Source organism: Nocardioides xinjiangensis, from assembly GCF_017916385.1.
Lineage (GTDB): Bacteria > Actinomycetota > Actinomycetes > Propionibacteriales > Nocardioidaceae > Nocardioides > Nocardioides xinjiangensis.
On sequence record NZ_JAFMSW010000001.1, the window covers coordinates 790,862 to 846,790 of the forward strand.

A 55,929-nucleotide genomic window follows, 5' to 3' on the forward strand; every position below is an offset into this window, starting at 1 on the left:
TCGCCGCCGAGGAGGTGATCGTCGCCCTGACCGCCGTCGATGGAGTCGTCGCCGTCCCCGCCGGAGCCCGCGTCGTTCCCGCGCTGCAGGGTGATCCAGTCGTCGCCGGCGTCCCCGGCGACGACGTCGTGGCCGTTGCCCGCCCACACCTTGTCGTCACCGCCCCGGGCGGCGACGCGGTCCTGCCCGCCGATCGACATGATGCGGTCGGGGCGGTTCTTGCCGTTGATGACGTCGTCACCGGTGGTGCCGGTGCGGAGCTTGGCCGACCAGGCAGGGGCGGCGGCCAGGACGACGACGAGGCTCGAGACGGTGGCGATGCGAAGGTGGCGTGACATCAAGATCTCCTCACGATTGCCACCCAATCTACGTCAAATCTTGACGCTTTCTAGAATCTCGTTCGACCGACTCCTCACGACGGGCCGCCACGGCGCCGCGGTCGGGCGCGGGTGCCGCCGCGCAGCGGGAGCAGCCGGGGGCGGCGGGGGCGTCCGTCGTCGGCCCCGGCCAGGGCCGGGAACACGGCGTCGGCGAGGGCCGACAGGCCCTGGGTCAGCGCGGAGTCACCCAGGTCGGCCACCGGCCGGCCCGACACCGCGGCGCGGTCCAGCAGGGCCCGGTCCTCGGGCAGGAAGTGCAGGCCCGCGACGCGGCTGAACCCCTCGACCATCCCGGCGATCTCCTTCTCCGACCAGCCGATCGTCGCCCGCATGCGGTTGACCACCACCCGCACGGGCACGCCGGGCGTGCGCTCCCGCAGGTCGACGAGGCCGCGGGCGAGGCGCGTCAGGCCCACCGGATCGGCCGACCCGACGGCCGCGACCTCGTCGGCCTGCTCGAGGGCCGCGAGGGTGAGCGCGTTGCGCGCCGGCCGGGCGAAGTCCGAGCTCGCCTCGTCCTCGAGGGCGAAGCCCGTGTCCACGACCACGTGGCCCTGGCCGCGGGCGCTTTGCAGCAGCTGGTCCACCTGCGCGGGACGCACCTCGCGCCACCGGTCGGCGCGCGGGAGGCCGGTCACCACCGCGAGGTGCGGGCCGACGCCGCGGCACACGGACGCGAACCTCTCGTCGAGCTGGCCGGCCGCTGCCAGCCGCGACGCCGAGAGCAGTCCGGACACCTCGTCGAGGATGCCGAGGTGCTGGGCGACAGTGCCGCCGTAGGGGTCGAGGTCGGCCAGGACGACGGCGGCCTCGCGGCGCGCGACCTCCCAGGCCAGGTTGGTGGCCACGGTCGTCCGGCCGGGCGCGCCCGCCGGGCCCCAGACCACGACGACCCGGCCCCGGTCGCGCTCGCCGGCCGCGACGTCCGCCAGGGGGACGTCGACGGACGGCCGGTGGTCGCCGTCCCGGGTGTCGGCGACGTCGTCGACGGTGGTGACCACGCCCGGCAGGGACGCCAGCTCGCCGGACCCGACCACCGCGGAGATGCCGAGGCGCTGGGCGTGCTCGCGCACGTCGAGGTCGTCCGACCGCGCCGACGTCACGGCGACGGGGCGCACGGCGTGGCGGCGCAGGAGGGCCACGCTCGCCGGGTCGAGCCCCGGCGCGTCGAGCGACACGACGGCCACGTCGGACTGCCCGGTGGCGACCGCGGCCAGCAGGTCGTCGACGTCGACGCACCGCTTCAGCACCACGACCCCCGGGTGGGCCTCGAGGTCGGCCATCGCCGGCGACTCCCACGGCTCCCCCGCCGCCAGCAGCAGCACGGAGATCACGGCTCAGCCCCGCCCGACGACGCGGACCCGGTCCTCGCCGCTGGCCGCCAGGACCAGGCCGAGCGACTCCTCGTCGGTCTCCGGCACGGCGATCACGAGCTGGCGCCTGGTCGCCGCGGCGAACGCGTCGGACACGACGGGCGCGTCGAGGACGACCACGTCGCCGAGCACCCGCTCGGCGGCACTCCGAGAGCCCCTGCTCCCCAGCGCACGGTCGGCCACGACCCACACGTCGACCAGCGAGCCCCGCCCCAGGTCGGTGGGCACGTGCTCGGCGGCGACGGCGATGGAGACCGCGACCGTGTCGTCGGCGGCGTCCTCCCCGAGCGCCGCCTCCGGCACCAGCTCCCCCGCCGACACCGGCCGGGTGAGGGTCGCCGCGGCCGGCAGCTCATCCTCGACGCCGAGGTAGCGGTCGCGGTCGGCCGGGTCGTCGAAGCGCAGGCGCGTGGGGCGCAGGTCGTCGGCCGTGAGCGGCTGCCCCGCGACCAGGTCGGAGGACGCCGACCAGACCGTCGTCATGTCGTCGGCGCCCGCCATGATCCGGGCGCCGGCGACCACGGAGCCGGTGACGAGCACGACGCCGACCCACAGCCGGGGGTCGCGCCACCCCGGCGCGCTCGCCCGGGTCGCCGGGGGGACGTCGGTCGCCCGCGCCCCGGGCCCGGTCGGAGCCCGCGCAGCGTCTGCGGCAGCGCCGTGGGACAGGATGCGAGGAGGACGGTTCCGAGAGCTCCGAGACACCCGGCCATCATCGCCGCACCGGCCGGTCTTCACACCTGCCGCTCCACAGGTCCCGGCCGGGCGACGGTCGGAGCCGACCGGCCGGTGGCACGATGGGGCCATGGCCGACGACACCCGCTTCCTGACGCTCGCCGACGTGGCCGAGGTGCTCAACACCTCCAGCGCGCAGGTCTACGCGCTGGTGCGTCGCGGGGAGCTGCCGGCCATCAAGATCGGCGGTCGCGGCCAGTGGCGCGTCGAGAGGGTGCAGCTCGAGGAGTTCATCCAGCGGATGTACGCCGAGACCCGCGAGTTCGTCGACCGGCACCCGTTCGTCGAGGCCGACGCGGGCCCCGACTGAGGCGCGCGGGGCCGTGCTGCGTCACCCCACCTTGCCGTCGAGCTCGATCTCGACGACGCGCTCCTCGCCGCCGCGGATCACCGACATCTCGACGGTCTCCCCGGGCAGGTGGGTGCGGATGGCCACGATGAGCGCGATCCCGTCGTTGACCGGCTGGTCGTCGACGGCGACGATCACGTCGTCCTTCTCGAGCCCGGCCCGCTCGGCGGGGGTGTCGGGCAGGACCTCGGTGATGGTCGCGCCCTCCGCGTCGGGCTCCCCGCCGGTGCGCACCTGGGCGCCGATCACCGGGTACTCCGCGCGGCCGGTCCGCAGGATCTGGTCGACGGTCGTGCGGACCTGCTCGATGGGGATCGCGAAGCCGACGCCGATGTTGCCCGACTCCGCGGACGCGCCGCCGGTGGTGGCGATGGCGGAGTTCACGCCGACGACCTCGCCCGCGAGGTTGACCAGCGGGCCACCGGAGTTGCCCGGGTTGATGGCCGCGTCGGTCTGGACGGCGTTGATGTAGGACGAGTCGTCGTCGGACTCACCCGACGTGGTCACCGGACGGTCGAGCGCGCTGACGATGCCCGCGGTCACCGTCTGGCTCAGCCCGAGCGGCGCGCCGAACGCGACCACCGGGTCACCGACGTGCAGCACCTGCGACGCCCCCAGCGCCGCGGGCTCGAGGCCTTGGGCGCCGTCCACCGCCAGCACCGCGAGGTCGTACACCGGGCTGCGGCCGACGACCGTGGCGTCGTGGCGGTCGCCGGAATGGTCGATGACGACGATCGGGCCGTCCTCCTCGGCCGCCGAGGCGACGACGTGGTTGTTGGTGACGACGTGGCCCTGCCGGTCGAGCACGAAGCCCGACCCGGTGGCGCCGGCTGACTGGCCGTCGAACTCGGCGAGGATCTGGACCGTGCTGGGCAGGAGCGCCTGGGCGACGGCCGGGACGGATCCGTTGTCCGCCTGGAGCGGCGCGGCGGTGCGCGTGCTCACCCCGCTGAGGCCGTTGTCGTTGGTGCCGCGCGGAGAGGAGAGCTCGTCCTGCAGCGCGCCACCGGCGAGGCCGCCGAGGACGCCCACCACGAGCGCCAGGCACGCGACCGCCGGCCACACCCAGAGCGGCAGCCTCCGGGGGCGAGCCGGTCCGGGCGCGTACGGCGGGCGGGGTCCGGGGCCGAACCAGCCGGGCGGCTGCTGCTGCGGACCGGGGTCCGGGCGCTGCGCGAGACCGTGCTGGGGCGCGCCCGCGGCGGCTGGGTACGCGACCGTCGCGGGCGGCGGCTCGCCGTAGCTGCCGCGGTGGAGCGGCGGGCCCGGCTCGCCGGCCGGGCCCGCAGGCGGGATGGCAGCCGGCGGCGCGACCGAGGGTCCGGCAGCCGGTCCGGGCGGCGGTCCGGCGAGCATCCCGTCGTGCCCGGGCTGCGCATCGGTCTGCGCATCGGTCTGCGCACCGGCGCCCGCGTCGGTCCCGGACGCCGACTCGGAGGTGGGGCCGCGCCAGCCGGCGAGCGGCTGCGTCGGCTCGTCGGACCCCGTCGGGTCGGCTGCCGGCCGGCCGTGGGGCTGCTCGTCGGGCCGCTGGTCGTCGCTCACGGGGCAATCTTCTCCCGGATCGCCACGAGCCGGTCGGCCAGGGGCGTCCGGGAGGGTGGGACCGGCCCGCGGGCGGAGCGGTCGTCGACCGTGACCACCGGGGCCACGGGGCCCGTCGGGCGGCTCAGGTCGGTGACGGGCGGCCGGGGGTCGATCCGCGGGGTGTTGGCCACGCCGAGGGCCAGCACGCCGACGACGCAGGCGCTCGCGGCACCACCACCGATGGCGACGAGGCCTCGCCGGGACCGGTGGGCCGCCCCGGTCGCCGCGACGCCGGGGCCGGAGGCGGGCTGCAGCGACGAGCACCGTCCCATGAGCGAGGACTTGAAGTCGTGCGACGGCGAGCACGACCCCGAGGGACCAAGGGACAGCTGGGCGAGCCGGGTCTTCACCCAGCCCTCCTGCTCGACGAGGTCACGGCAGGCGTGGCAGGCGTGGACGTGGGCCCAGCACCGCTCCTCCTCGTCGGGGGCGAGCCGGCCGTCGAGCAGGGCGCTGACGCGCGATCCGAGGTGCGTCATCTCAGGACACCTCGCCCCGCGGGTGCCTGGCGACCGGTCCCGAGTAGCGCGAGCGCCCGGCGGCCGGCTCCCGGTGGGCGAGTGCCTTGCGGAGCATGGTCCGGCCGCGGTGGATCCGGGAGCGCACGGTGCCGAGCTTGGCGTCCAGGATCTCGGCGATCTCCTCGTAGCTGAGGCCCTCGACGTCGCACAGCACGACGGCGGCGCGGAAGTCCGGGGGCAGCGTGGCGAGCGCGGTCTCGATGTCGTCGTCGAAGGTCCGCTCCGCCACCGCGAGCTCGGGGGCCGGAGCCGGGCTGGTGAGCCGCGCGGCGCGCTCGTCGGAGAGCGCGTCGAAGCGGATCCGCTGCTTGCGGCGGGCCCCGTCGAGGAACAGGTTGGTGGTGATGCGGTGCAACCAGCCCTCGAAGGTGCCGGGGGTGTAGGAGTCGAGCGAGCGGAAGACCCGGACGAAGACCTCCTGGGTGAGGTCCTCGGCGTCGGGCCGGTTGCCGGTCAGCCGGTAGGCGAGGCGGAAGACGCGGTCGGAGTGCTGCTCGACCACCTCGTCCCACGTCGGTACCGCGGCTCCGGCCGGCCCGGCCGGGGTGGTGTCGAGCTGGTCACCCACGGGTGCCCCCTCATTCGTCTTCCTCGACCGCAGCTGCAACGGTTCACTGTCCTTCCTGACGCTAGGAGGGCCGCCTGAGAGTTGCCTGTGAGCCCCATGCGCTCCGACCAAGAACTGCCGGACCGGGTCCCGGGCACCCGGTGGCCGACGAGGACTCCAACGAGCGGGGAGCGGCGTGTGTTCCCGGCCACGTCGGGAGGTCGCCGCGCGATAGAGTCGCCGGGTGCCGAACAACACCGCGCCGATCACGCCCGCGAGCTGGTCCTACGCCGAGTCGTTCGTGGCCGAGGACGAGGTCCTCGCCGCGGCGCGCAGCCGGGCCGAGGAGGTCGGCGTCGCCCCGGTCGGCTCGGGGGTGGGTGCGGCGCTGCGCTTCCTCGCCTCGGTCCTCGACGCCCGCGCGGTCGTCGAGATCGGCACCGGCACCGGCGTCTCGGGGCTCTGGCTGCTGCGCGGCATGCGCTCCGACGGCGTGCTGACGACGGTCGACATCGAGGCCGAGCACCAGCGCCTGGCGAAGGAGACGTTCACCGAGGCCGGCATCCCCGGCAACCGGGCCCGCACGATCGCCGGCGCAGGGCTCGACGTCCTCCCCCGGCTCACCGACGGCCACTACGACCTGGTGTTCTGCGACGGCGACAAGCGCGAGTACGCCGCCTACCTCGCGGAGGCGGTGCGCCTGCTGCGACCGGGCGGCGTGGTGGCGTTCGACAACGCGCTCTGGCACGACCGGGTGGCCGACCCGGCCCAGCGCGACGAGGAGACCGTCGCGATCCGCGAGCTCGGCCGAGCGGTCCTCGACCACGAGGCGCTCGTGCCGGTGCTGCTGCCGGTCGGCGACGGCCTGCTGGCCGCCAAGAAGGAGTGGGCGCCCGAGGCCTAGGCCGGCGGCGCGGCCACGAAGCCCGCCCCGCCCTCGGCGACGGCGACGACGTCGCACGCCTCGATGAGGACCGGGGACGTGCCGATGATCTGCGAGCCCGGCGACTCGTCTGCCCCCTCGGTGAACGTGCGCTGGAACTCCTCGCGCTCCCGGCTGCTCGCGAACACGTAGCAGCCCTCGAACCACTGGCCGGGGACCTGGCGCCAGGTCTTGGAGCGCAGCCCGGGCATGTCGGTGAAGCGCGCGTGCGAGGTCTCGGCGACGTAGGACGCGAGCCGGTCCTCCGTGCCCTCGGGCGCATCGACGAGCGACCAGCGGACCGTGAGGCCGAGCATTAGGAGACCCCGGCGAGCGGGTCGTCGGAGCCCAGCCACGACAGCAGCAGGCGCGGGCCCCAGCCGCTGGGGCCGGCGGTCCACTCGTAGCGCTCGGCCGGCGACTCCGCGGCGGAGGCGAAGTCGAGGTGCGCCCACGGCACGTCGCCGGCGAAGTGCTGGAGGAACAGGGCGGCGGTGATGGCCCCCGCCCCGCCGGCGGCGTTGTCGCCGTCGGCGATCCGCGAGGCGACCTTCTCCTCGTAGTCGGCGACGAGCGGCATCCGCCACGCGTTCTCGCCGGAGGCCGCCGCCGCGGCCTCCACGTGCCCGGCGAGCGCCTCGTCGTTGGCGAAGTAGCCGCCGGTCCACTGGCCCAGCGAGACCTTCATCGCGCCGGTGAGGGTGGCGATGTCCACCAGCGCGGCCGGCGCGAGCTCGCGGACGGCGTACGCCATCGCGTCGGCGAGGACGAGACGGCCCTCGGCGTCGGTGTTGTTGACCTCCGAGGTGCGTCCGCCGAAGTGCGTGATGACGTCGCCGGGGCGCATCGCGGACCCGCTGACGGCGTTCTCCGCGGCGGGGACGAGGCCGACGACGCGGACCGGGCAGTCGACGTCACGGAGCGCGCCCATGGTCGCGATGACCGCCCCGCCGCCGCTCATGTCGCGCTTCATCGTCAGCATGCCCTCGCTGGGCTTGATGTCGAGGCCGCCGCTGTCGAAGGTGATGCCCTTGCCGACGAGGACGACCGTGGGCGTCCTCCTCGAGGCGCCGCGCGGGGTGTAGTCCATGCGGATGAGGCGGGGCTCGTGGGCCGAGCCGCCGCCGACGGCGAGGATGCCGCCGAAGCCCTCGGCCTCCAGCCGCGCGGTGTCCCAGACCGTGACGTCGAGTCCGGACGCCTCGCCGACCTCGACGGCCTGCTCGGCGAGCCAGGCCGGCGTCTTGAGGTTGGCCGGGACGGTGGCGAGCACGCGCGAGCGCCACCCGGCGCCGCCCAGCGCCAGCGCCCGGGCCAGCTCGTCGTCGGCGCCGTCGTCGCTGACGCCGGCCAGCACGATCCGGGCGACGGGTCGCTCCTTCGGGCCGGCCGAGCGCCAGTGGAAGGAGAACGAGCCGAGCATGGCGCCCACCACGAACGCGGCGAGCCCCTCGTCGGGGGCGATGGCGGCGACCGACGAGACCACGCTGGCGCGGTCCTTCGTCGCCCGGGCGAGCGTCGCTCCCGCCCGGCGGAAGTCCGTCACGGTGGCGTCGCCGACGCCGACCAGCAGCACGAGGCCGACGTCGTCGCCCGCGGGGACGGTCGTCACCTCGCCGGTGCGGCCGGTGGCACGCGCGGCCTCGAGCGCCCCGAGAAGGTCGATCCCGAGGGCCTCGGCGGCCTCGTCGGCGCCCGGACCCAGCAGCGGTCCGGCCTCGTCGGGCAGCACCGGGAACGCCCACACCTCCGCGCCGCCGATCTGGTGCGGCAGGTTGGGGCTGAGGGCGAACTCGGGTGGCGAGACCTGCGTCGGCAGCGCGGTGGTGGGCACGATCAGCCGACGACGTCCTTGAGGGCGTCGCCGAGTGCGGTGGCCTCCTCGGCGTTCAGCTCGACCACCAGCCGCCCACCGCCCTCGAGCGGGACGCGCATGACGATGCCGCGCCCCTCCTTGGTCACCTCGAGCGGTCCGTCGCCCGTGCGGGGCTTCATGGCGGCCATCGGCGCACCTCTTCCTGTCCAGCCAGCAGTGGATGTGGCTCTTCACATGCGAATCGAGGCGGCTGAGTCGTGCCTGGCCACCCCGATCGGCGTCGTACGGCGCCCATTATCCCCCATCCCCCGCGTGATCGGCACCACAGGGCGGGCGGACCCGTGTCGCCCGTCGGGCAGACTGCCCCCATGACGCCGCCGCCCGCCACCGACGCGCCCCCCGTCCTGCTCGACGTCGAGGACGCCGTCGCCACGATCACGCTCAACCGGCCCCACGCCATGAACGGTCTCGACGTGGCCACCAAGGAGCTCCTGCGCGACACCGTGCACCACGTCGCCGCCGACCCGGAGGTGCGGTGCGTGGTGCTGACCGGGAGCGGCCGCGCGTTCTGCGTCGGCCAGGACCTCAAGGAGCACCTGGCCGGACTCAAGGGTGACGCCGCCGTGCCGCTCTCCAGCACCGTCGAGCAGCACTACAACCCCATCGTGCAGGCGCTGGCGACGATGCCGAAGCCGGTGGTCGCCGCCGTCAACGGCGTCGCGGCCGGCGCGGGGGCGAGCCTGGCGTTCGCCGCCGACTTCCGGGTCCTCGCCGACTCCGCCGGATACAACACCTCCTTCGCCGGGGTGGCGCTGTCGTGCGACACCGGCTCGAGCTGGACCCTGCCGCGGCTGGTGGGGCGCGCGAAGGCGATGGAGCTGCTCTACTTCCCCCGCACGATCGGCGCCGACGAGGCGCTCGAGCTGGGCCTGGCCACGCAGGTGGTGCCGGCCGAGGAGCTCCCGCGCGCCGTCGGCGAGCTGGCTGCCCGGCTGGCGGCGGGCCCGACGGTGGCGTACGGCGCCATCCGGCAGACGGTGGCGTACTCCGCGGCCCACCCGCTCGAGCAGTCGCTCGCCTTCGAGGCCGACCGGATGGCCCTCACCGGCGCCACGGAGGACCACCTCGCCGCGGTCGACGCGTTCGTGGCCAAGGCGGAGCCGGCCTTCCGCGGCCGCTGAGCCGAGGGATCGCCGGCTGACCGCCGGGCCGGCGCCAGCGTCATGCGGACCGGCGGCTGTACGTGCCGCTTCGTATGACGCAGCCCCCGCCGACGGCCCAGCGTCATGCGGACCGGCGCCCACACGCAGGAATCAGCGGCGGGTCCGGTGGGCGCCGAGCACCCGCAGCAGCTGGCGGGGCGCCGCGACGCCCATCCGGTGCCGCGAGGGCCGGCCGCCGTACTCGACGGTCAGCGCGGAACCGGCGAAGCGGTGGTTGAACCACATCGTCATGGTGCCGTGGCACAGCCCGCCGCAGTCGAGCGAGGTGCGCGGCAGCCGCAGCGCCCGTGCCAGCCGCCGGGCGAAGCGGGGGTCCTTGGTGTCGGTGTCCACGCCGTGCAGCGGCTGGTGGAAGCTGATCACCCGGCGCGGGTCGACCTGGCGCAGGAACGCCATCATGGCCCGGGTCTCCGGCTCGCTGCCCGGCCGCGGCCCGGACTCGTGGCTGCCGTCGAGGTCGGCCCAGCGGTGCGGGAAGTTGCGATTGAGGTCCACGCCGCGGGCGTTGCGGCGGGTGCCGCGCGCGAGGCCGTCGGGGTTGTACGTCGGCACCACCCACAGGTCGAGCCCGCGGACGGGACGGCCGTCGCGCAGCGCCTCCAGGATCCGGCGGGTGGCCGGCTCGTCGCCGTGCATGGTCGAGACGAGGACGACGCGTCGCTTCCCGGGCTCGCCGAGGCGCCAGGCGCGGACCGGGCGGCCCGCGACCGAGTGGCCGATGGTGCGGACCTCGACGACCGCCGGGCGGGGCGCCGGCGACGCCTCGACGGCGCGGGCGCCGGTCGGTGCGACCGCAGCCGGACCGGCCACGAGCCCGGCGACGAGCCCGGTGAGGAGCAGCGCGAGCGAGGCCGCGTACGCACCGGGGCGGGGCATCAGACCGCCGCGTCGAGGTAGGCGTAGGTGAACACGAGGACACCGGCCACCATCCCGAGGTGGGCGAGCAGCGACAGCCCCGGGCCCTTGCTCCAGGAGTCGCCGGCGGCCTCGGGGACGTGGCGTCCCCTCGCCGGCAGCCACCGCGCGAGGATCAGCAGGCCGCACAGGGCGGTGATCCACCACAGCGCGATCGCGGCGATCCCCACCAGCGGTCCACCGACGAAGGAGTCCTCCGGGGCCACCAGCACGCCCAGCCACAGCACCAGGGCCAGCATCCCGGCCACGAAGTGCGCGGTCGGGAGCCGCCGGCTGATCGAGAACCGGCCGGCCGCTCCGTCGCGGCCCAGGCGCAGGCGGGTCAGCACGATCACCACGGCGGCGAGTCCGGTGAGGATCCACACGGCGGTCGGGAACGACATGGTCGCGGAGTCTGCCCTAGTCGCGCGCTGCCTCGCCAGACGGGCCGTCGGCGTCCGGCGCCCCCGACGCCCGGTCCTCCATCTCGGCGGCGAGGCGCGCCAGGAGCGCGTCGACGTCGGACATCCGGTAGCCGCGCACCGCCAGCGGGAAGCGGACGGCGCGCAGGTCGTCGGGCCCGATCGGGCGGTCGGTGGGCAGCACGACGTCGGGACGGTCGTCGTACGCCGGCGGCATCGACCCGCCACGGCCGGACGCCACCATCGCGACGCCGCCCATGGCGAGGACGACCAGCGCGGCGAAGAGCCACGTCATCGGCGGACCACTCCCCTCACTCGGGCCGCTCGGGAGCCGGCGTGGGCCACCGGTCCTCCCGGGCGGCCACCATCAGCTCGACGGCCTCGTCGACGTCGTCGGTGAGGACCATCATGTCGAGGTCGGCTGCGTTGATCTTGCCCTCGGCGAGCACCGTCTCGCGCAGCCAGCCCAGGAGCCCCTGCCAGTACTCCGTGCCGATCAGCACGATCGGGAACGAGGTCACCTTCCGGGTCTGCACCAGGGTCAGCGCCTCGAAGAGCTCGTCGAGCGTCCCCAGCCCGCCGGGCAGGACGACGAAGCCCTGGGAGTACTTGACGAACATGGTCTTGCGGGCGAAGAAGTAGCGGAAGTTGATCCCCTTGTCGACCCACTGGTTGAGCCCGGACTCGAAGGGCAGCTCGATGCCGAGCCCCACGCTCACGCCGCCGGCCTCGGACGCGCCCTTGTTGGCGCCCTCCATCGCGCCGGGTCCGCCCCCGGTGATGACGGCGAACCCGGCCTCGACGAGCTTGCGGCCGGCCTCCTCGGCGACGGCGTAGTGCGGGTGGTCGGCCGGCGTCCTCGCCGACCCGAAGACCGCGATGGCCGGCCCGAGCTCGGCGAGGGCACCGAACCCCTCCACGAACTCCGCCTGGATGCGCAGCACCCGCCACGGGTCGGTGTGCACCCAGTCGCTCGGGCCGCGCGAGTCCAGCAGGCGCTGGTCGGTGGTGCTTCCCTCGTCCACCTGGCCGCGGCGCTCGATGACCGGGCCCTTGACGCGGTGCTCGGGAAGCCGGCCCGACAGGTGCTCTCGTCGGTCGGTCATGCCAGCCACTCCTTGAGGACCCGCTCGCACCGCTCGACGTGCTCGGTGGGCACGTGCTCGTCCTGCTTGTGGGCGTACATCGGGTCGCCGGGGCCGAAGTTGACCGCCGGGATCCCCAGTCGCGTGAACTGGGCGACGTCGGTCCAGCCGAACTTGGGTGCCACCTCGCCGCCCACGGACTCGACGAACGCCCTCGCCGCGGGCCGGTCGAGACCGGGCATCGCCCCGGCCGCCATGTCGGTCACCGTGACGTCGTAGCCCTCGAAGAAGTCGCGCACGAACGCCTCCGCGTCGCGCTCGCTGCGGTCGGGCGCGAAGCGGAAGTTGACCTCCACGACGCACTCGTCGGGGATCACGTTGCCCGCGACGCCGCCGCGGATCCCGGTGGCGTTGAGCCCCTCGTGGTAGGTCAGGCCGTCGATCTCCGGGCGCCGGGGGACGTACTCGTTGAGCCGGGCGAGCACGGGGCCGGCGAGGTGGATGGCGTTGACGCCCTTCCAGCTGCGGGCGCTGTGCGAGCGCTCGCCGGTGGTGCGGACGTCGACGCGCATGGTGCCCTGGCAGCCGGCCTCGATCGCGGCGTTGCTCGGCTCCATGAGGATCGCGAAGTCCGCCTGCACGAGGTCGGGGTCGCTCTCGGTGAGCTTGCGGAGGCCGTTGTGGACCGAGTCCACCTCCTCGGCCTCGTAGAAGATGTAGGTGAGGTCGCGGTTGGGGCTGGTGACGTCGGCGGCCAGCTTGAGCATCACCGCGTCGCCGCCCTTCATGTCGCAGCTGCCGAGCCCGTGGAGGACGCCGTCCTCGAGGCGCGAGGGCAGGTTGTCGTTGAGCGGCACCGTGTCGAGGTGGCCGGCCACCACGACGCGCTCGTCCCGCCCGAGCTCCGTGCGCGCCACGACGGTGTGGCCGCGGCGGGTGACGACCAGGTGCGGCAGGCCGGACAGCGCCGCCTCGACCGCGTCCGCGATCTGCTGCTCCCGGTGGCTGACGGACTCGATGTCGACGAGCTGCTGGGTCAGGGTCACCACGTCGGCGGACAGGTCGAGCTCAGGCATGGCCCCGATTCAACCAGCCGCTCCGCGCTCCGCGTCGCCGGGCGCTCCGGGCCGACCGCAGCGCGCCGAGCAGGTCGCGGTCGACGGACCCGCAGCCGGTCGCGCTCCAGGGCCCCGGGTCGAGGCGGTGGTGGTGCACGGTCCGGTCGTCCTCTCCCCGTGCGTGCGTGTCCTGTGTACGTGCGCGCGTGCGCGTGACTGTGTGGCGCGCCGCTCGCGCTCAGCCCCCGACGCCGTCCGCGGTCACGTCGATGCCGAGCTCGGGCGCATCGGCGTAGGACACCGCGGTCGCGAGCGTCTCCTCGGCGATCAGCGCCTCGTGCGTGCGGGCGGCGGCCATGGTCTCCGCCGGCCCGGCGAGGGCCAGGCGGATCCGGTCGCTGACCTGCAGGCCGGCGTCCTTGCGCGCCTGCTGGACGGCGCGCACCAGGTCGCGGGCGGTGCCCTCGGCCTCGAGCTCGGGCGTCACCGCGGTCTCGAGGACGACGAAGCCGCCGCCCGGCAGCATCCCGATGGCGGTGTCGTCGGCCGCGGTGCCCGCGACGGTCTCGAGGACGTACTCCCCTGCCAGCAGCTCGAGGCCGCCGGCCGTCACCGTGCCGTCCTCGGCGACCGACCAGTCGCCGGACTTCGAGCCCCTGATCGCCAGCTGGACGTCCTTGCCGAGCCGCGGTCCGGCGGCGCGCGCGTTGACGGTGAGCCGCTGGGAGACGCCGTACGACGCCGCCTCGGGGGCGTCGGCCGCGAGGAGCGTGACCGACTTGACGTTGAGCTCGTCGGCGACCAGCCGGTCGAAGCCGGTGAGGTCGGTGTCGGTGACGACGGTGAGTCCCGACAGCGGCAGCCGGTTGCGGAGGTTCGCGGCCTTGCGCAGCGCCGAGCCGGCCGAGCAGACGTCGCGGACGGTGTCCATCGAGGCCACCAGCGCGTCGTCGGCCGGCAGGCCGTCGACGGCCGGCCAGTCGGTGAGGTGCACCGACCGCTCGCCCGTCAGCCCGCGCCACACCTCCTCGGTGGTCAGCGGCAGCAGCGGCGCGGTGAGCCGGCAGACCACCTCGAGCACCGTGTAGAGGGTGTCGAACGCGTCGGCGTCCTCGCTCCAGAACCGGTCGCGGGAGCGGCGGATGTACCAGTTCGTCAGCACGTCGAGGAAGGCGCGCGTGCTGTCGCACGCGGCGGCCACCTCGTAGTTGTCGAGCTGGTCGGTCATGGTCGCGACGTGGTCGCGCAGCTTGGCCAGGATGTAGCGGTCCATCGGGTGCGCGCTGTCGGTGCGCCACGTGGCCTCGCGCCCGGCACCGCCGTCGGCGGCGTTGGCGTACAGGGTGAAGAACGACCAGCTGTTCCACAGCGGGATCAGCACCTGCCGCACCGAGTCGCGGATGCCCTGCTCGGTGACGACGAGGTTGCCGCCGCGCAGGATCGGGCTCGACATCAGGAACCAGCGCATGGCGTCGGCGCCGTCGCGGTCGAAGACCTCGCGCACGTCGGGGTAGTTGCGCAGGCTCTTGGACATCTTCTGGCCGTCGTTGCCGAGCACGATGCCGTGGCTCAGGCACGTGGAGAACGCGGGACGGTCGAAGATCGCGCCCGCGAGCACGTGCATCGTGTAGAACCAGCCGCGGGTCTGGCCGATGTACTCGACGATGAAGTCGCCCGGGAAGTGGTGCTCGAACCAGTCCTTGTTCTCGAACGGGTAGTGCACCTGCGCGAACGACATCGAGCCCGAGTCGAACCAGACGTCGAGGACGTCGGTGACGCGGCGCATCGTCGACTGCCCCTCCCCCGGCGAGCGGGGGTCGTCGGGGTTGGGCCGGGTCAGCTCGTCGACGTACGGCCGGTGCAGGTCGGGGTTGCCGTCCACGTCGTGCGGCAGCCGGCCGAAGTCGCGCTCGATCTCCTCGAACGAGCCGTAGACGTCGACGCGCGGGTACTCCTCGTCGTCGGACTTCCACACCGGCACCGGGCTGCCCCAGAACCGGTTGCGGGTGATCGACCAGTCGCGGGCGTTCTCCAGCCACTTGCCGAACTGGCCGTCCCGGATGTGGTCGGGCACCCAGCGGATCTCCTGGTTGAGCGCCATCAGGCGCTCCTTGACCTTGGTCACCTCGACGAACCACGACGAGACGCCCTTGTAGATCAGCGGCTGCCGGCAGCGCCAGCAGTGCGGGTAGGAGTGGTCGTAGGTCTCGCGGCGCACCAGCACCGTGCCGGGCGTGACGGAGCCCGTCGCGCCGTCGCCACGGGTGGCGGCCTTGAGGTGGTCGATGATCTGGAGGTTGGCGTCGAAGACCTGCAGGCCCTCGTAGTCGGTGACCGGGAAGGTGAACCGGCCGTCCTTGCCGACCGGCATGACCGCCTCGATGCCCTCGCGGTCGGTGACGACCTTGTCGTCCTCACCGAAGGCGCCGGCGGTGTGCACCAGCCCGGTGCCGTCGGTGGTCGTGACGAACTCGGCCGGCACGAGCCGGAACGCGCGCTCGTGGCCCTCGTAGTAGGAGAACGGCGGTGCGTACTCGAGCCCGACGAGGTCCGCGCCGGTGCCGCGCCAGGTGACCTCCGGGTCCTCGCCCAGCTCGCGGGCGTACGACGCGAGGCGCGCCTCGGCGAGCAGGTAGCGCTCGGGGCTGCCGGTGGGCCTGTCGGACCCGACCACGACGTAGTCGATGTCCTCGCCCACCATGACCGCGAGGTTGGAGGGCAGGGTCCACGGCGTCGTCGTCCACACCAGGACCTTGACGCCCTCGAAGTCGCCCGGCGTGGTGACGTGGTAGCCGACGGTGACGGCGGGGTCCTGCCGCATCTGGTAGACGTCGTCGTCCATCCGCAGCTCGTGGTTGGACAGCGGGGTCTCGTCCTGCCAGCAGTAGGGCAGCACGCGGAAGCCCTCGTAGACCAGCCCCTTCTCGTGCAGCTGCTTGAAGGCCCAGATGACCGACTCCATGAACTCGGGGTTCATCGTGCGGTAGTCGTTGTCGAAGTCGACCCAGCGCGCCTGGCGGGTGACGTAGTCGCGCCACTCGCCGGTGTACTTCAGCACCGACTGGCGGCAGGCCTCGTTGAACTTCTCGATGCCCAGCTCGACGATCTCGTCGGTGGTCTTGATGCCGTTGAGGCGCATCGCCTCGAGCTCGGCGGGCAGGCCGTGGGTGTCCCAGCCGAAGCGACGCTCGACCTTGCGCCCGCGCATGGTCTGGTAGCGCGGGATGAGGTCCTTGACGTAGCCCGTGAGCAGGTGGCCGTAGTGCGGCAGGCCGTTGGCGAACGGCGGGCCGTCGTAGAAGACGAACTCGTTGGCGCCGTCGGGCCCCGCCTCCCGCTGCTCGACGCTCGCGCGGAAGGTGTCGTCGGCCTCCCAGTAGGCCAGCACCGCCTCCTCGATCTCAGGGAAGCGCGGGCTGCCGGCGACGCCTCGGGCGTCGGTGTGCGAGACCTTCGGGTAGGCCATCTGGGTGCTCCTCGCGGTGCGTCGTACGACTCGGGCTGTCACCACGAGGACGATCGGCTGACCGCGGTACCACCTCGCTTGCTCCCGCCGGGGCGGGAACCGCTTCGTTTCGGCTGTGTCGGGCCGGACCCGTCGGGTTCTAGTGAGGTGGCGGCCGGCTCGCCGCACCCGTTCTTCCCGAGGCTCGCCGCTGATGACGGCTCAGACGCCTGCCCGGATCGTACGGCGGTCGCGCGGGCGCGCGCCAATCGGTTCTCCGGGGCTCGCCCTCCCCTCCGGTGGTCCACCGGGAAGTGGCTGCCTGGGACGCCCGCGAACAGCCCTCCCTCCGGTAGTCCACCGGGAAGTGGCTGCCCCGGACGCCCGCCGACTGCCACTTCCCGGTGGACTGTCGCTCAGGCGGTACGCCGGTACCGCAGGACGCGGTCGCGCTGGTGGCCGTCGAGCGCCCTGCGGCGCGCCACGGTGTCGGTCGGGGTCCACCACGCCGGCGGCTCGACCGTCCACGCGCGAGGACCGCTCGAGGCTCGCGCCCGGCGGGCGGCCGCGAGCAGCCGCGCCGTGAAGTCGTCGAGGTCCGCCCAGTCGGTGACGAGCATGGTGACGCACTCCAGCCCGAGGCCGCGGTACGCCGCCTCCTTCCTCACGTCGGCCGCCGTCCCGGCGAGGCTGATGTGGTCGGCCCCGTTGTACTCCGCCACCAGCCCGAGCCGGGGCTCGAGCAGGTCGGGCGTGCCGACGTGGCGGCCGTCGAGGGTGAAGACCGGCGCGTTGCACAGCGGCCGCGGCAACCCGGCCTGGTGCGTCCAGACGCCGCGCATCCGCGTCTCCTGGGGCGACCACGAGTTCTCGTCTGCCAGCGCCACGGCGTCGCGGGCCCGCGGGATGCCCGTCACCGGACCGAGGGCCTCGAGGTACGCCGACACCTCGGGGAGGCTCACCAGGTCGGCGTAGCAGGCCATGTCCAGCGCCACCACCGCGTCGGCGAGGGAACTGACGTGCCGCACCTCGAAGACCACCGAGCGCAGCGCCGTGGTGATCGGCAGACCGTCGAGCACCTCGACCTCGTCCGGGTGCAGGAACTCCTGGCTGATCGCGATGCCGGGCTGCGCCGTACGGTCGCGCGTCGCGACCAGAGGCACGCGCCGCGGCACCCGACCGCCCGCGGTCGCGTCGAACCACGCCGCGCCCCGCCACCTGAGTGCCGCCCACCCGGTGACTGCCTCGCCGTCCCGCAGCACCGCGGCCGCCTCGACGATCCGCTGCTCGGTGGTCGGCTCCACGTGCGCCGGCACGTACAGCCCGTGGCTCGACTGCCGCCACCGCGGGCCCCGCGCCTGCCCGCGCGTCGGCCCGGCCCGCCCGGCCGGATCGACCCGGACGGGGGCGACCAGTCGCGGCCGTCGCTGGTGGAAGGGGGCGGGCTCGAACACACGGCGAGCCTTCCCCGTCACGACCCCGCCCGGTCGGTTGTCCACAGGACCGCTTCCCCGCGGGTGGTAGTCCACCGGGGAACGGTCGCTGGACAGCCGGTCGGCGAGCCGTTTCCCGGTGGACTACCCCGAGGCGGGGGGCCTTGGTAGTCCACCCGGAAACGGTCGCGGGAGGGCCGGTCCGCCCGCCGTTTCCCGGTGGACTACCCCGAGGGGGGTGCGGTTGGGTGGTGCCATGGCGCACCCCGGACACGACGGCATGTGGCTCCCCGCCGACCAGGACCCGCGGATGCAGATGGGGCCGACGCGCGGTGAGCGCGACTGCCTCCTCGGCTACCTCGAGCACTACCGCCAGACGCTGGCCCTCAAGTGCGACGGGCTCAGCGCCGAGCAGCTCGCCACAAAGGCCGTGCCCCCCTCGAACATCTCCCTGCTCGGCCTGGTGCGGCACATGGCGCGAGTCGAGCAGAGCTGGTTCCGTCGGATCATCGAGGCACGGACGGAGCTGCCGCGGCTGTTCGCCGGCGACGACGAGGACGCCGGCTTCGACTTCCCGGACGTCGACGACGACCTCGTGCGCGCCAGCCACGCGCTGTGGCAGTCGGAGATCGCGTACGCCAGGGAGGTCCTCGACCGCACCGACCTCGACACGATCGTCGACGTGCACGGCGAGCCGACCGAGGTCCGCGACATCGTCGTCCACATGATCGAGGAGTACGCCCGCCACTGCGGGCACGCCGACCTCGTGCGGGAGTGCATCGACGGCCGCGCCGGCCAGTAGGCAGCCACGGGGCAGCCAGGAGCCAGCCGGTCGACGGGTCGTGGGGGCGCCCTCCGTACCCTTGCCCGCGTGACTGCTGCTTCCGGCTACGGCTTGCTGACCCTCTCGGGCGACACCGTCCTCGACGCCTGGTACCCCTCCCCCGTCCTTGGCGCGACCGAGGGCGACGCCCCCGCGGAGCTGACCGCGCTGGAGGGCCCCGACGACGCCCGCGGCGTACGCCGTGAGGTGCGGCTGGTGGAGATCGACGACCTCGCGGAGGCGCCGTCGTCGACCGAGGACGTCTGGCTGCGGCTGCACCTGCTCTCGACGCGGCTCGTCCAGCCGCACGGCCAGTCCCTCGACGGGATCTTCGGCCTGCTCGCCAACGTCGTGTGGACCTCGGCCGGACCCTGCGCGGTGGAGGGCTTCGAGGCCACCCGCGCCCGGCTGCGCGCCACGGGGCAGCACGTGACCGTCCACGGCGTCGACAAGTTCCCGCGGCTCGTCGACTACGTCATGCCCTCGGGCGTGCGCATCGCCGACGCGGACCGCGTGCGGCTCGGGGCGCACCTCGCCGAGGGCACGACGGTGATGCACGAGGGCTTCGTGAACTTCAACGCCGGCACGCTCGGCGCCTCGATGGTCGAGGGTCGTATCTCCGCCGGGGTCGTCGTGGGCGACGGCTCCGACGTGGGCGGCGGCGCATCGATCATGGGCACCCTGTCCGGTGGCGGCAAGGAGACGATCTCCGTCGGCCGGCGCTGCCTCATCGGGGCGAACGCCGGCATCGGCATCTCGCTCGGCGACGACTGCGTGGTCGAGGCCGGCTGCTACGTCACCGCCGGCACCAAGGTGACGATCTCCGACATGGACGGCAAGCCGGCGGTCGTGAAGGCGGCGAGCCTCTCGGGCGTCGACAACGTGCTGTTCCGGCGCAACTCGGTGAGCGGCGCCGTCGAGGCGGTGCCGTGGAAGGGCGAGGGCATCGCCCTCAACGCAGCGCTGCACGCCAACCAGTAGGACCGACCGTGCCGTCCGTCCGCACCGTCGTGGTGGGTGCCGTCGTCGCGCTCGGGGCCGCGGCGACCGCCCTGGTGCTGGTCGACCGCGGCGGCGTGCCCACGCTGCTCGACCCCAGCGGCTGCACGGCCGAGGTCGACGGGCACACCGTCGAGATCGACCTCGAGCAGGCCGAGAACGCCTCCCTCATCACCGCGGTCTCGATCCAGCGCGGCATGCCCGCCCGCGCCGCGAGCATCGCGCTGGCGACCGCCTACCAGGAGTCGAAGCTCTACAACATCGACTACGGCGACCGGGACTCGGTCGGCCTCTTCCAGCAGCGACCGTCACAGGGCTGGGGCACGGTCGGCCAGCTGATGGACCCGGTCTACGCGACGAACGCGTTCTACGACGCGCTGGAGAAGGTCGAGGGCTACGAGTCGATGGAGATCACGGTCGCCGCCCAGGAGGTGCAGCGCTCGGCCTTCCCCGACGCGTACGCCGACCACGAGCAGGACGGGCGGGCGATCGCCTCCGCCCTGACCGGCAACTCGCCGCGCGCCTTCTGGTGCGACGTGCCGGGGGACGCCGACGAGGCGAGCGACGACCTCGACGAGTCGGGCCTGGTGCCCCGGGCCGCCGCCGTACGTCGCGACCTCGAGGCCCGCTTCGGGACGCTGTCCCTCGGCGGCTTCGAGCCCGGCGGAGTGTCCAGCGGCCACATGGAGGGCTCGGCCCACTACGAGGGCCGGGCGATCGACGTGTTCTTCCGGCCCGTCACCGCCGACAACCGCAAGCGCGGCTGGGCCGTCGCGTCCTACCTGGTCGCGAACGCCGACCGGCTCGACGTCAGGACGGTCATCTTCGACGACCGCATCTGGCGGGCCGGCGCGCAGTGGCGTGACGGCTGGTCCGACTACCGCGTGCCGGCGTCGTCCGGCGGGGACCGGGCGATCCTGGAGCACCGCGACCACGTGCACGTGGACGTCTTCGACTGACGCCGACCGGGGCTCGGGCCTCAGGCGGACAGCCGCGCAGCCGCGGCGGCGACGCGCTCGTCGGTCGCGGTGAACGCCACGCGGACGTGCTCGCGTCCGGCGGAGCCGTAGAACTCGCCGGGGGCCACCAGGACGCCCTGCTCGGCGAGGTCCGCCACGGTGGCCCAGCAGTCCTCGCCCCGGGTGGCCCAGAGGTAGAGCGACGCCTCGGAGTGGTCGACCCGGAAGCCGGCCGACTCGAGCGCGCCCCGCAGCGCCGCGCGGCGCACGGCGTACCTCGCGTGCTGCTCGTCGGCGTGGGTGTCGTCGCCGAGGGCGGCGATCATCGCGCGCTGCTGCGGCCCGGGCATCTGCAGGCCGAGGTTCTTGCGGACGGCGAGCAGCTCGCCGACGAGCGCCGGGTCGCCGGCCAGGAAGGCGCAGCGGTAGCCGGCGAGGTTGGAGCGCTTGGAGAGGGAGTGGACGGCCAGGACGCCCTCGAGCGAGCCGCCGGTGACCTGCGGGTCGAGGACCGACAGCGGCCGCTCGGCGGGGTCGTCGGACCACGCGCACTCGATGTAGCACTCGTCGGAGACCAGGATGGTGCCGCGCTCGCGGCACCACTCGACCACCTTGCGCAGGTGCTCGAGCGGCAGCACGCGACCCGTCGGGTTGGCCGGGCTGTTGAGCCACAGCAGGCGCGGCGTGCGCGGGCCGAACGCGGTCAGCGAGTCGGTGGCCAGGCTGTCGGCCCCGGCCAGCGCGGCGCCGACCTCGTAGGTCGGGTAGGCCAGCGCCGGGTAGCCGACGAGGTCACCCGGCCCGATGCCGAGGTGCAGCGCCATCGAGCCGATCAGCTCCTTGGAGCCGGTGACCGGCAGGACGCCGTCCAGCCCGAGGCCGCGCACGCCGTGGCGGCGGCCCAGCCAGTCGATCGCGGCCTGCCGGGTGGCCTCGAGCCCGATGGTCGTGGGGTAGCCCGGTGAGTCCGCGGCCGCCCGCAGCGCGTCCTGCACGACGGCGGGCGTGGGGTCGACGGGAGTGCCGACCGACAGGTCGCAGACGCCGTCGGGATGGGCCCGCGCCGTCGCGGCGTACGTCGCGAGCTTGTCCCAGGGGAAGTCCGGGAGACGCCGCGACACCGGGCCGTCGGCCCGGACCGGGGTCACTCGTCGTGCTCCTGCGGGGGCAGGGCGGCGACCATCGGGTGGTCGGCGTCGATGACACCCATCTTCGCGGCACCACCCGGCGAGCCGAGGTCGTCGAAGAAGTGCACGTTGGCGTCGTAGTAGCCCTTCCACTCCTCCGGGGTGTCGTCCTCGTAGAAGATCGCCTCGACCGGGCAGACCGGCTCGCAGGCACCGCAGTCGACGCACTCGTCGGGGTGGATGTAGAGCATCCGCTTGCCCTCGTAGATGCAGTCGACGGGGCACTCGTCGACGCACGCGCGGTCCTTGAGGTCGACGCACGGCTGGGCGATGACGTAGGTCACCAGGTCCTCCTGGGCACGGATGGGGAAACGACGGTCGAGCGGTCCCACTCTAGTATCCGGGCATGCCAGCGGCGTCAGAACCCCATGCAGGCGAGACGACCACGGGCGTGCGCACGGGCATGCACTCACTGGGACCCCACGTCGTGGGCCGGCGGGTCGTGGTGCGGCACCTGCTCCCCGACGGCCGGGCGACCGACGTCCTGGGCACCTGCACGGCGTGGGGCGAAGCGTCCCTGACCGTCGAGCGCGAGGGCCACGGCCCGGTCGTCATCGCACTGGCCGACGTGGTCACCGGCAAGCCGGTGCCGCCGCGGGCGTCGGTGCGCGGGCGGGTCAGCGCCCGGGAGTGCGAGGAGCACGTCTCGGCTTTGTGGGCCTCGTCGACCACCGAGCCGCTCGGCGCCTGGCTGCTGCGCGCCGCTCCGCCGCACCGCGGGCGGCTGCGACGTCGCGGCAACTCCGCGCTCGCCATGGAGGAGCCGGGGATCGGCTGGGCCGACGCGGTGTGGCGCGTCCGCGAGTTCTACACCGCCCTGGAGCAGACGCCGCTGGTGCAGGTGCAGCTCGGCTCGGCGGTCGAGGCGACGCTGGCGGGCCTCGGCTTCACACCGATGGGCGACGGCGACTCCCACGCCCAGCTGGCGTCGGTGCCGCGCGCCCTGCGGTCGCTGCGCGGCGCCGCACCCGGCGTGCCCGTCGAGCTCGACGAGGCGGCCGACCGGGCGACCGCGGCGGCCGCGGGCGGTACGGCGACGGGCACCGGCGTGCTGTCCGGCGACTGGCTCCTCGTCGAGGGACTCGTCGTCGACCCCGCGCACCGGCGACGCGGCCTCGCCACCGCCGTGCTGGCCGAGCTTCTCGACTGGGGCGCCTCCCGCGGCGCGCGGACCGCGATGCTGCACGTCGAGACGGCCAACGACGCAGCGCGTGCGCTCTACGAGCGGCACGGCTTCGTCACCCACCACACCAACCGCTACCTCGTCGCGCGGTGATCCGGTTGCCGCCGCCCGCGGGCGGGCCGGATCCTCTCGCGACGACCGCGGGACCTGCACCGGCTCGCGCCGTAGGTCACTCGTCGACGGCGTCGGGGTTGGTGCAGATGACCGTGTCGCTGGGGGTGTAGGTGGTGTGGAAGACCTCGTCGTCGCGGGTCTCGGTGTTCTCCCCCACCGGCTCGAAGTAGCGCACCACGTCGATGTCGAAGCCGCCGTAGCCCTGGTTGGGGTGGCAGGTGAGGTCGTCGATCCGCCGCGTCTGCGGACGGGTGATGTTGTAGCGCTCGCCCGTCGTCGTCGTGATGTCCCAGTACTTCGTGGAGTACATGCTCGCGGTGACCACGCCGGACGACGACGGCGTGGACGGGGTCACCTGGGTGTCGATCAGCACGCCGTAGGGGGTGTCGTTGCGGAAGCGGAGGTCCACCGAGCCCCACGCCACGGTCGCCTCCCGGCCGACCGGGTAGCGGTCGATGTAGAAGGAGTGCGGCTTGTGCTCGACGTCCTCGAGCCCGGCGAAGAACATCGCGTTGAAGAGCGTCGTGGCCATCTGCGAGACACCACCGCCGAGGTCCTGCACGAGGATGCCGTCGCTGATGACGTAGCCCTTGGTGAACCCGTTCTCCACGGTCCGCTCACCGACGGTGTCGTTGAGCGAGAACGTCTCGCCCGGCTTGAGGAGGGTGCCGTCGATGATCTCCGCGGCGCGACCGATGTTGACGTTGCGGTACTCCGCGTGGGGGTAGTACGTCGTGAACGTCGAGACCCGTTCGCGCACCCGCAGCGCCCGGGCCTCCTTGGTGGTGAACTCTGGCCGGGCGACCTTCGCGGCCAGCTCGAGCGTGCGCTCGCCCTGCGGGGCTGCCACCACGTCGAGGAAGCCCGACTCGAGCTGCTCGGCGTCGAAGGTGACGCCGGGCTTGGCCGGCACGACCTGCGGCCGCCCGCCGACCAGCGCGACGCTGGCGTCCACCGGGGCGCCGGCGGTGACCAGGCCGCCGACCACCTCGGTCAGCCTCGCCGCGTCGAGCGTTGGCACGAGCTCGCCGTCGGTGGGCACCAGGGCGAGCGCGGCGGTGTAGTCGGCCGGGGCGACCGTGACGTCGGATCCCTCGAAGCTCAGCGTGACGGGCGCCGCGACGGCGGGTGAGGCGAAGCCGTCGAGAGCCTCTTGCACGTCGGAGGCGTCGATGTCGGGCTCGACCTCGGACATCTCGAGGTCCACCACGCCGGGCCGCTCGTCGAGGAAGGCCTCCTCCAGGACGGCGAGGGTGTCACTGGGGTCGAGCGCGCGGCCGGGTCGGGCGGCGGTGGTCTCGATCCGGCCGCCGGCGAAGGTGATCGCGCCGTCGCGCGCGACCACGCCGTGCTGCTCGTCGAGGCGGGCGCGGTAGGCGTTGTACGCCGTGTCGTCGACGACGACCTCCGCCTCGAGCTCCTCACCGCCGGTGAAGTAGTTCCAGAGCCGGACCGGGTCCCAGCTCGTCTCGCCGCCGGCCTCCTCGACCGAGGCCTCGTAGTCGACGCTGAGCCCGAGCTCGGCGGGGTCGACGGCGACCCGCTCGCCCCCGATGGTCGCCTCGATGTCGCGGGCGACCCGCTCGGCCAGGCCGGCGCGCAGCCGCTCGGCGGCCTCACCCTGGGGGTGCCCGCCGATGCCGACCCCGGAGACGGTGGTGTTGCGCGGCACCTTGTCGCCGGCTGCGTAGTGCGCAGCGACGTACAGCCCGCCGAACAGGACGACGAGCCCGAGGAGGAGCCACAGGACGACCCTGCCGCCCGCCCTCTCGCGGGGCTGGGCGGCGCTGCTCTGCTTCGTCGGCACGCGGCGAGTCTAGGAGGCGGGTCCCGGAACCCGCGGATCCTCGGCGCGCCCACGACCGGTGCTCCGTGCTCCGCCGACGGTGGCCAGCGCCGCCCCCAGCAGCACCGCCGACGCCCCCAGGAACGACAACCCGGCCGCGTCGGCGGAGATCAGGTGCCCGCCCGCCGGTCGCGCCAGCGCGCCGCGCAGGACGGGCACGCACCAGGCCAGGGCGAAGGCCAGCCGGAGACCACCCGCCGGCAGCCACGCCAGCACGACGAGCGCGGTGGCGACGGCGAGCAGCAGCCCCCACCACCGCTGGTGCAGCACCGTGCCGGCGCCGCCGGACACCACGCCGACCAGCAGGACGGCGGCGAGGCTCGCGAGGCGCATCGTGACCCCGGGGACGCTCACAGCCCGGCGAAGAGGTCCTCCTCGAACCCGTCGGCGTCCACCGGTCCCGGGGTGCCCTTGACCAGGCGGTAGAACTCCTCCGCCCACCACGAGTGGCCGCTCTCGGCGCCGGAGAAGAACTCGCCGTCGGGCTCGACCTGGGTCCGGTGCTTGGCCAGGGCGTCCATCTTGCGCTGGACCGTGGCGGAGCCGTCGACCCGGGCGCTGATGAGCTCGTCGGGGGTCACGAAGGGCGGCAGCTTGCCGTCGGGCTCGAGGCCCTTGAACGTCTCGGTGTCGCCCGCCTCGCGGAGCTGGCGGAGGCTGTCGCGCATGCGCGACTCGCTCATCGCGGTCCAGTAGATCTTCGCGACGTCGTGAGGCGCGCCGAGCTCGAGCTTGTAGGACGGGGCCGCCGCGAGCAGCGCGGCGTACATCGCCACCCGGTGGGCCTGGATGTGGTCGGGGTGGCCGTAGCCGCCGAACTGGTCGTAGGTGACGAGCACCTGCGGCCGGACCTCGCGGACGACCGTGACGAGCTCGTCGGCGGCCTCGTTGAGGTCGGCGGTCCAGAACGCGTTGTCGGGGATGGTCTCGGCGGGAACGGCGTGGCCCTCCGGGTGCCAGGCCATGCCGGAATCGTGGAAGCGGCCGAACCCGCCGAGGAAGCGGTGGTCGGTGACGCCGAGGACCTTCATCGCCTCCTCGAGCTCGCCGCGACGGTGCTCGCCGAGACCGCCCTGCTCCTCGTAGGCGAGGTGGGCCAGCTCGGGCACCAGGACCTCGCCCATCTCGCCGGCGGTGCAGGTGACGAGGGTGACGCCGACGCCCTCGTCGACGTAGCGCGCCATGGTGGCGCCGTTGTTGATGCACTCGTCGTCGGGGTGGGCGTGGACGAGCAGCATGCGGCGGTCGGTCATGCCGCCAGCCTAGGAGCCGTCACCGACAGCACGGGACCGACCGGCCGCAGGACGTGGGTCAGGCCCGCTTGAGGCGTCGGGGCGCGTCCGGGAGGTCGACGGGCGCCGGCGGGACCGGCGCCGCCTCGGTTCCGAGGTCCGGGCGGGCGTCCTCCTCGTCGAGCCACCCTTCGTGGGTGTCGACCAGCACCTCCAGCATGAAGCCCGGGGCGTCGCTCAGGACCGCCCAGGGGTGGTCCTCGTCGTCGTCCTCCCCTGCCAGGCGCTCCCGCTCCAGGCGCGCCTCGAACCCGTCGGCCCGCAGCCGCGCCACGACCGCCCGCGCGTCGTCCTCGTCGAAGAAGATTGCCCTCACAGCCCCATGCTGCCACCTCACGCCCGCGGGAGAGGGGCCTGCGACTCAGTCGCGCCGCTCCCACAGCGACACATCCGACACCTCGACCGCCCGGCACCCGGCCGCGTCGAGCACCGTGAACGTGAGGGCGTCGACCCGGCGCGAGGCGCGCCAGAACGCCGACGAGTCGAGCGGCACGAGCTGGCGCCCGGGGACGGCGTCGAACGTCCGACCGGGAGCGTCGCCGAAGGTGCTCGGCGCCTCCCAGGACAAGCGGACGACCGGCGGCGTCGCGCCCGGGACCTCGGCCTCGCACCCCACGTCGAATGCGACCAGGCCGGCCCGGCGACCATCCGCGACCGCCGGCAGCGGCACCGTGAAGGAGGGCGAGGCAAGGTCGAGCCGCCCCGAGCCGTCGACCTCCGACAGCTCCGAGATGCCGTCGATCGAGTCGAGAGACCCTCCCCACGACGCCGGCAGGCGGTCGAGGTCCTCGCGTCCGAACGCCCGCTCGAAGAGCCACGCGTGGTAGCGCTGCCGGTCGACGTCGCCGGCGGCGACGGTGACCGTGCGGTCGGCAGCCGCAGACAGGGCGTCGGGAAGGCGCCGGTCCAGGCCGATCACGCCGCCCGCCGCCCGCGAGGTGACGCGCCTGCTCGAGCCGTCGGGGAGGACGAGGGTCGCCCCGTCCTCGAGGACCAGGGCGGCTGCGGGGTCGGCGAGCCGGACGGCCGACGAGGTCCGGGAGACTCCGCGGTCCCACTCGGCGTCGGAGGTGTCGTCGAGCGACAGGCTCACCGGCTGGTCGGCACTCTGAGGGGGCTTCCGCCCGCGCAGACCCAGGATGAAGCCGTCCTGCTCGTAGGGGGTGTAGGCGCTCTCGAGGTAGCGGGCGAGGAGAGGTGTGCGCAGGGCGAGCCCGCCACCGTCATGGACGATGTTCCCGAGCGGCTGGAGCAGCACGGCGACCGGGGGACGGGACCGGCGGAGCTCACGGATGGTCCTGCGCTGGTCGGCCGGGAGGGGGGCGTTGTAGGCAGCCGTCACCTTCACCGCCGGGCGCCGGCCGAGGTAGTAGTACTGCGCGTTGCGCGAGGTGGCGTCGTAGTAGGGCGCTCCTGGGGCGAGCTCCTCGTCGAGGATGCGGCCCAGGCGGACGGTCTGGTCGAGGTTCAGCGGATCCCCGGGTGCGGCGCGGCCCCAGCCGGGCAGGCCCACCTCGGAGCCGTCGACGAGATCGCCCGACGCGACGAACGGCTGCGCCGCCGCGAGCACGCTGGCCGGCTGCACGACCCACCCGAAGAGGCCGGAGGCGGCGGCGAGGAGTCCGAGGGCCAGCGCTGCGCGGCCGCTCGGGCGGAGACGACCCCACACCAGAGCCGGGATCACCAGGGCGAGGACGAACGACGTCATCAGGCCGGCGCGGGACACGCCGCCGGGGTCCACGCGTCCCATGACGTAGGGCAGCACGCCGCCGACGAACAGGGCCAGGAAGACGGTCCGAGCAAGCACCTCGCCGCGCCACCGGCGGGCGCGGAGCTCCGCCAGCGCCACGAGGCTGCACAGCACGAGGCCCACCACCCAGAGCATGCGGAGCACGTCCACGAGCAACGGTGTGCCGCCGCCGCCGACGAGAACGGGGTCCCACGGGATGCCGTACGCCGCCGTATTGACCTCCGCGTTGCTGAGGACGTACGTCAGAGCGGCCGCCAGCATGGCACCGAGCGGCGTCATCACGGCGAGGAGTCCCACCAACGCCACGGCGGCGGCCGGCAGCGCCAGCCGTGCGATCCCGCCGCTGGTGAGCAGATCAACAGCCGACTTCACGGCCAGAGCGCCGGCGGCGATCGCAAGCACCAACCCCTGGGCCGGCGCTGCCAGCACGAGCACCGGGGTCCCGACCACCCAGACGACGAGCCACCACTGCGGACGGGCGCGCAGTCGCGGCGACACCAGGAGCCAGCCGACGGCAACCAGGAACGCCCACGTGAGACCGCTGAGGGGCGGCAGCCCGCTGACGGTGGGTCCGGCCCCGACGACCGTCACCAGGCCGGCGAGCACCAGGCTGCCGCTCGCCCACAGGACGACCAGGAAGATCACCGCGGCGAGCAGCGCCGAGAACAGGCGGACCGATTCCGTGTGTGCGGCGGCGGACCCGTCGAAGAACAGGGAGGCAAGGAGCGCCGCGGCGTCGTCCTGCGCCAACCCGTGGGCGGGCTGGTGGTCGATGTACGGGAGCTCGCCCGCGCGGTAGCGGAACCAGCCGATGAGCGCCTCGCCGTAGTGGTAGTCGTCCGGGCTGACGACGGGTGGGCGCGTGGCGCCGTACATGGCGGCCAGGAGGATCGGCAGCGCTGCTGCCGGCGAGAGCGGCCGTCCGCCCTGGTCGCGCTCGTCCGCCCCGGCGCGAGGGCGCAGGCGCAGCGCACAGAGGACCACGCCGGCTGCTGCGACGATCCAGCACAAGATCATCAGCCCGGGGCTGGAGTCGTAGGTGTCGACCGATCCATCGGGAAGCCGCAGCCGTGCCGGCTGCAGGGCGAGCACCAGCAGCGGCATGGCGCACTGCGGCAGGCCGACGAACCACCGCCGCACCGGCTCGGCGCCATCGCCCCGCCGGGCCCTCCACAGCTCATGGATCGCAGCTCCGGCGCCGAAGGCCCCGACGAGAGCCGGCAGGGGCAGATCGGCCACGAGCTCCGCCACCCCGAGCGTCGTACGGGAGAGCGCGGCGGTCATAGCGACCGGGACCAAGGCCCAGAGCAGGCACCCGAGCACCGAGGTGGATGCCGCCAGCGGCGTCAGGACAGTCCCGGCGCGCCGGGTCAGGAGCGTCTCGAGGGAGATCGCGAGACCCGCGACGACCGCCAGCCCGACCATGCTCGCGGAGAGGCTGAGCCCGAGGGCGAGAGCGCCCAGGGCGACCGCGCCCGGGCACGCCCACCAGAGCAGATGCGTGGCGAGGCCAGCACGTCGTCGAGCGTCGGTCTGGGCGCTGAGGGCCGCCGTGACGGCGAGGCCGACGAGCACCCCGGCGACCACGCCGAGGGGCAGCGCGACGACGTCGCCGCCCTTGCGGCCGCCACCGAAGGAGAGCCCACCCGCCACCAGCCCGGTGAAGTGCTGGGCCGGCTGCACGCTGAGCGCGGCCGCCACGACGAGGACGCCGGCCAACGTGCCGTGCACGGCGGCGGCGAAGCGCCCGAGAAGGCCCGCAGCCGGAGCGACCGGTGTGCGCGCCGACCGGTCAGCCACAGCGTGCCTCACGGGTTGTACCTGCCGGTGCAGGCGCGGGCGAGCGTCCGGAGCAGGTCGACGTTGCCGGACAGGCCGCTGATCTTGGTGGGAACCTCCCCCTGGGGGTAGACCCGGCTGGTGGGCAGCTCGACGCAGCGGTAGCCCAGGCGAGGCACGCGATAGCTCAGGTAGGCGAGCAGCTCGTAGGACTGGAACACGTCGCGGAACGGCGCCACGCGGGGGTCGCGCAGGACCTCGCTCCGGTAGCCCCGGAAGCCCTGGGTCGTGTCCGTCCAGCGGTGCCGGGACGCCAGGGACAGGACGGGGGCGTGGATCGAGCGGATCGCGAGGTGTCGAAGGCGGGGGGTGTTTACCGACGTCCCCCCGGGGACGAAGCGCGACGCCTGCACGAAGTGCACCCCCTCCCGCATAGCTGCGACGAACGCCGCGATCGGAGAGGGGTCGTCCTTGTCGTTGCCGTCGATGGTGACGATGCCGTCATAGCCCTCGTCGAGCGCAAAGGCGTAGGCGCAGCGCAGCTGGGCGCTCAGCCTGCCCGGACCCGTCTTCCGCAACATGCCCGAGACCATCGTCTCGTCGAGGAGCGCAGGCGACAGCGACCCGTCCGTCGACCCGCCGTCGGCGATGATGACGTCGGCGGTGTCCGGGACACCCAGCGCCGCCATGCGGTGCAGCAGCGAGGCGATGCGCTCCCCCTCGTTGATCACCGGGACCACGACGCAGTAGTCGTGACGACGGCCCTCCCACCGTTCGACCCGGTGTGCGGGGACCTGCCAGTTCGTGCGGTCGTGTGCCATCGGTCCCCCTAGACGGACTTGAGTGAGATCAGGGTCACGCCCGCGACCACCAGCAGGATGCCGACGACGGTCGAGACCGGCAGCGGCTCTCTGAAGAAGACCACCGACCCGATCGCCACTGCCGCGATGGCCCCGGACGTGAGGATGGGGTGGGCGACGTTGATCGGCAGGCTCGTGAGTGACGCGGCGTAGACCAGGAACGCGGCACCGTAGAGGAACAAGCCGGTCCAGAAGGGCCAGTTGAGCAGGGCGGCCACGGGGTCGGACAGGGACGGCATCGTCCGTGGCGCCGTCACCGCCCGCTTGACGAGCAGGCTCGCGGCGGCGTTGGACAGGATGCCGCTGAGCAGCAGGACCCACCTCACGCGGCACCCCCGTAGGTCGAGACGGCGAAGTCCGCGGCCCGCTCCACGGACGCGGTCGCCGGCTCGTCGGTCGTCATGACCATCTCGATGCAGGCGACCCGATCGGCGAGGGCGGCCCGCAGCGCTGCCGGCGCTCGGCGGTGATCGCTCGCACCGTCGCCCAAGGGGGCCAGGCCCGGCTCGCTGAGGTGGACGTGACCCACGAGGTCGGCCACCTCGTCCACGACGAGCGGCACGTCCTCCTCGTTCATGGCGCAGGCCCCCAGGTCGAGCTGCATGCGGATCGCCTCGTGGGCCACGAGCCGGACGATGCGAGCGGTCTCCGACGACGTCGTCATGAAGTTGGCTCCGTAGGCCTCCGGGTTGGGCTCGAGCGTGATGCGCACCCTGTGGCGCTGCGCTCGGTCACCGAGCTGCCGGAAGAACTCAACGGCGATGGCATCCGTCGCGTCGTCGGCGAGGCCGGAACGGTCGCGGTTGCGCGGCGACCCGAAGACGAGGTGCCGTGCTCCGAGCCCGCCACCCACGCGGCAGACCGCGTCGAGGTAGTCGATCATCCGTGCCCTGACCGACGGGGGACCGAACAGGTTGAGACCAGCGGTCCCGAAGAGCAGCGACTGCATCCCGACGATCTCCAGGCCGCGCGCGTCCCAGGCGCTCCTGACCGACGCGACCTCGGAGTCGGACACGGTCGTCACGTCCTCGAAGTACTTGCCCGGCGCGACGTCGACGGCGTCGATCCCGCGCTCGCGGAGCAGGGCGGCGACCCGCTGGTCGTCCTCGGGCGCCCACGCGATGTTGGAGATGCTGATCCTCATGAGGCCGGCTCCGCGGCCGCTGCGGCGCTCTGCGCGTAGGACCTCACGGCCATGATCGTGTCGGCGGCCGAGTAGTGGTAGTCGCCGGTTCCGCGGACGACGTCCGCGTGCCGCGTGCGGAAGTCGTAGCGGGCCACGGGGCGCGCGAGGTGGTTCTCGAAGGGGCGCCCGAAGCCGAGCCGCGCGACGGTGGCGACGTCGACCGGCTCCGCCGTCAGGTGCACCAGGGACAGGCCGGCCCCGAGCGCCGAGTCGATGTCCCACCACAGGTTGACCATCGGGTAGAACTGGAACACGCCGCGCGAGTCGACGGCGTCCAGATTGTTGTCGTGGAGCAGGTCGAAGATCACGTTCTTCCGCAGGCCCGGGCCCACGAGGCCCGGCAGTCGCACGACCAGGTGGCGATCGAATCTCTCCTGCACGAACTCCTCGAGCCGGCGCCTGTTGGCGCCGTAGGCGTGGAGTCCGTCGGTCCGCACCACGCTCGACTCGTCGACCCCGGTGGGGTCACCGAAGACGTCGACGGTGCTGATGAGCACGAACCGCTCGGACGTGACGCGGTCGAGGTGCTCGATGAGGCCGTCGATGGTCCGACGGTCGGCGTCGGGATCGGCGTTGGCCTTCCACTTCTGCGCGGGCGCCCCGGCGCAGACGACCGTCTCGAAGGCCCCACCGTCGATACCCGCGATGTCGGACGACCGGAACTGGTGCTCGAAGCCCCGCTGCCGCTTCAGGGTCGACCCGACGAAGCCCGAGTGCCCGATGAGCGCCGACGTCACGAGCGGGAGCCCCTGAGCCGGGGGGCGCCGCTCGTGCCTGCGTGTGGCAGGCGCGGGGGGTCACAGGGCGTAGGCATCGAGTTCCTCCAGGACGTCGTAGATGTTGTCGATCTTGCCGCCGAGCACCGAGAAGAAGCCCGGGAGGTCGGCGTTGCTCTCGAAGAGGATCGGCCGGGCGTCGTTGGCCTCATTCTTCATCAGCACGGTCTTCACCTCGAACAGGGACTCCACGTACGACGCGTCCGCGATGCCGGGCATGTACCGAGCGACGTCCCGCAGCATCCACGCCGCCCGGGTCCCACCCTCGTAGTCGCTGAGCCGGCCGTAGGGGTCGATGCCCGGTCGGTCGACCCACTGCAGGTGCGGCGTGTAACGCACATGCGTGAGCGTGTGCAGCTGCCTGGCGGGGAAGGGCATCATCGAGTAGAACGGCCCGTCCATGACGGTGACCCCGATGTCGCGGAGCGGGTGGGGCAGGTCGAGCAGCGCGATCTCGGTGATCTCCTGCTTGAGACCGGTGCGCACACCGCCGAAGTCGCCGGCGATCTGATTCAGCCCTGCGTAGGTGCAGTTGAAGGCCAACCGGGTCACCAGGATGTCCTCGGCCGCCGTGGCGCCGCCGGGGGTCCGGACACCCTCCTCGCCCGACTCGACGTGGACGACGAGCTCGTGCTCCGACGCGCGCCTCACCGCCGTCGCTCGCGTCGACAGCCGCACCTCGACCCCGCACCTCGCCAGCTCCTCGCGAGCCCACGCCGCGAGGACGGATGCGTCGAACGCCCACTCCTGCACGTCGAAGACCGACTCCACCAGCCGCGGCGCGAACAGGGACGCGACCGCCTCGTCTGCCGGACGGAGGGACGCTCCGATCTCGCGGCAGAACCGGACGAACTGCCTCGAGGTGACCTTGGAGTTGCGGCGCGCGATGGCGTAGGTCTTGGTGAAGTCGCGCTTCACCGCGTCCGGCCAGTCCGCGACGAACCTCGGCAGGTTGACCCGGCTGCGGAACGCCGTGGTGAAGCTGCGCGGGTAGTGGTAGCCGTTGTGCACGCGCGCCTGATTGTTGAACGACGCGCGGCTGAGCAGGCGTGGCTCCCTCTCGACCACGCACACCCGTTCCAGCCCCCGTCGTCGGACGAGGTAGGCGGCGATGCATGCCCCGTAGAACCCGCCCCCCACCACGACCGCGTCCCACGTGCCGCCCCGTGGGGGTGCGGCCGCGTCACTCATCGTGCGGTGGGCGCGCGAGGTGGACGACCTTCTCGACGTTCAGCCGTTCGCGGCTGCTGACCTGTGCGCTGGTGAACTCGCGCGCCACGTGGTAGTCGGGCGTCTCGTTCGACAATGCCGCCATGTGGAGGATGTACTCGCCCAGCACCAGCAGCACCAGCGACATGAGGAAGAACATCCCGGACTGCTGGAGCGAGACGCTCACCCAGCCTGGCTCCACGTTGTCTTTCACGATGGCGACCACCAGCACGTACGCGGCGTAGACCATGTTCGCCGCGGCACCGAAGAGCGACAGCATCGTCACCGCACGCAGTGGTGCCCGCGAGGTCGATACGAGGATCTGCATGCCTCGGTCGAACCCGTCGAGCACGGACCGGTGGTCGGCCGCGACCGGGCGGGAGGAGTAGGTGACGTACGACCGGATGAACCCACCTGTGGCGGGCAGCAAGCGGTAGGAGATCGCGGGCTGGGGGTGGTGCATGACGTAGTTGATGACGGCTCGGCTGACGAGCCGGAGGGTGGGCGCCTCCTGGGACAGCCGTACGCCCGTGAACGAGCGGTAGAGCCGCTCGAAGACCCCACGCGCCACGCGGTAGCCGCGAGGGTCCTTGTCCGGGTTCTCGTCGGTGGCGAAGACGACATCGTCCCCGCTGACCGCCCGCTGGAGCATGTGCCGCAAGACCGCGACGTCGTCGCGCAGGGGGTCGATGGCGGCGACGTAGTCACCGAGGGCGCTCTCGATCCCCATCCAGGTGGCGGCGTCGCGCGAGACCTGGTTGGTCAACGCGTACACCTGGATGTTGGGCAGCCCCCCTTCTCCCACGAGATCCTGCAGCCGCGACACGCTGTCGTCGTCGGAGGCGTTGTCGACCACCACGATCTCGTAGTCGTTCACCAGCGCGCCGAGCTCATCGCCGAGGCGGGTCAGGACGTTCTCGAGGTCCTCGGACGCGTTGCGCATCACGCAGACGACGGACAGGAAGAGCGGGTGGCGTTGCACGGGGACATGCTCTCACCCATTGGTCGCGGCAAGGCCTACGGTGGCTCCATGACCGCGTCGGAGCCGCCCCACGTGCAGGGCGTGCACCTGCGGCGCACGGACGAGAACGTGCGGGAGATCGCGGCGCTCGAGGCGGTCCTGGGCGAGCCGGCCGGGCTGGACGGGCTGCTCGACGACCTCGGGCACCGCATCCGGCCCGCCCGCGTCGTGCCGCGCCTGCTCGGTCGAGCCGTGCGCGAGGCGTACCGCTGGGACGCCCACGACGAGCGTGACGTGCAGTGGTACCCGCAAGGCATCTCCACCAGCGCCGACGCCTCCGACACCGAGGACGTCGGCGGCCGCAGGCTGCTGGTGACGACCTGGTACTCCACGGGCCGGGACCGCGTGAAGCGCGGGTCGCGGGTGACGTTCGTCGACCTCGACTCCGGCAGGTACCGCCACGTCCTGCTGGTCTCCCCCGTCCTCGACCAGGCCGGCACCCTCACGCTCCGGCCGACGGGCATCCATGCCGGCGGCGTGGTCTGGGCGGGCGCCTACCTCCACGTCGCGGCCACCAGCCGCGGCTTCGTCACCGCCCGGGTCGACGACATCATGCGGGTCCCCGGCGACGACGGCCATCCGGACCGGTTCGGGATTGAGGGCATGAGCGTGCACTCGTTCGGCCACCGCTACGTCCTCCCCGTGCGCTTCACCTACCGGGCGTACACCGACGAGGGCCACCAGCAGCTGCGCTACTCCTTCGCCTCCCTCGACCGGCGCTCGGACCCGCCGGCGCTGGTCGCGGGCGAGTACGCCGCGGGGCGGTCCGCCGCCGGCACCACCCGGCTGGCGCGCTACCGCCTGGACCCGGCGACGTGGCAGCTCTCGACCGGGGAGGACGGCTACTCCCGCCCGGTGGCCGTCGACGAGGGCGGGGTCCGCCAGATGCAGGGCGTCGTGGTCGCGTCGGGGCGCTACCACGTCAGCGTCTCCCACGGCCGCTGGATGCCGGGGTCGGTGTGCTCGGGGCAGCCGGGCTCGATGCGCGAACGCCGCTGGGCGCTGCCGATGGGGCCGGAGGACCTGTCCTACTGGCCCTCCACCGACCGGATCTGGTCGGTGACCGAGCACCCGCGCCGACGTTGGATCGTCGCGATGGACCGCGGCTGGTTCGACTGAGTCAGGCGCGGGGCTGCATCGCCAGCTGGCGGCTCTGCGCCACCAGCCGGCCGGCGGCGTCCCAGACCTCGCAGTCCTCCTCGAACATCCCGCCCGCGACGTTGCGCGTGCGGTGGGAGACCCTGAGCCAGCCCGGCGCCGGCACCGCGCGCACGTGGACCGTGAGCTCGAGCGTCGGCGCCCAGCCCGGCCGGCCGAGGTCGAAGGTGACCGGTGGCAGCGCGTCGCAGACCATCAGCAGGCCCACCGGGTCGACCTCGTGGCCGTCGGCGAGCCGGAACCACGCCCGGATGTGGCCGCGGCCGCTGGGCCGGCCCGTCGTCCACCCGACGCACGCCGGGTCGAAGCGCATGTCGAAGCGCTGCATCAGCGGCGCCGTCCGCAGCACCTCCTCGGGTGCCATCGACCCGGGGACGCAGTCCTCCAGCGGGGGCAAGTCGGGCTCCTCGGCGGTCGTGGCCACGTCGTCGGGCATCGCGCCCAGGTCGCCGTAGGTCGCCAGGGCGGTGAGACGCGTGCCGCCCTCCTGCTGGAGCTCGGCGGATACGGTCGCCACGGAGCCGCCCTCGCGCAGCACGCGCGTGCAGACCTGGGCCGGGCCCGGTCTCGAGGCGGACAGGTAGTGGGCGCTCACGGCCAGCGGGTGCGGCTTGGCCGGCACGGCTCGCGCGACCGCCTTGCCGAGGATCCCCAGCAGGTACCCGCCGTTCACGCCGCCGCCGACCATCCAGCCGCGGTCCAGCTCGGCGCCGTGCAGGCCGGGGCCCTCAGCCGCCAGCGCGGTGTGCGCGTCCCACTCCGAAGCCATGGCCCGAGCCTAGGGCTGGCCGGCTCAGCGCGGCCGGAGCCAGCCGGTGACCTGCGGCACACCGTCCGCCCAGCCGAGCCGGGCGGCGTACATCGACCGGCGGCCGCGCTGCCGGGGCTTGTGGTCCCACTTGCCGGTGCCCACACAGGGCAGCGCGGTGCCGCGGCAGGTCCAGCCGTGCAGGAACGCCAGCGTCCGCCCCCCGGGCTCCTCGAGGAGGTCGGCGCCGCCGGGACCGCAGAGGCCGGTCGTCGCGGCGTCGAGCAGCATCCCGCTCTCGGCCGCCGTCCAGTCGAGCAGGCTCGCCGAGCGCAGCCAGCGGGTGCGGTACTCGCAGCGGGTCCAGTCGCCCTCCGAGGCCAGCATCACGTAGCCCTCCGGACGGCGGGTGAGCACCGGGTTCTCGATCACGCCGGCGGACCGGACCAGCTCCAGGCTGGTCGTCCCGGTCCGCACCGACTGCCCGTCGCGGGTGAGCGGCACGATCCGCACCGTGGACGGGATGCGGTCGGTCTTGTAGAGCAGGTACGCCGACCCGTCCGCGTCGCGGAACCACGACGGGTCGATCACCCCGGCCCGGGGCAGCGTGGGATCGCGCGGCAGCAGCGGGTCCTGCGCCGCCGGGGTGCCGGCGTACGACGGGCAGACCAGCGGGGCGCTGCCCACGGGCCGGAACGGGCCGCGCGCCGACCTGGACCGCGCCACGCCGATGCACCGGCCGTGCTCGCCCATCCCGCGCACGGGGGTCGCGTAGTAGAGCAGCCACCGGCCGCGCACGCGCGCCACGTCGACCGCCCAGACGCCGCCCTCGCGCGACCACGACGGACGGTGCGTCAGCAGGCTCGGCTCGCGCCGCCAGGGGCCTCCGGCGACGCGTGACCAGGCATGCGGGACCCGGTCGCCGGTGGCGTACGCGACGAGGCCCCCGGGTGCGGCGACGACCGCCGGGTCGGGGAAGTCCAGGTCCAGGACGGGCCGCGGGACCCAGTCCCGCGCGTCGTCCGCGGTCGCCGGAGCGGCGGCGTGGAGCAGCCCGGCGGTCAGCAGCAGCACGAGCAGGCGGACTGCTCTCCGGTTCGGCACCGGGGGACGGTATCCCGCCCGGCGGCCCCGCGGCGCGTTCAGGGCCGCAGCGTCGCCGGGAGCCGCTCGAAGCCGCGCAGGATCCGGGTCTCCCGGCGGCGCCCGCCGGGCTCGAGCCGCAGGTCGGGGTAGCGCTGCCAGATGGCGCGCAGCCCCACCTCGCCCTCCATCCGGGCGAGCTGGGCGCCCAGGCAGTGGTGCCGTCCGGCGGAGAAGGCGATGTGGTCGCGGGCGTTGGGGCGCCCGACGTCGAAGCGCAGCGGCTCCGCGAACACCGCGGGATCGCGGTTCGCGCCGCCGAGGATCGCGGTCACCATGGAGCCGGCCCGCACCTCCTGGCCGCCGACCTCGGTGTCGCGCACGGCCATCCGCCCGGTGAGCAGCACCGGCGGATCGAGGCGCAGCGCCTCCTCGACGACGTTGGCCCACAGCGACGGGTCGGCGGTGACGCGGGCTCGCTCGGCGGCGTGGTCATGGAGCAAGGCGATGCCGTTGCCGAGGAGGTTGACCGTGGTCTCGAAGCCCGCGGCCAGCACCAGCCCGGCGGTCGCCTTGAGCTCGGTCTGGGTGAGGCCCTCGCCCTCGTGGCGGACGGCGACGAGCTCGCTGAGGAGGTCGTCGCCGGGGGCACGGCGCAGCCGGTCGAGGTGGTCGCCGAGCCAGGCGTCGAACTGCCGCAGCGCCCGCGACACCGACCGGTAGCGCCGGTAGTCGAGGCCCAGGTCGAGGCTGGGCGCGGCGTGCGAGCCGAAGTCCAGCACGCGGGGACGCTCCTCCTCGGGCACTCCCAGCACCTCAGCGATCACGGTGACCGGGAGCTGGGCGCAGTAGCGCTCCACGAGGTCGACGGGGTCGGCGGCGCGCTGCTCGAGGGCGTCGAGCAGGCCCGCGGCGATCTCCTCGGTCCGCTCGCGCAGGCGCTCCACCGCGCGCATGGTGAAGACGCGGGTCACGAGGCGGCGGTAGCGGGTGTGGTCCGGCGGCTCGCTCACGAGGAGGGAGGGCGGCTCGACCGGGTGCAGCGTGGTCGGCGCCGCCCAGCGCACGACCCTGCCGAGCGCTCCGTCACTGGTCGGGAGCCCGGTGCGGAAGTCGTCGCTGGTGAGCACCTGCCGGACGGCGGCGTGGCTCGCGGTGACGTAGCCGAGCCGGGAACGGTAGAGCGGGCCGCGCGCGCGGATCTCCTCGACGAGGTCGAAGACCTCGTCGGTGCCCCGCGACCCGACCAGCACGAGCTGCGCCTGCAGGTCGCCGCGGTCGGCGGCTCGCCGCAGCACCAGCGTCGGGAGGCCGTGGGCAACGCCCCAGTGCACGCCGGCCCGGACCTCCCGGGCGACCCGCCGCCGCGCCACCCGCGGGGCGGGGAGGGTGGTCGACGTCATGGCCCGAGCGTAGTGCTGCCTAGGGTGGCGCCATGTGGCTCGCCGTCGACCTCCTCCTCGTCGGCGTCTTCGCGGTGCTCGGGCGCTACAGTCACCACGGCGCCGTGACCGTCGACGGCTGGTGGCAGACGGCGTGGCCGTTCCTGGCCGGGACGCTCCTCGCCTGGGCGGCCCTCGCCGCCAGCCGCCGGCCGCCGGCCGCGGTCGGCTCCGGGATCGTCGTCTGGATCGGTGCGCTCGTCGGCGGCATGGTGCTGCGTCAGGCCAGCGGGCAGGGGACGGCGCTGGCGTTCGTCGTCGTCGCGACCCTCGTCCTGGGCGCACTCCTCGTGCTCCCTAGAGTCGGTGCACGTGCCCGACGCTGACGCCCGCCCGCGCGGCGGCGCCGTGCCCTTCGCCGTCCTGTTCGCTGCCGTGGTGCTCGTCTCGATCAACCTCCGTCCCGGCGCGTCCTCGATCGGGCCGGTGCTCGAGGAGGTACGCCTCGGGCTCGGCATGAGCGCCGGTGTCGCCGGCGCCGTCACCGGCCTGCCCGGTTTGGTCTTTGGCCTGGTGGGCGCGGTGTCCGTCGCCTTCGCCCGGAAGGTCGGCATGACCGCCGGCGTCGCGGTGGGCCTCGCCGTCGCGGCCCTCGGCCTGCTCCTGCGGGTCAGCACCGACAGCGTCCCGGCGTTCCTGGTCCCCACCGTCGTCGGCCTCGCCGGCATGGCGGTGGGGAACGTGCTGGTGCCCGCCTGGATCAAGGCGCACGGGCACGCCGTCGCCCTGATGACGGTCTACGGCACCGGGTTGGTCGTCGGCGGCACCATCGGCTCCCTCGCGACCGCGCCGGCCACGGAGGCCGGCGGCTCGTGGCGTGCCGGTCTCGGCATGTGGGGAGTCCTCGCCGCCGTCGCGCTGCCCCTGTGGGGCTGGCTGGCCCTCCGCGAGCGCCGGTCCCCCACCGAGCACCGGGTCGTCGGGGCCGCGCCGAGCGGCCGGGTGGCTCATTCCCCGACCGCGGTCGCGCTGACCGTGCTGTTCGGCGTGCAGTCGATGCATGCCTACGTGCAGTTCGGCTGGCTGCCCCAGGTCTACCGGGACGCCGGCATCTCGGCGTCGCACGCCGGCGCCCTGCAGGCGCTGCTGTCCAGCGTCGGCATCGCGGGCGCGCTGGCGCTGCCCACGGTGATCGAGCGCGGACGCGGGTTGCAGGTCCTCGCGCTGTCGTTCGGCGTCCTGCTCGTCCTCGGCTACACCGGGCTGCTCGTCGCGCCCGCGACGGTTCCGTGGCTGTGGGCGTTGGTCCTCGGCTATGCCGGCCTCGCCTTCCCGTTCGCCATCGCGATGATCACCGCCCGGACCCGGCACCCGTCGGTGACCGCCCAGCTGTCCGGTTTCGTGCAGTCCGTGGGCTACGCGCTGGCCGCGATCGGCCCCTTCCTGGTGGGCGTGGTGCACGACGCGACGGGCGGCTGGACCCTCGTGCTCGCCCTGCTCGCCCTCACCGGCATCCCGCTGGCCCTCGCCGGGATGCGCGTCGCCCGGCCGACGTACGTCGACGACGAGTTTTAAGCCGCGGCCTGGTGCCCCACGGTTACGGCTTCAGCTGGTCGTCCGCAGATCGTGCCGAGCGCTCTCGATGAATGAATCGCGATGTCGCGCGACGTTCGAGTACTCGTGCCAGTACTCGTCGGTGGCGTAGACCATGCCCGGACGCGTCGTCGCTGCCCGGAAGTCGTCCAGCGCCGCCCGCAACATCCGCGCAGCGCCTGTCACGGCCTCGGCGCCGACGATTTCGATCACGCGGAGGCGCCGGGTCACGTCGCTGTCGAGAGTCCAGTAGACAGCGCCGTCTGCGTCCAACGGATTCGGACACCCGGGAGTGGAACGCCCCAGCAAGTGCGCTGCATCATGAGCGGAGTTGAGGAAGTCGACGTAAGCCTGGGAACGCTCCAGCCGTCGGGCGTCCTGCACCGTGTCGTTCCGGGTGCGCTTGTGGCGCAGCACCTCGAGCCCGAACGTCAGACCGGAGCCGAGGACGAGGCTGCCGAGAGAGATGAAGACCGACGATTCCACGATCGGAATCTTCCCACTCACAGCAACGTGCGTCAGCCGAATGCCGTGACGTGGCCCCCATTCGCAGACAGGCTGAGTGGTTCGGCGTCGGTACGAGGGCCGGGTGGGGTCCGGCCGGCTCGGGACGTGCTTGGATCGCCGCATGGCCTCCCGACTGACCGAGATCTCCCTGGACTGCCACGACCCCGACCGGCTCGCGGAGTTCTGGACCGCTGCCCTCGAGTGGGTGGTGCTCGACCGCGAGCCCGGACTGGTCGAGATCGGACCGCCGCGCGCGAGCGACCAGGCGCTGCTCGACGCCGTCCGCTCCGGTCCGGTGCCGCCGACGATGTTCCTGGCGGCGGTCGAGGAGGGGAAGGTCGCGAAGAACCGGATGCACCTCGACCTCTCCCCCGTCGACCGCTCGCGGGACGAGGAGGTCGAGCGGCTGCTGGGGCTCGGGGCGACCCGCGCCGACGTCGGCCAGACCGGCGAGGAGTCCTGGGTCGTCATGGCCGACCCCGAGGGCAACGAGTTCTGCGTGCTGCGCAGCCTGGCTCCCGGCCACTTCTCCCTGTGAGCCGCTGAGCGGGTGGGCGCCGCCGGCGTGCGACGATCGCCCGCGTGACCGACGCGGCCCTGGACGTGCAGCTCCCGATCGAGACTGAGCGGCTGGTGCTGCGGGCGCACCGGATGGGCGACCTCGACGACCTCGCGGCCTTCCACGGTGACTCCGCGGTCGTGCGCTACGTCCCCTGGCCGGTGCGCGACCGCGCCGCGACGGAGGAGGCGCTGCGGGCGAAGCTCACCCAGACCGAGCTCCGTGCGCACGGCCAGTGGCTCGTGCTCGGGGTGGAGCTGCGCGAGACCGGCCACGTGATCGGCGAGGTCCTGCTGAAGTGGGCCTCGGACCGGCAGGGCGAGGTCGGCTTCGCGTTCGCGCGGGAGCACCAGGGGCGCGGCTACGCCGCCGAGGCCGCCACCGCCATGCTGCGGCTCGGCTTCGACCACCTCGGCTTCCACCGGGTGTGCGCCGTGGTCATCGACGGCAACGAGGCCTCGGGCCGGCTGCTCGGCAGGCTCGGCTTCCGGCAGGAGGCGCGGCACGTCGACGGCGTGCTGTTCAAGGGCGACTGGGCGACCCAGCTGGTGTTCGCGATGCTCGAGGACGAGTGGCGACGAGCACGACCGCGAGGCTGACGTCCACGGCGAGCACGACCAGCAGCATCTCGGTGACCGTGCCGACGGCGGTGGTCGCCAGGACCATGACCGTCAGGGCCGCCCACACCAGGTGGACCGACCGTCCGCCCGGGCGGGCGAGGGCCGAGTAGACGAGCAGCTGCACCACCGACGTCGCGGTGCCCAGGAGGGCGAAGATCCACAGCACGTCGCGGACCTCGGCGTACGCGGCCCCGCCGGCGAAGAGGAGCGCCAGGTCGGCCAGCATGGCCGTCGCCGCTGTGCACAGCAGGCCCACGCCGACCACCGCCCCGAGGCTGATGACGAGGGCTCGCTCCGCGCCGTCCTCCGACGACATCGACGGGAACGCGACCACCACGACGAACTGGGGCAGGAACAGCACGGCGCGCGACACCAGCAGGCCCGCGGCGTAGAGACCGGACTCGGCCGGGTCGAGGACGGCCCGGGCCAGGAGCATGTCGGCGTTGCTGAGCGCGAGGAACGCGAGCAGCGCCTGGGAGCTGCGAGTCGTCTCCCGCACGAGCGGGAGGAACGCGTGGCGCGCGTGCCCGGCGCCCGGTCGTCGGCCGTGCCGCAGGGCGTGCCGGCCGTAGAGGTACGCGGCCGCGAACCCGACCGCGACGCCGGCGAACGCCGTCAGCTCCGTCGGTCGCCACAGGACGAGCGCCAGGCCGGCCAGCAGCCGGGGCACCCCCATGAGGACGTACAGCACCGCCAGCTCGCGCCACCGGCGCTCGCCCTGCAGGATCCCGGCCTGCGCCCCCGACATGGTGAGCGGCACGGCCGCCAGGGCGGCGAGCAGGGCGGTGCCGGGACTCTCGAGGTCGAGCAGCACAGTCACCACCGGTGCCGCCGCGAGGAGCAGGGCGGCGAGGAGGAGGGCGGCGCGGAAGGACACCCGCAGGATCTCCCGCTCGATCTGCTCCACGTGCGCGGGGTCGGAGCTGATGCGTCGTGCCGCCGTGGCCTGCAGCCCGAGCTGGAGGACGCCCACGATCAGCATGAGGTTGACGACGGCGAAGAACCCGCCGTAGGCGGTCGGCCCGAGGAGGCGGGCGGCGGAGACGGTGAACCCGTACATCGCCAGGTTCATGACCATCGTCGCGACCGCGACCTGGGCGGTCCCGCCGATCTGCCCGCGCACGCGAGGGGCCATCAGGCGCCCGTCAGATGGGCAGTCGTCGGAACACCGGACGCGGCAGGTGCCGCAGGACGACCATGACGCCTCGCATCGCACCCGGGACCCACACCTGCTCGCGGCGCGCGTCGACGGCCGCCAGCACCGCGTCGGCGACGTGACCGGGATCCGTCGCGAGCGGGGCCGGGTCGAGACCGGCGGTCATCTTCGAGCGCACGAAGCCGGGGCGTACGACCAGCACGTGGCCGCCGTGCTCGCGGAGGGCCTCGCCCAGACCGGTGAAGAAGGCATCGGTACCGGCCTTCGTGGCCCCGTAGACGAAGTTCGACCGGCGGGGGCGCTCGGCGGCCACGCTGGACAGTGCGACGACCACGCCGTGGCCCTGGCGCCGGACCTGCTCGCCGAGCAGGATCCCCGCGGCGAGCGGGCCCACGAAGTTGACCTCGGCGAGCTCGGTGCCGGCGGCGACGTCGGTCCAGGCGCGCTCGTTGTCGCCGAGGACCCCATAGGCCACGACCGACACGTCGAGGTCGCCGTGGCCGGCGGCCGCACGCACCGCCTGCTCGTGCGACTCGACCGACCGCGCCTCGAGGTCCACCGCGTGCACCTCGCAGCCGAGGCCCTGCAGCCGGGACACCGCCGCGTCGCGCCGCTCGCCCGGACGGGCGGCGAGGACGACGCGCAGCCCCGGCGTGCGGGCGGCGTACCGCTCGGCGACGGCGAGGGCGATGTCGGAGGTCCCGCCGAGCAGGAACAGCGAACGGGGGCGGCCGGTGGCATCGAGCACGGTCGGCTCCTGGGGGTGGGGCGGGCTCACAGCAGCACCCGCCGGGCGAGGTCGGACACGAACAGGCCGTCAGGATCCAACACCCGACGCGCGGAGCGGAACTGCCCGAGGCGGGGATACATCGCCTCGACGGCGTCGGGCCGCAGCCGGGAGTCCTTGGCGAGGTAGACCCGTCCCCCGGCGCCCAGCACCAGGTCGTCGAGCCCGTCGAGGAGCCGGTCGAGCCCGGGGCCCACCGGCAGGTCGACGGCCAGCGTCCACCCCGGCGCCGGGAAGGAGAGCAGCCCGGGCCCGCTCTCGCCCATCCGCTTGAGGACGTTGAGGCAGGAGGGGTGCCCCGAGCCGGCGATCAGCGCGACCGCGCGCCGGAAGGCGTCGGTCTCCGACTCGGGCACCACGAACTGGTACTGGCAGAAGCCCCGCGGCCCGTAGACGCGGTTCCAGTCGCGGACGCCGTCGAGCGGCTGGAAGAACGCCCCGAGCGGCTGCACGTCGGTCGTCGGGCGCGCCGGCGCCTTGCGGAACCACAGCTCGTTGAACGCCCGGCCCGTGGCGCGGTTGAGCAGGCCGTGCGGCAGCACGGGCACGGCCGGGCCGCGTGAGGCGGCGCCGAAGGAGGACGGGTGCTTCGCCAGCCTCGCCGGCAGGTCGCCGACCTGCGCCAGCCGGCCGCGGGTCAGCACGGCCCGCCCCATCCGTGGGCCCCGGGCGAGGGCGTCGAACCAGGCGACGGAGTAGGGGTCCGGGTCGTCCTCGGCGAGCAGGTCCAGGAGGTGGTCGAGGTCGCGCGCGCGCTCGGTGCGCACCACGGCGTACGCCGTCTCGGCGGGGATGCAGGACAGCGTGGCGCGCACGACGACCCCGGTGAGCCCCATGCCGCCGACGGTCGCCCAGAACGCCTCGGCGCCCGGGCCGTCGGGGGTCAGCGTGCGCACCTCGCCGTCAGCGGCGACGAGGTCGAGCGCGAGCACGTGGGCGCCGAAGGACCCCGAGACGTGGTGGTTCTTGCCGTGGACGTCGGCGGCGATGGCCCCGCCCACGGTGACCTGCCGCGTGCCCGGCACGACGGGGAGCCACAGCCCGAGGGGCAGCAGGGTCCGGGTGAGGGCGTCGATGCTGACGCCCGCCTCCACCCGGACCACCCGCTCCTCGACGTCGACGGCGAGGATCCGGTCGCAGCCGGTCATGTCCAGGACGAGGCCGCCGGCGTTCTGCGCGGCGTCGCCGTAGCTCCGGCCGAGTCCGCGGGCCAGGACACCGCGATGGGGTCGGTCGCCGCCGACCCGGGGTGCTGCGACCAGCGACGCGACCTCGTCCGGGCTGCGCGGCGAGGCCACGTCCGCCGCGGAGGGCGCCGTGCGCCCCCACCCGGTGAGCGTGCGCCGCTGCACGGCCGGGGCGGTACCCCTCACGCCGCCGCCAGCGCGGGAACGACGGTCACGAGCCACAGCAGGCCGAGCACCTGCAGGGTGCGGTCCCCGAAGACGACGGCCTCGGGGCAGCCGGCCGCGGCCGAGCGCACGTGCGTGGCGTAGCGCGCGATCCCGGCCACGAACGGCGGCACCGAGAGGAGGGCGAAGGTCCCGGCGACGGTGCCCAGCGGACCCAGGCCGGCGGCCGCGACGGCGTACCCGCCGAGCGCGACCGCCGCGGAGGCCTGCCAGGTCGCGCGCAGCCGCCGCAGCGAGTAGCCACGCAGGACCGGCCGGGTCGAGCCCGTCGACCCGAGGGTGGCGAGCTCGGAGTACCGCTTGCCCGCGACCATGAAGAGCGAGGCGAAGCCGACCACGGTGAGGAACGGCACCGACAGCTCCACGCCGGCGGCGACGCCTCCCGCGACGACCCGCAGCACGAAGCCGCTCGCCACGACGAGGAGGTCGACCCCCGGCCGGTTCTTGAGGCCGCCGGTGTAGGCCACCTGGACCGCCAGGTAGCCCGCGAGCACGACCGCCAGCGCCGGCGACCACAGCAGGGCCAGGGCCAGGGCGCCCACCACGAGCGACACCGCGGCGCGCCAGGCGGTCCCCGGCGTCACGGCCCCACTGGCGATGGGCCGGAACCGCTTGACGGGGTGGCGGCGGTCGGCCTCGACGTCGCGCAGGTCGTTGGCCAGGTAGACTGCCGCCGACGCGGCGCAGAAGGTCACGAACGCGACCGCCGCGCCGAGCAGGACGACCGGTTCGAGCAGGCCGGCGCCCGCCATGGCCGGCGCGGTGAGCACGAGGACGTTCTTGGTCATCTGCCGTGGTCGGCAGCCGCGGGCGAGGGCGGCGGCGCGGGCGCCGCGCGTGGTCGGACCGGGCGCCGGGACCGCCTGCCCGCTCGGCGCCGGCGCGTCGTCCTCGCGACGCGGCGCCGGCACCCGCGGAGGACCCGACGCAGGCGCGGGCACCACCCAGGTCTCCGGGCGTGGCTCGGTGGTGGTCATGCTTCCCTCCCAAGGTGGCCGAGCCACGCCGTACCCAAGGTGGGGGTGACCTATCCTGACGGCCGAGCACGGGTGCGGCGCGCGAGCGACCACCACCGGGGAGTGCCAGGAGGCGGCAGATGCGACGGGCAGTGCTCACGCTCCTCGCCTGCGTGCTCGCCGCCGCGGCGGTCGCCGGGTGCGTCGCTGCCCTCGACGTCCGGGTCACGCAGTCGGGGTGGCGGCTCGCGGTCGTGCTCAGCGCCACGGTGTCCGCGACCCTCGTCGCCGCAGTCCTCGCTGTCGCCGGTCCGCGGCGTCCCCGCCTCGCGGCGGACGCCGCCGTCGTGGCCGGCGCCGCGCTGCTCACGGCGCTGGCCGTCGCGGGCCTCGACGGCACCAGGTGGGGGTGGCACGGACTGTTCGCCGATGCCGCCTTCCGCACCCAGATGGCGACGCGCTACGCCGACACCGCCTTCCTCGTCGACTACGGCTACCGCGGCCTGCCCGCCTACTACCCGCCCGCCGTGGGCTGGCTCGAGGGTCGCGTCGCGGACCTCACCGGGACGCCCGGCTGGGCGGCGGTCAAGCCGGTGCAGGTGGCGGTCGCGGCAGTGGTCCCCGTGCTGGCGTACGGCCTGTGGCACCGCGTGGTCGGCGCGCCTCGCGCCGCGGCGCTCGCGGTCCTCACCGCCCTGTGGTGCGCACACCCGCACAAGCCGGACGAGTGGGTGGTGCTGACGTGCCTGGTCCCGTGGTGGCTGCTCGCGGTCCGCGACGTCCGCACGCCCGGGAGCCCACGTCCCCGGGCGTGGGCGCTGGGGGTCGTGCTGGGGGTCCTGGTCCTCGTGCACACCTACTTCCTGCTCCCGCTCGGGCTCGCCACCCTGCTCGCGCTCGGCGCCGACGTGGTGGCCCGGCGTCGCGGCCGCGCGCCGAGGCTGCCGCTGCCCCGGGCGCTGGGCATCGGCGCGGTCGCGCTCCTCGTGTCGTCGCCGTACTGGGTCGGCGCGGTCCTGGCGCGCCTGCGGCTGCCCAGCGACACCCTGCAGCTGCGGTACGCCAGGCCCGGGGGCAACGTGCCGGTGCCCCCCTCCCCCTGGGAGGCCGCCGGCCTGGTCATGATCGGCGGGCTCGTCTGGCTGGGCTGGGCCGCCTGGCGCCGCCGGCGGGTCCGGGCCGACGACCCGCTGCCCGACGGCCCGCTCGCCGGCGGGCTGGCGCTGGCGCTGGCCGGCGCGTTGGCCACGCTCGGCGCGGGCGCTGTCCTCGAGCGCCTCGACGTGGGGGTGCTGGCCTTCAAGACCAACGACCTGCTCGAGCTGCTGCTCGTCGCCTGCGGCGTCCTGGGCGGCTCGCGGCTGCTCGCGCACCTGCGGTCGAGCGCGCCGGGGCGCGTGGCCCGGATCGCCGCGGCGGTCGGCGTGGCGGCGGCCGCTGGAGCGGCGACCCACCACGTGGCCGTCGAGTGGGCCACCGGCACGCCGGCCCTCGTCGCGCAGACGACGCGCTACCCCGACGGCCGGGTGCCCGAGGGCGCCGGCGGCCGGGAGCCGGTGGTCCCGGTGCTGTTCGTCCGCGCCCACGACCCGCCGGTCGTCGACGTGCTGGCGGCGTGGGACCGGCTGCGACCCGGGCTGGCCCGCTCCGAGACGGTGCTGGTGACCAGCCGTGTCGACCTGCTCGCCACCGTGCCCGTCCACGGCTTCACGGCGTTCAAGAGCATCTACTCCCACCCCAACGGCCGGTTCGGGTCCCGGGTGGAGCTCCTGCGGGAGGTCGCCGCGTGCCCGGACCCCGCGTGCGCGTCCGCGCTGCTGCACGACAACCCTTACGACCGGGTGGACGGTCTCGTGCTGGAGCGCTCGGGCGAGGAGCTCACCCTCCGCTTCATGGTCGACGACTTCCCCGACCGGACCCGGCGCGAGCAGGTCGTCTTCCCCGCTGACCTCTTCGCGGCGCCCTGGTTCGAGCGCGCCGACGTCGGGCGCTGGAGCGTCGTCGCGGTCCGCTGACGCCGCGTACGCAGCGGACCCGGCTCGTCGGACAGGACAAGGGCGCCGACCCGCTCCCGGTCAGGCGTACGCCGGGCGGCGGGGCTGGACTTCGTCCTGTCCGACACGCCGTACGTCGGGCCGCTGCGCTGGTTGGGCTGGCCGACGGCACCATCCGGGGCGGCGTCGGGGCCGGCCACGGGGGCCACGCGGCACGCGTGGCCCCCGCTCCGCCGGGATGCCGGTTCCGCGGTCCGGGTCAGACCGCCCGCCTCAGCACCCGGACACGGGCCTGGACGAGGACCTCACCGCTGCGGTCGAGGACCCGCAGGACCTTGCGGCCCCTGAGGTTCCCCGGCACGACCTCGCGGACGGTGAAGCGGCCGTCCTCGACCTTCACCGAGGCGAGCTTCCTGCCGCCGAGGGTGATCCGGACCCGGCCGACCGTGAAGTCGCGTCCTCGGACCCTGACGGACCCGCCGGCGCGCACGGTGTCCTTGACGCGGACCTTCGGCGTCACGCCGGGCGTGGGCGCCGGCGTCGTGGTGGGGGCCGGCGTGGTGGTGGGGACCGGCGTCGGCGTCGGGTCCGCCCCGTCGGCCGTGTACTCCACGTCGACGAACGGCACCACCTTCGCCTGCTGCGGCCCGAACGACAGGTACTTCACGTCGTTCATCCACCACGGGTTGCCGCGGGGGATGCGCGGGAACGCCTCGGTGACGATGCCGCGGTCGAGCTGGACGTTCGCCAGCGCCGAGGAGTACTCGATCTTGATCTCGTTCTCGCCGTCGACGAGGTAGTCGCTGACGTCGGCGATCGGAGTGGCCCAGTCGATCCCGCCGGTGTAGAGGTCGGTGCCTACCAGCGGCACCTGGTTGCCACGGCCGTCGTCGATCGTCGGCTTGCCGACTCCGCCGACGTCCTTGCGGACCTTGGTCGGGTTGGTCGAGACGTGCCCGCCCACCTTCTCGCCGTTGATCCACACCACCATGGAGTCCTCGAGGTCCTTGCCGAAGTCGAGGTAGGCGCCAGTGGCGGAGTCGGCGTCCCAGTCGAACGTCGCCTCGTAGTTGCCCTTGCCGGAGACGGCCTTGCCCACCTCGGGGATCTTGTCCCGCGTCGTCAGGGTGTCGAGCTCGACGTCGATGTCAGTGACCACCGTCGAGGTCTTGCGGTTGGTGGTGGTCAGGCCGTCGATGGTCTCGGTGCGGACCAGGTCGCCCGCGGTGGGGTTGGGCCGCCACGACTCGACGGTCAGGTCCCAGTCGGTGATGTCGTACGCCTCGGGAACCGCGACAGCCTCGTCGATCGTCGCGCCGTCGCTGAGCTCCGCGGTCACCGTGCCGGAACGGGACGTCCGGACCGCGACACCGTCCTCGGTGGCGTACGCGGAGTCGGCGTTCGTGTCGAGGACGTGGAGCTGGGCCTCGTCGACCTTCTCGAAGGCGAGCAGGGCGATGTTGTCGTAGTCCAGGTCGATCGGGACGATGGTCTTGCCGTCCTCCCAGCGGTAGTCGGCGAGCTGGGTCGTCTCACCAGTCCACGCGTCGATGGCGTACGGCACGAACAGCCCGTCCTGGACGATGTCGGTCTGGATGTTCCGGCCGTGCTTCGCGGCCCGGACGCTGGCCTTGTGGCTCTTGTCGAGGTAGTTGGCCGGGTCGTAGTTGTAGACGTAGAGGTACTGGTTGCCCTTCTCGTCCTCGCGGGTCTGCGTGAGCAGCTGCAGGTTGGGCTCGGGGAAGCCGCTGTAGGGCTCGACGCCGAGCTCCTCGAGCTTCTCCAGGACGTTGTCGTCGTAGCCGCCGGGCTGGGCGCTGGAGTAGTCGATGTCGTCGTAGACCGTCGCCTGACGCACCGTCGGCAGCGTCTTGAGCTCGTCCATGACCTTCTTCAGCGCCTTGTCCTTGCCGTCGTTGAACGGCGTGCGGTTCCCGGCGTTCTCGAGGACGACGACCTTCAGCCCCTGCTTGGCCCACCTGAGCAGCCGGGTGGCGGCCTCGAGCTCGAGCCAGTCCTGGTAGAGCACGACGGCCTTGTAGCCGGCCTTCTCGATGGTCTTCGTCTTGGTGTCGAACCTGACGTCGTCGTCGAAGAGGAACCGCGGGCTGAAGTAGTCGTAGGTGTAGCCGTTGTCCTGCAGCTCGGTCGAGCGGTAGTAGACCCCTTGGTGGGCGTACTGCCAGTTCATGTTGCCGTTGTCGCTGCCGATGCCGGCGTTGTAGGCGACGCCGTGGATCCACTTCTGGTTGATGAACCCGACGTCGGTGCGGCTCCTGCCGGTCTGCAGGAGCTGCTGGACGCGGCCGAGGTGCGCGTTGAACTCGTCGTACTCGGAGTAGCCGGGGTTGCGGGTGCCGAGCTGACGGAAGCCGGTGGCGTTGTGGCCCGGCCAGGCGAAGCTGCCGTAGCTGTACCCGGCGCCCCACACGTGCCAGATCATGCGCTGGAACCCTGCGGCGTACTGCGAGTAGGCGTCGTGCAGGTCCATCTGCCGGGTGCCGCTGTAGGGGCCGAGCTGGGCGCCGGTCTCGGTGGAGAGCACCTTGTTCTCCAGCTTGGCGCCGCCGGTCCACAGACGGAGGATGTCGACGTTGTTGTACTGGTTGAAGTTCTCCGCCTCGGGGTAGTCGACGTCCATCGCCGGCTCCGACATCTCGAGCGGCCTGCCGTAGGAGATCTGGGCACGGGTCTCGATGCCCACGGAGTTCAGCCACGTCTTCAGCGGCCGGAGCATGCGCTCGCGGTAGAGCTCGGTGAGGACGTCCTGGTAGTCGTTGATGATGCCCTGACGCCGCATCTCGTCGCCGGCCAGCTTGTAGGTGCCGGTGTTGCGCACCTCGTGGTACGGCGTGAACGGGCTGGCGTTGACGCCCTGGAAGAGGAAGAGGTAGGGCGTGATGTCGTAGCCCTTGCGCCTCTTGAACTCGGCCGCCATGTCCTCGGCCCACCAGGTCGCGCCGCCGGTGCCGAAGTTGATCTCGAGGGAGTCCATGAAGAGCTGGACGTCACCCTCGGCGATCTTGGCGCGCAGCGCCGGGTCGGCGAGGTAGTGCTGCTCCCAGTAGGTGCGCAGCGCCTGGACGCCGCGGGTGTCGAAGTAGTTGGTCGCGTAGGCGGGCTGCGCCGACGGGCTCGACGAGTGGTAGGTGCCCTGGGTCCACACGCCGAACACGCGGTAGGTGCCGTCGTCCGGTGCGGTCCAGCTTAGGTTCTGGCTCCAGACGTCCGCGCCCTGCGTGACGTTGGCCTTGAGGTCGATGAAGCTGTTCGGGTCGACCGCGTCTCCCGCGGTGACCTTGTAGGCGTAGGCCGTCACGAACTTCGCGCCGGCGCGACGCGCGTTGGCCGCCGCCGGGACGGGCACGGTCGTCAGCGACTGACCGGGCTCGACCGTGCCGGTGCCGAGCGTGATGTTCTGCATCGCCTGCTGGCTCGCCGGGTCGAGGCCCGGGACGTTGGACGTCGCCCAGTTGGTGCCCGAGGTGAGGTAGACCGCCATGCCCAGGTCGAGCATCTTGTTCATCATCAGGTTCCACTTGTGCTCCCACATCCCGGACCCGTAGGCGTACGTCGCGTCCGGCGCGGCGTTGTCGCTCTGCATGCACAGCTCGACGCCGCGGTAGCCGGCGTCGTAGAGCGCCTGGATCTCCTCGAGCAGCGACTCGTCGGTGTTGGCCGCCTCGCCCAGCCACCAGCGGACGTCGGTGCTGTAGACGCGGTCGGGGTCGACGTACTTCTTCTCGAGCTGCCTGGCGAACGCCGAGCTCTTCTTGACCGGAGGCGACTTCAGGTCCGGCGCGGCGGCCTGCGCGGTGGCGCTCGAGGGCTCGGCGGCGGACGGGCTGGCGCCCAGGCCCAGCGCCATGGACGACAGCCCCACCGCGAGGCTCAGGGCGACGGCTGTCGCCGTCCGCCCCCCTCGCGGCTGGAGAGCCGGTGATGTCGAGTTCATGCTGCTCCTTGTGGTGTGAGGTGGTCACGCGACCACGCGTGCGCGGCAGTTCACGGCGTGGGCGGCGCGGGCTCGGCGAACCAGACGTGTGCGGATGAAACGATTCATCGAAGCCGCCACCCACTGTGGTCGTCGTCACACCTCGAGCGCAACGGGTTCGCGTGACTTCGAGGACCATGGCTGCCGATACCGGCTATCGCCGGTGCCGATGCCCCCGGGCACGGCCGGTCGGGATAGCAGCTATCGAGGGACGCCATACCTCTCGCGAGGCTCTGCCCGCTGGAGCGTTGATAGGTTCCCGGCGAGCCGCGGACCGTTCGCCGAAGGGGCGCTCGTTGGCCGACGTGGCGTGGCGGTGGCACAGTCGACCCAGGAGGCCCCCTTGATCGACCACGCGCGACTTCGCCGCCTCGACCTGAACCTCTTGCACTCGCTCGACAGCCTGCTGCGTGAGAGGAACGTGTCGCGGGCGGCCGCCTCCGTCGGAGTGAGCCAGCCGGTGATGAGTGCCGCCCTCGCACGGCTCCGACGGCACTTCGACGACGAGCTGCTCGTCCGGAGGGGCAACCAGTACGAGCTGACGTCCCTGGCCAAGCAGCTCGGGCCCGCGGTGACCGACGCCCTCAGGGCGGTCGACCGGGTGATCGGCGCGAAGACGAGCTTCGACCGCAGCACCGAGCACGAGTTCACCGTGGTGTGCAGCGAGGTGGTCGCGGCGATGCTGCTCCCTCGGCTGTGCCTGGCGATGCAGGAGGCGGCTCCGGCGACCACGCTCCGGGTCGTCGAGCCGGGCCAGCTCCGTGGCGTCGACATCGCCGACCACCTGGCCGCGAGCGTGGACGGGGTGTTCCTGCCACACGGCTGGCTGTCCGGGCTGGAGAGCATCGACGTGCTCGTCGACCAGTGGGTCTTCGCCGTCTCGATCGACGACCCTGCCGAGCGGCTGGACCTCGACGACCTGAACACCCGCCCGTGGGTGGTAGCCCAGGTCGGGGACCGCGAGGTGGCACGCGGGATGCAGCAGGTCCTCTCCGCCGGCGTGCGCCCTCGCACGGAGGTGATCGTGAGCGGCTCGATGAGCATGCCGTTCTTCCTCCGCAACAGCCGACGCGTCGCGGTGATGGGTCGTCGGCTGATCGAGGAGATGGGACAGCTCTACGGGATCAGGGAGATCCCCGGACCCTGGGAGCTCGACACGCTTCGGACGGCGTTCTGGTGGCACCAGAGCAGGCGGGACGACCCGGCGCACCGCTGGCTCAGGACGCTCGTGCACGACGTGCGCGACGCCCGGGGAGCACAGGCGGCCGCCGCCGAGTAGGCGGCGTGCGACGCTGCTCGACCGGCCGATGGGCGCTCGGTCGGGTGAGGCACGGAGTGCGGGCGGTCGTCTACCTTGTGGCGCGGCGCTTCGCCGCCGTGCTGGCCCTATTGGTGCTGTTCCTCGTCGTGGTCGCGGTCGCCGGCGGGCTCGCCAGCAGCGGCGACGACCTGCCGGACAACACGCCCGACGAGCTGGTCGAACCGTTGCAGGACCTCCACGACGCCGTCGAGGGGAGCGGGTGATGGAGGCGACTCGCATCGCCCGTGCGCTCGGCCGGCGTGCGGCCGCGACCGTGCTGGCGCTGCTCATCACCCCGGTCCTGGTCGCGTGCGGAGGGGCCGAGAGCGCACCCAGCGAACAGGTCCCGGCCCTCGGCAAGCAGCTGGAGAGGGTTGACGAGGCCGTGGAGGCAGGCGACTACTCGAGGGCGCGCGCTGCCGTGAAGGACCTGGTCGCGCGCGTGGCACAGGCCCAGGTCGACGGCGAGCTGTCGGACGAGCAGGCGCAGCGCATCGTCACCGCGGCGAGGTCCGTGCTGGAGAACCTCCCGGACGACGGCTCCCACAACGACGGCTCCCCCGACGAGGGCCCGGACGAGGACGACGAGGGCGAAGCGGCCTGAGCCGCCTGCAGCCGCGTGGGGTGCCGAGCTGCGCCCTGGCCGCGGAGGCGTGGACATCCGGGGCGCGGTGGACCGAGTGGCCCGGGGCGCCCATGCGCCATTTGAGTGAGATTCCCCGTGCACGGCCGGCCGGCGGCCCGGGTCCTCGTACCGTCGCACCACGACGTGGTGGCACACCCCGTCCACCCACGTCCCCCCATACGTACGAGCCACGGAGGGTGGTCGTCATGGCACGACGCGTTCTTGCACTGCTGGTCCTGGTCGTCGCGGCGTTGGTGGGTGGCGCGTCCGCCGCCTCCGCGGAGGTTCGCGTGATCACGGTCCACCTGGCGCCTTCGGGCGATGCGGACGGCTCGGGGGTCGCGACGTTGCGGTTGCGGTCCGACCAGGAGCTGGTCTGCTACTCGATCGTCGTCCGCGACATCGGTGTGCCCACGGAGCCGGCTCCCGGAATCGGGTCGGCGCACATCCACGGCCCCCTGCCCGCTGGTGGCATCGCGATCGACCTCGACACCGTCTTCCGCGCGGCCGGGCCGAGCACGTACGTCGCGCGGGACTGCGTCAGCGCCGACAGCGACGCGATCGACGCGGTGCTCGCCGACCCGGAGCTGTTCTACCTCAACGTGCACAACGTCGAGTTCCCCGGCGGCGCCGTCCAGGGCAGCCTCGACCGGGCCGGGGAATGACGGTCAGGGGCGCCGCGAGCGCCGGGGTTGCCTCGTCGCGGTCGTGCCCCGGCCCCTCGCCTGCACGGGCTCACGGTGCGGTGCTCGGCCGATGAGCCTCGACCCGGCGGAGACGAACCCCGACCACTACAGGGTCATCTTCGAGAACGAGCGTGTCCGCGTGCTGGAGTACGTCGACGAGCCCGGCACGCTCACCACCCCGCACGCCCACCCGGACAGCGTGATGTACACCCTGTCCTCGTTCCGGCGGCGGATCGTCCAGGGCGACGCGCAGCGCGAGGTGGACCTGCAGGCAGGCACCGTGGGCTGGATCCCGGCGCAGCAGCACCACGGCGAGAACATCGGCGAGACGCCGTCGCACGCGATCTTCGTGGAGCTCAAGGACGGGACGGCCCCGACCGCCGAAGGGGAGATCGGCCCGCGCCTGTGACGCGCGGCTGATCCGACCGCGAACGCTCAGGCACTGCGGCGGAGCTCCACGTCGTCCTGGCAGGACCGCGCGCGCGACCCGATCACAGGAACGGGATCGATTATCATTCGCCGGTGACCTCAACCGCGACGGTGCCCTCATGAGCGAATCGACCCGTCAGGACTCGCCTCCGTCCACCTCTGGCAG

General features: G+C 73.4%; 57 protein-coding genes (2 of these 57 only partly in view). 19 read left to right on the forward strand and 38 right to left on the reverse strand.

Going from position 1 to position 55,929, the window contains the following annotated elements:
- From J3P32_RS03830 to J3P32_RS03840, 3 genes are all read right to left on the reverse strand, one after another.
- Positions 1-338 carry the beginning of a calcium-binding protein gene (locus J3P32_RS03830; protein ID WP_210438521.1) on the reverse strand. Its footprint begins 514 nt before the window's first position, so 338 of the gene's 852 nt are visible here — the first part of the coding sequence; its start codon is at positions 336-338; its stop codon lies off the left edge, out of view.
- A gap of 74 nt (positions 339-412) precedes the next feature.
- Positions 413-1,714 (reverse strand): AAA family ATPase, encoded by a 1,302-nt coding sequence (locus tag J3P32_RS03835; protein WP_210438522.1) that lies wholly within the window; start codon positions 1,712-1,714, stop codon positions 413-415.
- Positions 1,715-1,717: 3 nt separating this feature from the next.
- Positions 1,718-2,293 carry a CpaB family protein gene (locus tag J3P32_RS03840; RefSeq protein ID WP_210438523.1) on the reverse strand — a complete coding sequence of 192 codons (576 nt, stop codon included), beginning with the start codon at positions 2,291-2,293 and terminating at the stop codon, positions 1,718-1,720.
- Positions 2,294-2,558: 265 nt separating this feature from the next.
- Between J3P32_RS03840 and J3P32_RS03845 the strand changes: the two genes are divergently transcribed.
- Positions 2,559-2,798, forward strand: coding sequence for a helix-turn-helix domain-containing protein (locus J3P32_RS03845; protein WP_210438524.1), 240 nt, complete (start codon positions 2,559-2,561; stop codon positions 2,796-2,798).
- Positions 2,799-2,819: 21 nt separating this feature from the next.
- Here J3P32_RS03845 and J3P32_RS03850 read toward each other — a convergent pair whose 3' ends face one another.
- From J3P32_RS03850 to sigE, 3 genes are read right to left on the reverse strand one after another with little or no spacing between them, the layout of a single operon-like run.
- Positions 2,820-4,382, reverse strand: a complete 1,563-nt coding sequence (locus J3P32_RS03850; RefSeq protein WP_210438525.1) for a S1C family serine protease — start codon at positions 4,380-4,382, stop codon at positions 2,820-2,822.
- Positions 4,379-4,903, reverse strand: a complete 525-nt coding sequence (locus tag J3P32_RS03855) for an anti-sigma factor family protein (RefSeq protein ID WP_210438526.1) — start codon at positions 4,901-4,903, stop codon at positions 4,379-4,381. Before J3P32_RS03855 ends, J3P32_RS03850 begins: the two co-directional genes overlap by 4 nt.
- Position 4,904: 1 nt before the next feature.
- Entirely contained in the window at positions 4,905-5,513 is a 609-nt protein-coding gene (gene sigE, locus J3P32_RS03860; RefSeq protein WP_210438527.1) for an RNA polymerase sigma factor SigE, read from the reverse strand.
- Positions 5,514-5,736: 223 nt separating this feature from the next.
- Here sigE and J3P32_RS03865 point away from each other — a divergent pair, with 223 nt between their 5' ends.
- Positions 5,737-6,396, forward strand: coding sequence for an O-methyltransferase (locus tag J3P32_RS03865; protein WP_307807690.1), 660 nt, complete (start codon positions 5,737-5,739; stop codon positions 6,394-6,396).
- Here the strand turns inward: J3P32_RS03865 and J3P32_RS03870 are convergent.
- The 3 genes from J3P32_RS03870 to J3P32_RS03880 are packed head-to-tail and all read right to left on the reverse strand — an operon-like array spanning position 6,393 to position 8,418.
- Positions 6,393-6,731: a hypothetical protein gene (locus J3P32_RS03870; RefSeq protein ID WP_210438528.1), complete on the reverse strand. Its 339-nt coding sequence runs from the start codon at positions 6,729-6,731 to the stop codon at positions 6,393-6,395. The two genes, J3P32_RS03865 and J3P32_RS03870, sit on opposite strands and share 4 nt — an antisense overlap.
- On the reverse strand, positions 6,731-8,248 hold the full coding sequence (locus J3P32_RS03875) for a leucyl aminopeptidase family protein (protein ID WP_210438529.1): 1,518 nt from the start codon (positions 8,246-8,248) through the stop codon (positions 6,731-6,733). Before J3P32_RS03875 ends, J3P32_RS03870 begins: the two co-directional genes overlap by 1 nt.
- A 2-nt stretch (positions 8,249-8,250) precedes the next feature.
- The gene (locus tag J3P32_RS03880) at positions 8,251-8,418 is read right to left on the reverse strand and encodes a DUF3117 domain-containing protein (RefSeq protein WP_210438530.1); all 168 of its coding nucleotides are present in this window, start codon (positions 8,416-8,418) and stop codon (positions 8,251-8,253) included.
- Positions 8,419-8,598: 180 nt separating this feature from the next.
- Here J3P32_RS03880 and J3P32_RS03885 point away from each other — a divergent pair, with 180 nt between their 5' ends.
- Positions 8,599-9,411 carry an enoyl-CoA hydratase/isomerase family protein gene (locus J3P32_RS03885; RefSeq protein WP_210438531.1) on the forward strand — a complete coding sequence of 271 codons (813 nt, stop codon included), beginning with the start codon at positions 8,599-8,601 and terminating at the stop codon, positions 9,409-9,411.
- Between the two features lie 132 nt (positions 9,412-9,543).
- Here J3P32_RS03885 and J3P32_RS03890 read toward each other — a convergent pair whose 3' ends face one another.
- The 7 genes from J3P32_RS03890 to J3P32_RS03920 form a co-directional block, all read right to left on the reverse strand.
- Positions 9,544-10,329, reverse strand: coding sequence for a M14 family zinc carboxypeptidase (locus J3P32_RS03890; protein ID WP_210438532.1), 786 nt, complete (start codon positions 10,327-10,329; stop codon positions 9,544-9,546).
- The gene (locus J3P32_RS03895; RefSeq protein WP_210438533.1) at positions 10,329-10,751 is read right to left on the reverse strand and encodes a hypothetical protein; all 423 of its coding nucleotides are present in this window, start codon (positions 10,749-10,751) and stop codon (positions 10,329-10,331) included. The genes J3P32_RS03890 and J3P32_RS03895 overlap by 1 nt, the downstream gene beginning before the upstream one ends.
- 16 nt (positions 10,752-10,767) lie before the next feature.
- On the reverse strand, positions 10,768-11,064 hold the full coding sequence (locus J3P32_RS03900) for a DivIVA domain-containing protein (protein ID WP_210438534.1): 297 nt from the start codon (positions 11,062-11,064) through the stop codon (positions 10,768-10,770).
- Between the two features lie 16 nt (positions 11,065-11,080).
- On the reverse strand, positions 11,081-11,875 hold the full coding sequence (locus tag J3P32_RS03905; RefSeq protein ID WP_210438535.1) for an LOG family protein: 795 nt from the start codon (positions 11,873-11,875) through the stop codon (positions 11,081-11,083).
- Positions 11,872-12,930: a succinyl-diaminopimelate desuccinylase gene (dapE, locus tag J3P32_RS03910; RefSeq protein ID WP_210438536.1), complete on the reverse strand. Its 1,059-nt coding sequence runs from the start codon at positions 12,928-12,930 to the stop codon at positions 11,872-11,874. The genes J3P32_RS03905 and dapE overlap by 4 nt, the downstream gene beginning before the upstream one ends.
- A gap of 220 nt (positions 12,931-13,150) precedes the next feature.
- Positions 13,151-16,378: an isoleucine--tRNA ligase gene (gene ileS, locus J3P32_RS03915; protein WP_210438537.1), complete on the reverse strand. Its 3,228-nt coding sequence runs from the start codon at positions 16,376-16,378 to the stop codon at positions 13,151-13,153.
- Between the two features lie 395 nt (positions 16,379-16,773).
- Complete coding sequence (locus J3P32_RS03920; RefSeq protein WP_307861573.1) at positions 16,774-17,811, reverse strand: hypothetical protein; 1,038 nt, start codon at positions 17,809-17,811, stop codon at positions 16,774-16,776.
- Between the two features lie 235 nt (positions 17,812-18,046).
- Between J3P32_RS03920 and J3P32_RS03925 the strand changes: the two genes are divergently transcribed.
- The 3 genes from J3P32_RS03925 to J3P32_RS03935 all read left to right on the forward strand — a co-directional run bounded on the left by J3P32_RS03925 (position 18,047) and on the right by J3P32_RS03935 (position 20,571).
- On the forward strand, positions 18,047-18,592 hold the full coding sequence (locus J3P32_RS03925) for a DinB family protein (protein WP_246849868.1): 546 nt from the start codon (positions 18,047-18,049) through the stop codon (positions 18,590-18,592).
- A 69-nt stretch (positions 18,593-18,661) separates the two neighbouring features.
- Entirely contained in the window at positions 18,662-19,594 is a 933-nt protein-coding gene (dapD, locus tag J3P32_RS03930) for a 2,3,4,5-tetrahydropyridine-2,6-dicarboxylate N-succinyltransferase (RefSeq protein ID WP_210438538.1), read from the forward strand.
- Positions 19,595-19,602: 8 nt separating this feature from the next.
- Positions 19,603-20,571: a hypothetical protein gene (locus J3P32_RS03935; protein WP_307861574.1), complete on the forward strand. Its 969-nt coding sequence runs from the start codon at positions 19,603-19,605 to the stop codon at positions 20,569-20,571.
- A 20-nt stretch (positions 20,572-20,591) separates the two neighbouring features.
- Here the strand turns inward: J3P32_RS03935 and dapC are convergent, their stop codons facing one another.
- Both dapC and fdxA read right to left on the reverse strand, forming a co-directional pair.
- Positions 20,592-21,719, reverse strand: coding sequence for a succinyldiaminopimelate transaminase (dapC, locus tag J3P32_RS03940; RefSeq protein WP_307861575.1), 1,128 nt, complete (start codon positions 21,717-21,719; stop codon positions 20,592-20,594).
- Positions 21,716-22,042, reverse strand: coding sequence for a ferredoxin (gene fdxA, locus J3P32_RS03945; RefSeq protein WP_210438539.1), 327 nt, complete (start codon positions 22,040-22,042; stop codon positions 21,716-21,718). Before fdxA ends, dapC begins: the two co-directional genes overlap by 4 nt.
- Positions 22,043-22,104: 62 nt before the next feature.
- On the opposite strand from fdxA, the gene J3P32_RS03950 reads away from it, so the two are divergent.
- Entirely contained in the window at positions 22,105-23,034 is a 930-nt protein-coding gene (locus J3P32_RS03950; protein ID WP_210438540.1) for a GNAT family N-acetyltransferase, read from the forward strand.
- A gap of 76 nt (positions 23,035-23,110) precedes the next feature.
- On the opposite strand, the gene J3P32_RS03955 is transcribed toward J3P32_RS03950, so the two are convergent.
- From J3P32_RS03955 to J3P32_RS04005, 11 genes are read right to left on the reverse strand one after another with little or no spacing between them, the layout of a single operon-like run.
- Positions 23,111-24,862, reverse strand: coding sequence for a VanW family protein (locus J3P32_RS03955; RefSeq protein WP_210438541.1), 1,752 nt, complete (start codon positions 24,860-24,862; stop codon positions 23,111-23,113).
- Between the two features lie 9 nt (positions 24,863-24,871).
- Positions 24,872-25,255, reverse strand: a complete 384-nt coding sequence (locus J3P32_RS03960; RefSeq protein ID WP_210438542.1) for a hypothetical protein — start codon at positions 25,253-25,255, stop codon at positions 24,872-24,874.
- On the reverse strand, positions 25,252-26,154 hold the full coding sequence (mshB, locus tag J3P32_RS03965; RefSeq protein ID WP_210438543.1) for an N-acetyl-1-D-myo-inositol-2-amino-2-deoxy-alpha-D-glucopyranoside deacetylase: 903 nt from the start codon (positions 26,152-26,154) through the stop codon (positions 25,252-25,254). The genes J3P32_RS03960 and mshB overlap by 4 nt, the downstream gene beginning before the upstream one ends.
- 58 nt (positions 26,155-26,212) lie before the next feature.
- Positions 26,213-26,509: a hypothetical protein gene (locus J3P32_RS03970; RefSeq protein ID WP_210438544.1), complete on the reverse strand. Its 297-nt coding sequence runs from the start codon at positions 26,507-26,509 to the stop codon at positions 26,213-26,215.
- 45 nt (positions 26,510-26,554) lie between these two features.
- Positions 26,555-29,755 (reverse strand): hypothetical protein, encoded by a 3,201-nt coding sequence (locus J3P32_RS03975; protein WP_210438545.1) that lies wholly within the window; start codon positions 29,753-29,755, stop codon positions 26,555-26,557.
- Positions 29,752-30,543, reverse strand: coding sequence for a glycosyltransferase family 2 protein (locus J3P32_RS03980; RefSeq protein ID WP_210438546.1), 792 nt, complete (start codon positions 30,541-30,543; stop codon positions 29,752-29,754). Before J3P32_RS03980 ends, J3P32_RS03975 begins: the two co-directional genes overlap by 4 nt.
- 8 nt (positions 30,544-30,551) lie before the next feature.
- Entirely contained in the window at positions 30,552-30,908 is a 357-nt protein-coding gene (locus J3P32_RS03985) for a DMT family transporter (protein ID WP_210438547.1), read from the reverse strand.
- Complete coding sequence (locus tag J3P32_RS03990) at positions 30,905-31,726, reverse strand: sugar phosphate isomerase/epimerase family protein (protein WP_210438548.1); 822 nt, start codon at positions 31,724-31,726, stop codon at positions 30,905-30,907. The genes J3P32_RS03985 and J3P32_RS03990 overlap by 4 nt, the downstream gene beginning before the upstream one ends.
- Positions 31,723-32,505 carry an NAD-dependent epimerase/dehydratase family protein gene (locus J3P32_RS03995; RefSeq protein WP_210438549.1) on the reverse strand — a complete coding sequence of 261 codons (783 nt, stop codon included), beginning with the start codon at positions 32,503-32,505 and terminating at the stop codon, positions 31,723-31,725. Before J3P32_RS03995 ends, J3P32_RS03990 begins: the two co-directional genes overlap by 4 nt.
- Positions 32,506-32,565: 60 nt before the next feature.
- On the reverse strand, positions 32,566-33,735 hold the full coding sequence (locus J3P32_RS04000; RefSeq protein ID WP_210438550.1) for an NAD(P)/FAD-dependent oxidoreductase: 1,170 nt from the start codon (positions 33,733-33,735) through the stop codon (positions 32,566-32,568).
- Positions 33,728-34,735: a glycosyltransferase gene (locus J3P32_RS04005; RefSeq protein WP_210438551.1), complete on the reverse strand. Its 1,008-nt coding sequence runs from the start codon at positions 34,733-34,735 to the stop codon at positions 33,728-33,730. Before J3P32_RS04005 ends, J3P32_RS04000 begins: the two co-directional genes overlap by 8 nt.
- A 48-nt stretch (positions 34,736-34,783) precedes the next feature.
- Here J3P32_RS04005 and J3P32_RS04010 point away from each other — a divergent pair, with 48 nt between their 5' ends.
- Positions 34,784-35,893 (forward strand): hypothetical protein, encoded by a 1,110-nt coding sequence (locus tag J3P32_RS04010; protein ID WP_210438552.1) that lies wholly within the window; start codon positions 34,784-34,786, stop codon positions 35,891-35,893.
- 1 nt (position 35,894) lies between these two features.
- Here J3P32_RS04010 and J3P32_RS04015 read toward each other — a convergent pair whose 3' ends face one another.
- Genes J3P32_RS04015 through J3P32_RS04025 form a run of 3 tightly spaced genes read right to left on the reverse strand, consistent with a single transcriptional unit; the run spans position 35,895 to position 39,166 of the window.
- Entirely contained in the window at positions 35,895-36,701 is an 807-nt protein-coding gene (locus tag J3P32_RS04015) for a thioesterase family protein (RefSeq protein WP_210438553.1), read from the reverse strand.
- Positions 36,702-36,725: 24 nt separating this feature from the next.
- On the reverse strand, positions 36,726-37,784 hold the full coding sequence (locus J3P32_RS04020) for a family 43 glycosylhydrolase (protein ID WP_210438554.1): 1,059 nt from the start codon (positions 37,782-37,784) through the stop codon (positions 36,726-36,728).
- 38 nt (positions 37,785-37,822) lie between these two features.
- A complete protein-coding gene (locus J3P32_RS04025) occupies positions 37,823-39,166 on the reverse strand; it encodes a cytochrome P450 (RefSeq protein WP_210438555.1) in 1,344 nt (447 codons plus the stop codon).
- Positions 39,167-39,198: 32 nt separating this feature from the next.
- On the opposite strand from J3P32_RS04025, the gene J3P32_RS04030 reads away from it, so the two are divergent.
- Positions 39,199-39,531, forward strand: coding sequence for a DUF3054 domain-containing protein (locus J3P32_RS04030; RefSeq protein ID WP_210438556.1), 333 nt, complete (start codon positions 39,199-39,201; stop codon positions 39,529-39,531).
- Complete coding sequence (locus J3P32_RS04035; protein WP_210438557.1) at positions 39,518-40,720, forward strand: MFS transporter; 1,203 nt, start codon at positions 39,518-39,520, stop codon at positions 40,718-40,720. Before J3P32_RS04030 ends, J3P32_RS04035 begins: the two co-directional genes overlap by 14 nt.
- A gap of 30 nt (positions 40,721-40,750) precedes the next feature.
- On the opposite strand, the gene J3P32_RS04040 is transcribed toward J3P32_RS04035, so the two are convergent.
- Positions 40,751-41,224, reverse strand: a complete 474-nt coding sequence (locus J3P32_RS04040; RefSeq protein WP_210438558.1) for a hypothetical protein — start codon at positions 41,222-41,224, stop codon at positions 40,751-40,753.
- A gap of 142 nt (positions 41,225-41,366) precedes the next feature.
- Here J3P32_RS04040 and J3P32_RS04045 point away from each other — a divergent pair, with 142 nt between their 5' ends.
- Both J3P32_RS04045 and J3P32_RS04050 read left to right on the forward strand, forming a co-directional pair.
- Positions 41,367-41,783, forward strand: a complete 417-nt coding sequence (locus J3P32_RS04045; protein ID WP_210438559.1) for a VOC family protein — start codon at positions 41,367-41,369, stop codon at positions 41,781-41,783.
- 44 nt (positions 41,784-41,827) lie between these two features.
- Positions 41,828-42,403, forward strand: coding sequence for a GNAT family N-acetyltransferase (locus J3P32_RS04050; protein ID WP_307861576.1), 576 nt, complete (start codon positions 41,828-41,830; stop codon positions 42,401-42,403).
- On the opposite strand, the gene J3P32_RS04055 is transcribed toward J3P32_RS04050, so the two are convergent.
- Genes J3P32_RS04055 through J3P32_RS04070 form a run of 4 tightly spaced genes read right to left on the reverse strand, consistent with a single transcriptional unit; the run spans position 42,327 to position 46,756 of the window.
- Positions 42,327-43,559, reverse strand: a complete 1,233-nt coding sequence (locus J3P32_RS04055; protein WP_210438560.1) for an MATE family efflux transporter — start codon at positions 43,557-43,559, stop codon at positions 42,327-42,329. The genes J3P32_RS04050 and J3P32_RS04055 overlap by 77 nt on opposite strands.
- 10 nt (positions 43,560-43,569) lie before the next feature.
- A complete protein-coding gene (locus tag J3P32_RS04060) occupies positions 43,570-44,328 on the reverse strand; it encodes a decaprenylphospho-beta-D-erythro-pentofuranosid-2-ulose 2-reductase (RefSeq protein ID WP_210438561.1) in 759 nt (252 codons plus the stop codon).
- Between the two features lie 26 nt (positions 44,329-44,354).
- Positions 44,355-45,719: an FAD-binding oxidoreductase gene (locus J3P32_RS04065; RefSeq protein ID WP_307861577.1), complete on the reverse strand. Its 1,365-nt coding sequence runs from the start codon at positions 45,717-45,719 to the stop codon at positions 44,355-44,357.
- A gap of 17 nt (positions 45,720-45,736) precedes the next feature.
- Positions 45,737-46,756 (reverse strand): decaprenyl-phosphate phosphoribosyltransferase, encoded by a 1,020-nt coding sequence (locus J3P32_RS04070; RefSeq protein WP_210438563.1) that lies wholly within the window; start codon positions 46,754-46,756, stop codon positions 45,737-45,739.
- 119 nt (positions 46,757-46,875) lie between these two features.
- Between J3P32_RS04070 and J3P32_RS04075 the strand changes: the two genes are divergently transcribed.
- A complete protein-coding gene (locus J3P32_RS04075) occupies positions 46,876-48,750 on the forward strand; it encodes an arabinofuranosyltransferase (RefSeq protein WP_210438564.1) in 1,875 nt (624 codons plus the stop codon).
- A gap of 238 nt (positions 48,751-48,988) precedes the next feature.
- Here the strand turns inward: J3P32_RS04075 and J3P32_RS04080 are convergent, their stop codons facing one another.
- Entirely contained in the window at positions 48,989-52,597 is a 3,609-nt protein-coding gene (locus J3P32_RS04080; protein WP_210438565.1) for a glycosyl hydrolase, read from the reverse strand.
- Between the two features lie 469 nt (positions 52,598-53,066).
- Here J3P32_RS04080 and J3P32_RS04085 point away from each other — a divergent pair, with 469 nt between their 5' ends.
- From J3P32_RS04085 to J3P32_RS04110, 6 genes are all read left to right on the forward strand, one after another.
- Positions 53,067-54,002, forward strand: coding sequence for a LysR family transcriptional regulator (locus J3P32_RS04085; protein ID WP_210438566.1), 936 nt, complete (start codon positions 53,067-53,069; stop codon positions 54,000-54,002).
- Positions 54,003-54,046: 44 nt separating this feature from the next.
- A complete protein-coding gene (locus tag J3P32_RS04090; RefSeq protein ID WP_210438567.1) occupies positions 54,047-54,247 on the forward strand; it encodes a hypothetical protein in 201 nt (66 codons plus the stop codon).
- Positions 54,247-54,627: a hypothetical protein gene (locus tag J3P32_RS04095; protein WP_210438568.1), complete on the forward strand. Its 381-nt coding sequence runs from the start codon at positions 54,247-54,249 to the stop codon at positions 54,625-54,627. The genes J3P32_RS04090 and J3P32_RS04095 overlap by 1 nt, the downstream gene beginning before the upstream one ends.
- Before the next feature lie 227 nt (positions 54,628-54,854).
- Positions 54,855-55,313 carry a CHRD domain-containing protein gene (locus J3P32_RS04100; protein WP_210438569.1) on the forward strand — a complete coding sequence of 153 codons (459 nt, stop codon included), beginning with the start codon at positions 54,855-54,857 and terminating at the stop codon, positions 55,311-55,313.
- Between the two features lie 91 nt (positions 55,314-55,404).
- A complete protein-coding gene (locus tag J3P32_RS04105) occupies positions 55,405-55,743 on the forward strand; it encodes a cupin domain-containing protein (RefSeq protein ID WP_210438570.1) in 339 nt (112 codons plus the stop codon).
- 139 nt (positions 55,744-55,882) lie between these two features.
- Positions 55,883-55,929: the 5' portion of a permease gene (locus J3P32_RS04110; RefSeq protein ID WP_210438571.1), read on the forward strand. It continues 967 nt past the right edge of the window; 47 of the gene's 1,014 nt are visible here — the first part of the coding sequence; its start codon is at positions 55,883-55,885; its stop codon lies beyond the right edge, outside the window.

Bases quoted from the DNA above. Each gene is read 5' to 3' on its own strand.
- J3P32_RS03845 (WP_210438524.1), top strand. From the start codon at position 2,559: ATGGCCGACGACACCCGCTTCCTGACGCTCGCCGACGTGGCCGAGGTG.
- J3P32_RS03855 (WP_210438526.1), bottom strand. From the start codon at position 4,903: ATGACGCACCTCGGATCGCGCGTCAGCGCCCTGCTCGACGGCCGGCTC.
- J3P32_RS03870 (WP_210438528.1), bottom strand. From the start codon at position 6,731: ATGCTCGGCCTCACGGTCCGCTGGTCGCTCGTCGATGCGCCCGAGGGC.
- J3P32_RS03880 (WP_210438530.1), bottom strand. From the start codon at position 8,418: ATGGCCGCCATGAAGCCCCGCACGGGCGACGGACCGCTCGAGGTGACC.
- J3P32_RS03885 (WP_210438531.1), top strand. From the start codon at position 8,599: ATGACGCCGCCGCCCGCCACCGACGCGCCCCCCGTCCTGCTCGACGTC.
- J3P32_RS03890 (WP_210438532.1), bottom strand. From the start codon at position 10,329: ATGCCCCGCCCCGGTGCGTACGCGGCCTCGCTCGCGCTGCTCCTCACC.
- J3P32_RS03895 (WP_210438533.1), bottom strand. From the start codon at position 10,751: ATGTCGTTCCCGACCGCCGTGTGGATCCTCACCGGACTCGCCGCCGTG.
- J3P32_RS03900 (WP_210438534.1), bottom strand. From the start codon at position 11,064: ATGACGTGGCTCTTCGCCGCGCTGGTCGTCCTCGCCATGGGCGGCGTC.
- J3P32_RS03905 (WP_210438535.1), bottom strand. From the start codon at position 11,875: ATGACCGACCGACGAGAGCACCTGTCGGGCCGGCTTCCCGAGCACCGC.
- dapE (WP_210438536.1), bottom strand. From the start codon at position 12,930: ATGCCTGAGCTCGACCTGTCCGCCGACGTGGTGACCCTGACCCAGCAG.
- ileS (WP_210438537.1), bottom strand. From the start codon at position 16,378: ATGGCCTACCCGAAGGTCTCGCACACCGACGCCCGAGGCGTCGCCGGC.
- J3P32_RS03925 (WP_246849868.1), top strand. From the start codon at position 18,047: ATGGCGCACCCCGGACACGACGGCATGTGGCTCCCCGCCGACCAGGAC.
- J3P32_RS03950 (WP_210438540.1), top strand. From the start codon at position 22,105: ATGCCAGCGGCGTCAGAACCCCATGCAGGCGAGACGACCACGGGCGTG.
- mshB (WP_210438543.1), bottom strand. From the start codon at position 26,154: ATGACCGACCGCCGCATGCTGCTCGTCCACGCCCACCCCGACGACGAG.
- J3P32_RS03980 (WP_210438546.1), bottom strand. From the start codon at position 30,543: ATGGCACACGACCGCACGAACTGGCAGGTCCCCGCACACCGGGTCGAA.
- J3P32_RS03990 (WP_210438548.1), bottom strand. From the start codon at position 31,726: ATGAGGATCAGCATCTCCAACATCGCGTGGGCGCCCGAGGACGACCAG.
- J3P32_RS04000 (WP_210438550.1), bottom strand. From the start codon at position 33,735: ATGAGTGACGCGGCCGCACCCCCACGGGGCGGCACGTGGGACGCGGTC.
- J3P32_RS04010 (WP_210438552.1), top strand. From the start codon at position 34,784: ATGACCGCGTCGGAGCCGCCCCACGTGCAGGGCGTGCACCTGCGGCGC.
- J3P32_RS04015 (WP_210438553.1), bottom strand. From the start codon at position 36,701: ATGGCTTCGGAGTGGGACGCGCACACCGCGCTGGCGGCTGAGGGCCCC.
- J3P32_RS04025 (WP_210438555.1), bottom strand. From the start codon at position 39,166: ATGACGTCGACCACCCTCCCCGCCCCGCGGGTGGCGCGGCGGCGGGTC.
- J3P32_RS04030 (WP_210438556.1), top strand. From the start codon at position 39,199: ATGTGGCTCGCCGTCGACCTCCTCCTCGTCGGCGTCTTCGCGGTGCTC.
- J3P32_RS04045 (WP_210438559.1), top strand. From the start codon at position 41,367: ATGGCCTCCCGACTGACCGAGATCTCCCTGGACTGCCACGACCCCGAC.
- J3P32_RS04055 (WP_210438560.1), bottom strand. From the start codon at position 43,559: ATGGCCCCTCGCGTGCGCGGGCAGATCGGCGGGACCGCCCAGGTCGCG.
- J3P32_RS04070 (WP_210438563.1), bottom strand. From the start codon at position 46,756: ATGACCACCACCGAGCCACGCCCGGAGACCTGGGTGGTGCCCGCGCCT.
- J3P32_RS04075 (WP_210438564.1), top strand. From the start codon at position 46,876: ATGCGACGGGCAGTGCTCACGCTCCTCGCCTGCGTGCTCGCCGCCGCG.
- J3P32_RS04080 (WP_210438565.1), bottom strand. From the start codon at position 52,597: ATGGCGCTGGGCCTGGGCGCCAGCCCGTCCGCCGCCGAGCCCTCGAGC.
- J3P32_RS04095 (WP_210438568.1), top strand. From the start codon at position 54,247: ATGGAGGCGACTCGCATCGCCCGTGCGCTCGGCCGGCGTGCGGCCGCG.
- J3P32_RS04100 (WP_210438569.1), top strand. From the start codon at position 54,855: ATGGCACGACGCGTTCTTGCACTGCTGGTCCTGGTCGTCGCGGCGTTG.
- J3P32_RS04105 (WP_210438570.1), top strand. From the start codon at position 55,405: ATGAGCCTCGACCCGGCGGAGACGAACCCCGACCACTACAGGGTCATC.